The sequence below is a fragment of the Paenibacillus auburnensis genome (assembly GCF_927798115.1).
In the GTDB taxonomy this organism is placed as follows: Bacteria; Bacillota; Bacilli; order Paenibacillales; family Paenibacillaceae; genus Paenibacillus_AQ; species Paenibacillus_AQ auburnensis.
Genome location: NZ_CAKMMG010000003.1, coordinates 403,700 through 445,723 on the forward strand (window position 1 = coordinate 403,700; position 42,024 = coordinate 445,723).

The 42,024-nt window shown below is 45.7% G+C and carries 38 protein-coding genes and 1 pseudogene (1 of these 39 running past the window's edge); 12 read left to right on the top strand and 27 right to left on the bottom strand.

Annotated features, from left to right (window positions below; translation table 11 throughout):
- The 8 genes from L6H70_RS15535 to L6H70_RS15565 all read right to left on the bottom strand — a co-directional run.
- Nucleotides 1-129: the 5' portion of a hypothetical protein gene (locus tag L6H70_RS15535; RefSeq protein ID WP_236334626.1), read on the bottom strand. 102 nt of this gene lie to the left of the window's left edge; the window shows 129 of its 231 coding nt (coding positions 1-129); it begins with the start codon at nucleotides 127-129; its stop codon lies off the left edge, out of view.
- A 127-nt stretch (nucleotides 130-256) separates the two neighbouring features.
- A complete protein-coding gene (gene sigK, locus L6H70_RS15540; RefSeq protein ID WP_054939435.1) occupies nucleotides 257-958 on the bottom strand; it encodes an RNA polymerase sporulation sigma factor SigK in 702 nt (233 codons plus the stop codon).
- A 165-nt stretch (nucleotides 959-1,123) separates the two neighbouring features.
- On the bottom strand, nucleotides 1,124-1,309 hold the full coding sequence (locus L6H70_RS15545) for a hypothetical protein (RefSeq protein ID WP_236334628.1): 186 nt from the start codon (nucleotides 1,307-1,309) through the stop codon (nucleotides 1,124-1,126).
- 18 nt (nucleotides 1,310-1,327) lie between these two features.
- Nucleotides 1,328-2,974, bottom strand: a complete 1,647-nt coding sequence (locus L6H70_RS15550; RefSeq protein ID WP_236334630.1) for a recombinase family protein — start codon at nucleotides 2,972-2,974, stop codon at nucleotides 1,328-1,330.
- A gap of 18 nt (nucleotides 2,975-2,992) precedes the next feature.
- Nucleotides 2,993-3,286 (bottom strand): hypothetical protein, encoded by a 294-nt coding sequence (locus L6H70_RS15555; RefSeq protein ID WP_236334631.1) that lies wholly within the window; start codon nucleotides 3,284-3,286, stop codon nucleotides 2,993-2,995.
- A 77-nt stretch (nucleotides 3,287-3,363) separates the two neighbouring features.
- Nucleotides 3,364-3,504: a hypothetical protein gene (locus L6H70_RS15560; RefSeq protein ID WP_236334633.1), complete on the bottom strand. Its 141-nt coding sequence runs from the start codon at nucleotides 3,502-3,504 to the stop codon at nucleotides 3,364-3,366.
- Nucleotides 3,497-3,625 (bottom strand): hypothetical protein, encoded by a 129-nt coding sequence (locus L6H70_RS28700; RefSeq protein ID WP_279306760.1) that lies wholly within the window; start codon nucleotides 3,623-3,625, stop codon nucleotides 3,497-3,499. Before L6H70_RS28700 ends, L6H70_RS15560 begins: the two co-directional genes overlap by 8 nt.
- A 68-nt stretch (nucleotides 3,626-3,693) precedes the next feature.
- Nucleotides 3,694-4,587: a hypothetical protein gene (locus L6H70_RS15565; RefSeq protein ID WP_236334635.1), complete on the bottom strand. Its 894-nt coding sequence runs from the start codon at nucleotides 4,585-4,587 to the stop codon at nucleotides 3,694-3,696.
- Nucleotides 4,588-5,344: 757 nt separating this feature from the next.
- On the opposite strand from L6H70_RS15565, the gene L6H70_RS15570 reads away from it, so the two are divergent.
- The 3 genes from L6H70_RS15570 to L6H70_RS15580 are packed head-to-tail and all read left to right on the top strand — an operon-like array spanning nucleotide 5,345 to nucleotide 8,510.
- Nucleotides 5,345-6,478, top strand: coding sequence for a tyrosine-type recombinase/integrase (locus L6H70_RS15570; protein ID WP_236334638.1), 1,134 nt, complete (start codon nucleotides 5,345-5,347; stop codon nucleotides 6,476-6,478).
- On the top strand, nucleotides 6,479-7,567 hold the full coding sequence (locus tag L6H70_RS15575; RefSeq protein ID WP_236334640.1) for a tyrosine-type recombinase/integrase: 1,089 nt from the start codon (nucleotides 6,479-6,481) through the stop codon (nucleotides 7,565-7,567).
- A complete protein-coding gene (locus L6H70_RS15580) occupies nucleotides 7,548-8,510 on the top strand; it encodes a tyrosine-type recombinase/integrase (RefSeq protein WP_236334642.1) in 963 nt (320 codons plus the stop codon). The genes L6H70_RS15575 and L6H70_RS15580 overlap by 20 nt, the downstream gene beginning before the upstream one ends.
- Nucleotides 8,511-10,006: 1,496 nt before the next feature.
- Here L6H70_RS15580 and L6H70_RS15590 read toward each other — a convergent pair.
- Nucleotides 10,007-10,231, bottom strand: coding sequence for a toll/interleukin-1 receptor domain-containing protein (locus tag L6H70_RS15590; RefSeq protein ID WP_236334644.1), 225 nt, complete (start codon nucleotides 10,229-10,231; stop codon nucleotides 10,007-10,009).
- Between the two features lie 155 nt (nucleotides 10,232-10,386).
- On the opposite strand from L6H70_RS15590, the gene L6H70_RS15595 reads away from it, so the two are divergent.
- Complete coding sequence (locus L6H70_RS15595; RefSeq protein WP_236334646.1) at nucleotides 10,387-11,970, top strand: ATP-dependent nuclease; 1,584 nt, start codon at nucleotides 10,387-10,389, stop codon at nucleotides 11,968-11,970.
- Nucleotides 11,952-13,067, top strand: a complete 1,116-nt coding sequence (locus L6H70_RS15600) for a DEAD/DEAH box helicase family protein (protein ID WP_236334648.1) — start codon at nucleotides 11,952-11,954, stop codon at nucleotides 13,065-13,067. The genes L6H70_RS15595 and L6H70_RS15600 overlap by 19 nt, the downstream gene beginning before the upstream one ends.
- A 75-nt stretch (nucleotides 13,068-13,142) precedes the next feature.
- Here L6H70_RS15600 and L6H70_RS15605 read toward each other — a convergent pair.
- Nucleotides 13,143-13,346: pseudogene (locus tag L6H70_RS15605) on the bottom strand (RNA polymerase subunit sigma-70); the annotation flags it as partial.
- Nucleotides 13,347-13,645: 299 nt separating this feature from the next.
- On the opposite strand from L6H70_RS15605, the gene L6H70_RS15610 reads away from it, so the two are divergent.
- Nucleotides 13,646-14,791, top strand: a complete 1,146-nt coding sequence (locus tag L6H70_RS15610) for a family 8 glycosyl hydrolase (protein ID WP_236334650.1) — start codon at nucleotides 13,646-13,648, stop codon at nucleotides 14,789-14,791.
- A gap of 165 nt (nucleotides 14,792-14,956) precedes the next feature.
- On the opposite strand, the gene L6H70_RS15615 is transcribed toward L6H70_RS15610, so the two are convergent.
- The 4 genes from L6H70_RS15615 to L6H70_RS15630 all read right to left on the bottom strand — a co-directional run bounded on the left by L6H70_RS15615 (nucleotide 14,957) and on the right by L6H70_RS15630 (nucleotide 19,082).
- Nucleotides 14,957-16,057 carry a hypothetical protein gene (locus L6H70_RS15615; protein WP_236334652.1) on the bottom strand — a complete coding sequence of 367 codons (1,101 nt, stop codon included), beginning with the start codon at nucleotides 16,055-16,057 and terminating at the stop codon, nucleotides 14,957-14,959.
- Nucleotides 16,058-16,262: 205 nt separating this feature from the next.
- The gene (locus L6H70_RS15620; RefSeq protein ID WP_236334655.1) at nucleotides 16,263-17,246 is read right to left on the bottom strand and encodes a glycoside hydrolase family 43 protein; all 984 of its coding nucleotides are present in this window, start codon (nucleotides 17,244-17,246) and stop codon (nucleotides 16,263-16,265) included.
- 37 nt (nucleotides 17,247-17,283) lie between these two features.
- Entirely contained in the window at nucleotides 17,284-18,387 is a 1,104-nt protein-coding gene (locus L6H70_RS15625; protein WP_236334658.1) for a Gfo/Idh/MocA family protein, read from the bottom strand.
- A gap of 35 nt (nucleotides 18,388-18,422) precedes the next feature.
- Complete coding sequence (locus tag L6H70_RS15630) at nucleotides 18,423-19,082, bottom strand: ThuA domain-containing protein (RefSeq protein ID WP_236334660.1); 660 nt, start codon at nucleotides 19,080-19,082, stop codon at nucleotides 18,423-18,425.
- A 173-nt stretch (nucleotides 19,083-19,255) separates the two neighbouring features.
- On the opposite strand from L6H70_RS15630, the gene L6H70_RS15635 reads away from it, so the two are divergent.
- The gene (locus L6H70_RS15635) at nucleotides 19,256-20,092 is read left to right on the top strand and encodes an AraC family transcriptional regulator (protein ID WP_236334662.1); all 837 of its coding nucleotides are present in this window, start codon (nucleotides 19,256-19,258) and stop codon (nucleotides 20,090-20,092) included.
- Nucleotides 20,093-20,173: 81 nt separating this feature from the next.
- Here L6H70_RS15635 and L6H70_RS15640 read toward each other — a convergent pair whose 3' ends face one another.
- Nucleotides 20,174-21,145: a LacI family DNA-binding transcriptional regulator gene (locus L6H70_RS15640; RefSeq protein WP_236334664.1), complete on the bottom strand. Its 972-nt coding sequence runs from the start codon at nucleotides 21,143-21,145 to the stop codon at nucleotides 20,174-20,176.
- A 128-nt stretch (nucleotides 21,146-21,273) separates the two neighbouring features.
- Here L6H70_RS15640 and L6H70_RS15645 point away from each other — a divergent pair, with 128 nt between their 5' ends.
- The 3 genes from L6H70_RS15645 (at nucleotide 21,274) to L6H70_RS15655 (ending at nucleotide 26,737) form a co-directional block, all read left to right on the top strand.
- Entirely contained in the window at nucleotides 21,274-22,689 is a 1,416-nt protein-coding gene (locus tag L6H70_RS15645; RefSeq protein WP_236334666.1) for a glycoside hydrolase family 1 protein, read from the top strand.
- A gap of 231 nt (nucleotides 22,690-22,920) precedes the next feature.
- Nucleotides 22,921-25,491, top strand: a complete 2,571-nt coding sequence (locus L6H70_RS15650) for a DUF2339 domain-containing protein (protein WP_236334668.1) — start codon at nucleotides 22,921-22,923, stop codon at nucleotides 25,489-25,491.
- A gap of 13 nt (nucleotides 25,492-25,504) precedes the next feature.
- The gene (locus L6H70_RS15655; RefSeq protein WP_236334670.1) at nucleotides 25,505-26,737 is read left to right on the top strand and encodes a DUF3999 family protein; all 1,233 of its coding nucleotides are present in this window, start codon (nucleotides 25,505-25,507) and stop codon (nucleotides 26,735-26,737) included.
- A 305-nt stretch (nucleotides 26,738-27,042) separates the two neighbouring features.
- On the opposite strand, the gene L6H70_RS15660 is transcribed toward L6H70_RS15655, so the two are convergent.
- The 6 genes from L6H70_RS15660 to L6H70_RS15685 all read right to left on the bottom strand — a co-directional run bounded on the left by L6H70_RS15660 (nucleotide 27,043) and on the right by L6H70_RS15685 (nucleotide 33,809).
- Nucleotides 27,043-28,005 (bottom strand): sugar phosphate isomerase/epimerase family protein, encoded by a 963-nt coding sequence (locus L6H70_RS15660; protein ID WP_236334672.1) that lies wholly within the window; start codon nucleotides 28,003-28,005, stop codon nucleotides 27,043-27,045.
- Entirely contained in the window at nucleotides 27,998-29,083 is a 1,086-nt protein-coding gene (locus L6H70_RS15665) for a sugar phosphate isomerase/epimerase family protein (RefSeq protein WP_236334674.1), read from the bottom strand. The genes L6H70_RS15660 and L6H70_RS15665 overlap by 8 nt, the downstream gene beginning before the upstream one ends.
- 61 nt (nucleotides 29,084-29,144) lie before the next feature.
- Nucleotides 29,145-30,314, bottom strand: coding sequence for a M24 family metallopeptidase (locus L6H70_RS15670; protein ID WP_236334676.1), 1,170 nt, complete (start codon nucleotides 30,312-30,314; stop codon nucleotides 29,145-29,147).
- A 23-nt stretch (nucleotides 30,315-30,337) separates the two neighbouring features.
- On the bottom strand, nucleotides 30,338-31,906 hold the full coding sequence (locus tag L6H70_RS15675) for an extracellular solute-binding protein (protein WP_236334679.1): 1,569 nt from the start codon (nucleotides 31,904-31,906) through the stop codon (nucleotides 30,338-30,340).
- Between the two features lie 40 nt (nucleotides 31,907-31,946).
- A complete protein-coding gene (locus tag L6H70_RS15680) occupies nucleotides 31,947-32,822 on the bottom strand; it encodes a carbohydrate ABC transporter permease (RefSeq protein ID WP_236334681.1) in 876 nt (291 codons plus the stop codon).
- Nucleotides 32,823-32,843: 21 nt separating this feature from the next.
- On the bottom strand, nucleotides 32,844-33,809 hold the full coding sequence (locus tag L6H70_RS15685; RefSeq protein ID WP_236334684.1) for an ABC transporter permease: 966 nt from the start codon (nucleotides 33,807-33,809) through the stop codon (nucleotides 32,844-32,846).
- A 245-nt stretch (nucleotides 33,810-34,054) separates the two neighbouring features.
- On the opposite strand from L6H70_RS15685, the gene L6H70_RS15690 reads away from it, so the two are divergent.
- A complete protein-coding gene (locus tag L6H70_RS15690; protein WP_236334687.1) occupies nucleotides 34,055-36,400 on the top strand; it encodes a helix-turn-helix domain-containing protein in 2,346 nt (781 codons plus the stop codon).
- 169 nt (nucleotides 36,401-36,569) lie between these two features.
- Here the strand turns inward: L6H70_RS15690 and L6H70_RS15695 are convergent, their stop codons facing one another.
- The 5 genes from L6H70_RS15695 to L6H70_RS15710 all read right to left on the bottom strand — a co-directional run bounded on the left by L6H70_RS15695 (nucleotide 36,570) and on the right by L6H70_RS15710 (nucleotide 39,803).
- Entirely contained in the window at nucleotides 36,570-37,328 is a 759-nt protein-coding gene (locus tag L6H70_RS15695) for a class I SAM-dependent methyltransferase (RefSeq protein ID WP_236334689.1), read from the bottom strand.
- Between the two features lie 218 nt (nucleotides 37,329-37,546).
- Nucleotides 37,547-38,386: a PP2C family serine/threonine-protein phosphatase gene (locus L6H70_RS15700; RefSeq protein ID WP_236334692.1), complete on the bottom strand. Its 840-nt coding sequence runs from the start codon at nucleotides 38,384-38,386 to the stop codon at nucleotides 37,547-37,549.
- Between the two features lie 5 nt (nucleotides 38,387-38,391).
- Entirely contained in the window at nucleotides 38,392-38,871 is a 480-nt protein-coding gene (locus L6H70_RS15705; protein ID WP_236334694.1) for a zinc-ribbon domain-containing protein, read from the bottom strand.
- A 44-nt stretch (nucleotides 38,872-38,915) separates the two neighbouring features.
- On the bottom strand, nucleotides 38,916-39,050 hold the full coding sequence (locus tag L6H70_RS28705; protein ID WP_279306761.1) for a hypothetical protein: 135 nt from the start codon (nucleotides 39,048-39,050) through the stop codon (nucleotides 38,916-38,918).
- A 15-nt stretch (nucleotides 39,051-39,065) separates the two neighbouring features.
- Complete coding sequence (locus L6H70_RS15710) at nucleotides 39,066-39,803, bottom strand: hypothetical protein (RefSeq protein ID WP_236334697.1); 738 nt, start codon at nucleotides 39,801-39,803, stop codon at nucleotides 39,066-39,068.
- Nucleotides 39,804-39,961: 158 nt separating this feature from the next.
- Between L6H70_RS15710 and L6H70_RS15715 the strand changes: the two genes are divergently transcribed.
- On the top strand, nucleotides 39,962-40,606 hold the full coding sequence (locus L6H70_RS15715) for a CPBP family intramembrane glutamic endopeptidase (protein WP_236334699.1): 645 nt from the start codon (nucleotides 39,962-39,964) through the stop codon (nucleotides 40,604-40,606).
- 158 nt (nucleotides 40,607-40,764) lie between these two features.
- Here the strand turns inward: L6H70_RS15715 and L6H70_RS15720 are convergent.
- A partial coding sequence (locus L6H70_RS15720; RefSeq protein WP_236334702.1) for an S-layer homology domain-containing protein occupies nucleotides 40,765-42,024 on the bottom strand: 1,260 nt, incomplete at its 5' end.

A 42,024-nucleotide genomic window follows, 5' to 3' on the forward strand; every position in this document is an offset into this window, starting at 1 on the left:
TTCTGTAAGAAGAAGTTGTTTCTTAAAATAATTAATTCGCTTCTGATTTGCTCCCTGATGCATTTCGTTCTTTTCGTATATATGGAGCAGTTGAACATGAAGATCAAATATTTCTTTGTATGTTGCCATAATAAAGCCCCCTAATTGCAATGCCTGTGACTTCTAAATCCCACTTCTAAAAAACAAAAGCAACTCGTCCGTAGACAAGTCGCTAAGTAAAGGGCCTTTTATTAACGAATGTTACTCTGTAAATCGGTTATCGCTTCGCTTTATAAAACTCATGATACAGCTTCATGAGCGCCCTTTTTTCAATCCGCGATACATAACTGCGGCTAATTCCTAGCTCCTTTGCAATCTCCCGCTGCGTCCGCTCTTCCCCGCCGGTGTCCAGGCCAAAGCGGCCAACCACGACTTCCTTCTCCCGGTCATCCAAGATGTCCAAATTACGATAAATCTTACTCTTCTCGATCTTTAGATCCACTTCCTTCACAATATCATCTGCATCTGAACCAAGGATGTCGATCAGCGTAATCTCGTTACCTTCCTTGTCCGTCCCGATCGGATCATGCAGGGATACATCTTTTTTGGTCTTTTTAAGCGATCTCAAATGCATGAGGATTTCATTTTCAATACAGCGGGCCGCAAAAGTTGCGAGCTTCGTACCCTTATTCGGGCGATAGCTCTCGATAGCTTTAATCAACCCAATAGTACCAATGGAGATCAGGTCCTCCATGTCTTCACCCGTATTATCGAATTTTTTTACTATATGAGCTACAAGTCTCAAGTTGTGTTCAATCAGCAAATTTCGTGCTTTAGCGTCTCCCTCGGCCATCATTCCTAAGTATTTACTCTCATCCTGCTCGGAGAGTGGTTGTGGAAAAGCATTGTTTCTTACATACGACACCAGCAGTGTTAACTCTTTAATCAGCAGCGCAATCGTGCTTATGATTCCAGGCAACTTGGCGACACCTCCCGCACATGTACAATGAAACCGATCAGCAATGAGAACTACGGGTTCATGGTCCTTTTATTCTATGTGGGTAAGTGCCTAGAAGTGCATGTACAGTCAAAACAGAATCATAAATAAACTACAACTACTGATTCCTAAGCTAACGTATGTGGATCACCAATCAGAAAGATCCAGTTCTCGTCCGCAAACATCACACTGCACCTTAACAACTAAACCAAGTCCTGTTGGTATGAACATATAAGCAAATTTTGCACCAGCCACATCCCTTGCGACACACGAATCCCAAGCTTTAATCTGTCGGTTCATCTCTTCAGTAATTTGAAAATTCAATTCAGTCATTTTATTTCTCCTCCAAAATTATTTTGCCAACGGTAATTTTTTAGTTAACGCCAATGGAATATCATTTTCCATTCCAACATCTAGAGTTTCGATAAGACCACTTAAGCTGCCAATTATACTGACATTCAGCACCTCTCCTTCTGACTTAAGGACAATCTCATCAATGAGAGTTTCAATAATAAAACGCTTTTCTTCATATACTAGCTCGGCTCCCTTGCTGTTAATGAATTCATTAATCCGTTCAACAGCTTTCAAATTCTCACCACGCGAAAAATGTTGTTCTCTATGCACTTTAATTTGTCCCTCGTACAAATCCAGCTGCGACTGTAGATCATTGATTTCTTTCAATAATTTATGGGATTCCCTCGTGAACTCATCTTCCGTAATTACATCTCTGCGGAACATGATTTTCAGTTTTTCTATTTCCTTTCTTTTATCATCCATTTGATTCTTAAAGATACCTGCTCCTATAAGCAACTCTTCAACAATCTCTTGAACTTGTCCACCTAACCGCTCAATATAATCCTCCGGGTTAGATAAAGCCTCCATGACCATATCCCAAATAAATTCCTCTAGTATTTCTGCTCTTATACTGTGCGTAGGACACGGTTGTACAATACCATAAACCTTTGGATAAACGTTCGGACAGCGATAGCACCTATACTTTAGCTTTATGCCCGTTGCTTTATTGCAACGTCCAGTATACGTTGTACCTGCCCACTTACGACCACAATGACCACAGCGGATTAGTGACTTTAATAAGTAATCAAATTGTACATTACCGGAACGAGTGTAGTTCTTAATACGTTGTTGCCTAGCCTGCTCGAATAATTCTTCAGAGACAATTGGCTCAATCTCAACTAAGATCCATTCACTTCGATCGCGAACTGTATATGTTTTTTTAGGCTTACCGGCTTGGGTACGTTGCCCTTTGAGTTTTTTCACTTTCCTACGATTGTAATAGTAACGACCGATGTATATTTCAGAACTAAGCATTCGTCCAATTGAACTTGCCCCCCAGTTCCCACTGGTTGAACGTTTTGGCGAAGCTCCAATGGCAAAAAGCTTCTCACCAATTTCACGCATCGTCATATTATCGTTCAAGTACCAGTCATAGACCTTTCTTACATACTCTGCTTCTGTCTGATTTATATTGAGCCTTCCTTCCACCCAATCATAGCCAAAAGGGGGGCATCGCATAGGCATGATCTTCTTATCTTTTTCAACAGCTGTAAGTCTTCCCCTGACTGTTCTTTTCTTAATTAATGATAGTTCGTATTGAGCAATGACACTCATCAGGTTGAAAAATAGCTGTCCTTCTGGAGTATTCTGATATTCCGTATCAACAAAAATAAGCTGGACATCTCGAGCCTCAAATTCACGGCAGAGATACAATTTGTCCGTCAAATCCCGTGACAAGCGATCCGGATGTGTAATGATGACCCGATCAATTAAGTGGTCATTGATTGCTTGACGCAACTCATTCATTGCCGGCCGCTCAATATCTTCGCCGCTAAAGCCCTCCTCTCGGTAAACCTTAATGGCTTCATTCTTAATGCCTAACTCTTTTGCTTTTTTCATACAGAGTTCTATTTGGTGCTCTAAACTGTACCCCTCTGCTACCTGCATACCTGTAGAGACTCGTGGATATATTGCTGTGAACATTGGTCTTCTCCTTTCCTTTCACTTCTTTTGATTTTTGTGTTGACGAAGCTGTTGAAGCTTTCGATAGTACTCTTCTGGATCAAACTGAGTATTATTATGCTCAATCACCTTACAGCAGACAAAAGATGTATTTATTAACAAAGCTATCTCCGTGTAGTCCATTGAATCAAAATAAACTTTTACATCCATAGGCCCTGTTGTACGAACGTGCTCAAACCATTGTTCCTTAATAGCCAATGGACATGAATAATGCTTATCATTGAATTTGATCCCTTGTGCTGTAATCAAGCCATGACTTTTATTGAGTGGCAAGCGGCATCTCTCCTCATAAGAACAAGTGTTCGTATAAAGTATTATGTCCGGTTTAAAGAAAAATAAACCGACTGTTGTCAGTCGGTTTTCTTAATTATTTTTTTCAGGATGTAATCGATAACTTTGCCTTTCTTTGATTGAGCATTTACCTTTATAGGTAAACATTCAGTTGTTTTATATTCTTTTAACTCTTCTTTAGTTCGAATCATTTTACTCATCTGCATTACGCTTATCATGAAAATCCTTATCTGCTTTATGATCTTCCTCCTTCATCCACTGCTCAATAATTTCAAGCGCCTTTTTTCTTTTCGGTTCATCTACTGGCCCTTTTTCATCCAAACAAAAAACCTCCTGATATTGTAATATCAAGAGGTTTTCCTGTATTAATTTATTATCACGTTCCTCACTCAATACAGTGAGGGGGGCTTAACAATGAATTCAATCGGATAACAAACTGGGCGCTTTGAAAGTACGTGTCTCATTACTACTGTATGATTGATTTGACTAGGGATAACTGTTGGCATCAAGCCGTAACAATAACGTTCTCCTTGAAACAATCCTATAAACATTTCATATTCTTGATTACTAGCATACGTATTACAAAGCTCAATACTTAAGGTACCAAAGAGATGCTCCACACGTAGATATAGTTTAGTTTTTGTAATTAAATCTGTTAGGGTAACTGCTCGTACATCATGAGTGTTATGGTCAAGTCCATTTAAGAAAGCACTAAATTCTTGCTTACTATAATGTAATGAGACATCATTCAAGTAAACAAAATGTTCGGTGTTCCAAGTTAGATCAGGCTCAGGTACTAAAAGCCATTGGAGCGGTAGCCTTGAGAGCAAGGAAATAAAGGCCAGGAACTCAATTGGATAATTAATATCGGCTACAATCTGCCGCTCTCCTGATAACTGTTGATATTGACTTGAAGCCTTTACCTCTTGTGCTTGAAGATTATCAACATTCGTAAAATTAGTCATTTGATCATTATTTATGCGAAATCGGGTATTTAACTCATATTTGTTGAAACCGAGTATTTCTTCTCGCATTATCACCACTCGCCTTGCGGCCACAAACTTTATATGCAAGAGAAAAGCCCTCACTTCATTAAGATCCATTCTCAAAAAGAGTAATTCCGTCCACTTATAGGTAAATCTACCTTTTAAATCTCTTTTATATTCAATTAAATTTTTAATAGCTGTAGGGTCAGTAGAGTCAGCTTTAGTAAAAAAGCTCCGTATTCGTGTAAGTGCTACAATAATATCGGATAATTCAATCTTGTTACGCTTTTTCCTCATTTTGATATCACCGGAAAAAGCATATTAAAAAATGGAGTTACTGGTCCTTGCTCACTTTATACAGTGAGTAAGGTCCAGTACTGATTTTTTGGGGTATCATGATTAACCAGTTCAAGGACAGATCTTAAAAGACAAGGAGTGAAATCGATAAATAATAAACAAACACACGCACAATCACTTTTAATTCCTTTTATCATTATAAGTCTGCACCTCCTTTAAGTGTTCATATTGATTAAAGATAACATGCATAAATTCTTCATATGCCAATTACGCTTTATCAAATTAAAGGATTTGAAACATAACAAAAATTATGGTTCAAATTTGGGATTAAATGTAAAAAAAGACATTCCTCCGTCTTGGAGGAAATGCCTTTTAGAAATTTTCGAATAGTACATAAATTAAACTACTTACCTTTAAAAAAGGGCTACGATTAGCCTTATTTCCAAAGGTTGTTCCATCCTCGTCAAGCAAAAATTCCTTTTAGAAATTTGCAAACGTTCATGGATACACTGCTTTTTCCGGCGAGTGATTTTCAATCACAATTGGCCGTCCGCTGTATGTCTCTAGTTTAATTCAGTCATCGCAATTCTTGCGTACACAGTTAAGAAACATACCCAAAGTGTGTCGATTTAAATACTTGTTGTTAGAATAACATATCTGTGTATTTTACACTATACCTTTTCATTCATTCTTTATAGTGAATACTACGATGTATATTACTCTTATATTGAGAAACACTATTAAAGAGGTGGAGAAAATGCAAATAATTAAGAACATACAAACTGAGGATGACCTCTTGTTAAAAAAAATTCAAGTTAAGACTTTAATAGAAATATTTAATAAAAATGAATTTAAAGATACAAGCGGATTTTTAGAGCAGATTTTCAATTCAATTATTAAAAAGAAGGAATCTAAAATTAAAGGCACACCGTTTGTTAGAACTTTAAGACCACGTAACAACAATATTCCAATTCTCGAAAATTATATTACGTATTATTCTAACCAAGGTTATGCAAAGAGTACACTTGATAATCAAACTGCAGCAATAAAGATGTTTCTATCCTTCTTGTGCAGGCTCCACCCCGAGATCTCACCTCTTATGTCGACCACAGATATGAACCGTTTAACCAAAACTATGGTAATAGCATACGAAACATATTTAGAAGAGCAACTTTATTCAGGGCACATCAAGAAGTGTACAGTTAACATATACTTGGATGCAATAAAAAAATTTCTAAAAATGCTATCTAACATCTCAAGTTTAAATATTTCTTATACGGTTCCAGACAGACTTAAAGCTCAAGGTAAACGAAATAACGATTATATTGAGGTTGAAGAAATAAAATCTTTTGTAGATACTCTCGTGTTAAGCAAAAATACAATGAAATTCAGAAACTTAAGTATAGTACTACTTGTTATGGAAACGGGATGCAGACCTATAGAAGTAAAACACATAAAAATTTCTGATTTTAAATCAACGGAAAGACAAATTCAGTTATATAGCAAAAAATCAGGTCACCGTACATTGAAAATTAGCAAAGATTTATGTGACTTGATTATGCGTCATTTAGAGATAAGGTTAACTTATAATACCGACAATGACTTTTTGTTTGTCAATATTTTTGGAGAGCAATTCAAAGATCCATCATCTATATTCAATGTGTATAGTACACATAAAATAGGAGGTAAGCATATTACGGCAAATGGACTTCGCCACACCTACGCAACTAACGCTTTAGACAACGGGAACGATTTTGATGAAGTATCTGCTTCTATGGGACATAAACATCGTTGTTCTACTGAATGGTATATCCATAGAAGTGTTAAAAAGCTATTAAATAAATCCTTGCCTCACAATCCAATAATTCGCTTTTCTAAGGAGGGGAAATAGGTGGAGTTTGATATTAATGTTACTATATCTCCAGAAAAAATTGCTCAGATGTATCAAATTGATCTTGATGACTTAATATTACTTATTGAAGGAAAAAAGAAAAAATTAGAACAAAGACTTTTATCTTCAGTTATTGATGAGTATTTAATAGCATTAAAAGTAAACAAAAGAAAATCGAAAGCCACTATCGATTTTTATATTATTATTCTCAACAAATTTTCTCGGTTCTTAACGTCTAAAACTCATAGTCTCTATATTTCTGATCTTAACGAGAATCTCTTCGATGAATTCCTTAATACTTGTACTCCTTTAAAAGGATCTAAACTAAAAGCCAAAACGCAGAATACTTATTCTGCGATTATCAGAAATATTTTGGTTTTTGCTTACACTAAAAACTACATTAATACAGATATAAAAAACCAATTCCAGTTTATCAAACATGAAGTTTTACCCAAGTATTTTCCAGATGAAGTCGTAGTCTCCTTATTAAATGAAGCAAAAAAAAGCAAATGGCCCTTTTTAAACTTTGCTTTAATCTATTTTATGTTAGGAACAGGTTGTCGAATTAGTGAGGTGGCAAATCTAAGGGTGTCAGATTTTAACATATACGAGGACCTTATTTTTATCAGAAGGGGGAAGGGACAAAAAGAAAGGTTCATTCCTCTATATCCAGAGGTCAAAAAACTAATCCTTGATTATCTATCACGTACTGGCCTTCACCAATGGGATATCCGGAATCATGAATATCTCTTTTCTAAAAGATGTTATTCACAGAGAGAGCCGCTATCTATAAGCAATATACAGTATATGTTAGTGCAGATTTTCGACAGGCTTGATATTAAGGGACAATATACTGTTCATAGCTTTAGGCACACATTTGCTGTAAATGCTTTAAAGGCAGGTATGGCAATATATGATTTGCAAGAAATTTTAGGTCATGAAAACATTGAAACAACTAGGTTATATACAAAGCGTCATCCTGTCGATCTAAAACATGCTGTTTTGAAATATCCATTTCCTCTGGAAAAGCTCTTAAATAACGTACTGGGTATTGGTGAGGAGGATTATAATGATCAATTTTTACATTGAAATGGAACATTACCGTCTTACTCAAAGGAATTCGGACTTAACTGTCGCTAAATATATAAAAGAGCTTTTAAAATTTTGCGACTTTTTAGCTCAGAAATTACATTGCCATCCTAGTGAAGTCTTACTAGACAGAATTTATACTATTAGAGATGTAAATAACTCAATCATCGCTTATAAACCTTTAGATGCACAAATTTTAGATGGCTACCTAATGAAGCTAAGCCAATCCTGTTTATATTCCCAATTGGCCTTGTCGACCCATGCTCTACGCAGTTTTTTTAAATACATTAAAAAAAATCGGGATTTTCCTGATATAATTTCCACCTCTAACTTCTCTTTAAGTCACTATAGACCCAATGAAGCTGACACCCGTGTGTTAAGTAGACATGAATTTTTGAAGTTCCTTCATAGCCTAGTTACTCATAGTGATAATCTTCCAAGAGATGCTCTTCTTTTTTGCTTATTATTTTCTACTGGCTGTCGTATAAATGAAATACTCACCTTAAAGATATCATCTATCAACCTAGTTGATGAAATGTTTATCCTTATAAAAACAAAAACGAAGGTTCAAAGAACCGTCGTTTTAAGAAAGGGATTCGGGAAAATTCTAAAGACATATTTAAAAAATTCAAACTTTAAAGAATCTGACCATCTTTTTGTTAACGAACATAATCAGGAACCGTTGAAAAGACAAGAGGTAGATCACCTATTTAAAAGTTACCTCCAAAAGGCAAACCTTCCACCAATGAAAATACATAGCATTAGGCATTCTTATGCAACTTTTATGAGAGATGCTGGAACTGATTTATTCACCATAATGGAACTTCTAGGCCATGAGAGTTTTCAGTCCACTCTTCGTTATACACAACACTACCTAAGAAACCCTAATATTAGGATCAAAGAACATGACGAAGTTTATGCGCATCTTCGTTCTTTGAAATAAATTTAAGATATAATAACTTATCGATAGAAATTTCATTTCAGTAGCATAAGAGATGCACAAAAACTAACATGTATCAGCTCTTTGTGCTCTACTTATCTACAAGTCACCTTTCGTTCTCGAATTCCCCGAACGGTCAACGTTTAAAGGATTTTCGCCTACTTCTTATGACAAAGGGCCAAAGTTGCTAACCATTCGCCCTTCTTCATTTTTTGCATATACTACAGAAAAGATTATAATGCTTCATCACCGTTTCTTCTGCTTAAGCTTTCCCCTACTTAAAGCTGAACTTGCATTATGCCCGTCAATTCACTAGGAACAATAGTATAATAAAATAGAACAAAATTATAAAGGTTATAGTCATTCGCGAGGAGTTTTGAAGATATTTGATTAATAAAACAAAGGGGCTAAAGAAATCATGAGCACCTTCGTTTTATTTTTAAAATAAGGGCAGCATCACTAATCCTGGGACAAACCCCACCCATTTCATTAATAGGATTTAACCCGAATATTTGACGATTGGCGTTTTCAGCAATAAATCGATTCAAGGTCATATTTTATTCTCTGGTAACAGTGTTCAATCTAGCTTTGTTTCCGACCTGAGTAAACAATCTAGGGCGTGTATGCAAACCTAAATAAGCCATATCATAATCGAAGCCAATGTCAAAAAAGCCATACAGGTACAGGCCAATTTGTCATAACGAGTTGCCAATCGGCGCTAATGTTTTACTTAGTTGAAAAAACATTCGATTAGATGGCGTTCTTTGTAGGAGATGCTCTAAAATGGGGTTCCAGATACCGGCGATTTGCCAGCGCCGAAACCGACTGTAGACGGGACCATGATCCGTAGTATTCCGGTAATCTCGCCAGGGTGCACCTATATGTGCCACCCAGCATGGCATCAGCATCTGGCGATAATCTTTCGGGGGTCTCCCTCCTTGTGGTTTTCATTCCCGCGGTAGTAGGTCCTTTATCTTATCCCATTGGTCGTTCACGAAGATCGTATCGTCTCATCATATCTATTCTTTACCCGATTTTTACAAAATCATAGTTCGAATACACACCCTAACAGGATACAGAAAAACTCCGGGAGTGATTCCCAGAGTTGTATTGTTTACAATTACATTAGTTTTATCTAATTGTATTGTCTACATATAGTCTTAAATTTAACAACTGATCTTGGGTTTATATACATACTACATCGTATCGTGTCCACAACCTTTTGACTCTTCTAATACTAAGACTATATCTTCATTTGAATTAGAAATCCTTTTTAGAATGAAGTAATATCTATTATTCCTCAGAAAGTAAATATAGATTTAAAATACGTTTCAAATACAAATCAAAGAAACTTCTATATTTAATTACTTTCTACTTTAGGAACCACTAGTTCAGTAAAGGAGAAAAGTTACTTTCCTCCATCTTCTTAAACGGAATACCTTTCCTATCTGCTAGCATTGATGTAAATTCATCAATATCAAATAAAATCTTTTTAACACTTATTCTTTAATAGGCTTAATTTGGTTTAGAGGGCTATCAATACTTTCAATTAATTTTTGAAGCTTCTTCTCCTCTTGCACCCAATATTTAGCATAACTTACTCTGCCAGATATATCGTAGACGTTTTTCATTGTTTCTAAAACTTCATACATACATGCTCTTGATTTTAAATAGGAATCACTAATAATCATTACAACAAAATCATGTTCATCTATGCTGTTCATGAAATCTCTAAAACTTTCCTTATACATAACGTCACGTTCATCTCTTGAAACATATACACCATGTGGCGTTAATATCTACTGTAGCTTTTTATCAACTATATCAGCTATTTTTTTTGATATAATGATAATTATGGTGTTTATTAGGAGGAAATGTTATGTACATACAAAGTCTAAAAATTAATGGTTATAAAAAATTCAAAGATTTCACCATTGATTTTAGTCCTCACATTAATGTTTTAATTGGCGAAAATGAAGCGGGAAAAAGTACGATATTAGAAGCAATAGATATTGTACTTAATCAAAAGACATTTATCTCACCTAACGCTAGTTTTGAACAATATTTTAATCAGGAAATTGTCCAGGAATATAAGTTTCAACCGTCTATTAAGAATCTCCCCAAGATAGAAATTGAATTATTTTTCAATGATGAAAAGGATATACGCTCTGAGTATTTTAATGGACTCCATTCGTCGTTTTCTCCTACCATGAAAACCGGTATAAAATTTACATATAAATTTGATGAGAGTCATCATGAACTATTGGATGTTTTATATGAAGGCAATTACGACGAAACTTTTATTCCGCTAGACTATTACATAGCTGAATGGAATACTTTTGCTGGACGGAAATACATAAACAAGAATTCTCCTCTCAAGAATGTTTTAATCGATAATTCAATAAGAAAAAACAACCTCTTTGATTCTTACTCCAGACGCATCTATATTAACAAGTTAGCTCCACCAGATAGACAAAATCTGTCACACCAATTTAGAAAAAACGTTCAACATTTTGTAAACAGCAATACGGAAAAATTAAATCTACAAGACTATAGTTTTGGCATTGATGAAGGAAAAACTGTATTAGAAAATTTACTGGATTTGAAAAGCGAAGGGGTTTCGATTCAAAACAAAGGGAAGGGAAAGGAGAACTTAATCAAAACTGAAATTGCATTAGAAGTTAAAAGTGATTTGATTTTACTTGAAGAACCTGAAAATCATTTAAGCTATTTAAATACACGAAAGCTCATTAAAGATATTCAAAATAAATGTGACGGTGCTCAAATTATCATTACTACACATGATCCCTTGATTGTAAGTAGGTTAGATTTAAGAAATACCATCTGGATCTGCAATAGAAGGTACTACTCTTTAAAAAATATACCTTTAGAAACAGCAGAATATTTCATGAAAACAGATAATATGCAGCTATTGAACTATATTTTAGCTCAAAGAGTTATTTTAGTAGAAGGAAATAGTGAGTATATTCTATTACCCCAGTTGACTATAAATACTTTCAATTATACTTTAGAAAAACATGTTGTTGAACTTTTATCAGGAGGGGGCATTACATACAAACATTATATAGAATTGTCAAAGATAGTTAAGAATCGACTTTTGGTAATCACAGATAACGATGGTGATCAAGAAACAATTAATTCAATCTCTGAAACTAATAAAGAAAACTCTAATGTCCTTATAAAGTGTTCGCCAGATATAAACGAATTCACTTTCGAAGTGTGTCTTTTCAACTCTAATCAATCAAAACTTCAAACCATTTCTGAAAAAAAACCTGGGACCACTGCTGAATATCGCAAGAAAGCTCTAAACCAAAATTTGGCATATATGCTTAAAAATAAAACCGAAGCAGCCTTAAGAATATCTGAAGAAGATGATTATAAAACTCATGTTCTACTACCTCAGTATATTCAGGAGGGAATTGAATGGCTCATTCAAAAATAATGCTTGCTGTGGCAGGCTCAGGAAAAACTCATTATATCGCTAATCATTTGAATCCATCTGCCAATAATCTGGTTATTACTTATACAAGACAAAATGTAGATAACCTAAAGAAAGAACTTAAAAAAGTTAACGGTGAGCTGCCAAAAAATACTCACGTATTAACCTTTTCAAGTTTCTTATATAGATGGATTCTTAAACCATTCGAGCCAATTTTAACAATTGGAAATAAAACGGCGTTTATTACCTCAGGAGTTGAAATTATTAAATCTCCGGAACCATTAAGTATTTTAGGTAAGCCAAATCCAAGATACATGAAAAAGGATGATTACAGACACTATCTTTATTTTGAAAAATATTACGTTTCAAGAATGTCTGAGTTGATTTTAGCACAATCAAAAGAAGTATTAAAAAAGATGTTTGAGCGTTTAAAGCATTTTTGTGACCATCTATATTTTGATGAACTTCAAGATTTCATGGGTAAAGATTTTGATCTTTTAAATCATTTTATTAGTGAACCTGATTTAGACGTTTTCGCTGTTGGTGACTTCCATCAGCATTCAGTTAGCAAGTCAGATTTCACAGCAAGTAAACCATATTTAAAAAAGGGTAAGGCTTATTTGTCTAAAGATGAATACAAACTCTTGTTCAAAGGAAAGGCACATATCGATGAGTCTACATTAATTAAAAGTAGACGTGTGCCAGTAAAAATATGCACATTCATCAGTAGTAAACTTGGTATATACATTGAATCAGCTAGTCTCATTCAGGGACATTACGAGTTATTAGAGGATGAACAAAAAATAATTCATACATTAGAGGATACTGATACTGTAAAGTTATTTTATAACAACAGTGCCCTGTACACTTGTTCACCCACAATAAATTGGGGATATTCCAAAGGTGATACATACAAAAAAGGCTGCATTATTCTTACAAAGACCTTTGACTCCTTATTTGATGAAAATTTCTCATGTACTCACTTATCGCCCGCCCAAGTAAATCCTCTATATGTGGCTATGACTAGATCTACACATGAACTGTTTTTCATTAAAGAGAAGGACTTCAGAAAATTCAAAACTAAGTACGCGGGTAGTTGATTACGGTTAATTTAATAAAATCTTTCTTGAATTTAAAGTATTAATAATCATAGTGACATCGTATCGTGTCCACAACCTTTTGACTATATGGGCAACAAGCCGCAGATTATGCTCAATCAGCAAATTTCGCGCTTTGGCGTCTCCCTCGGCCATCATTCCTAAGTATTTGCTCTCATCCTGTTCAGACAGGGGCTGGGGGAAAGCATTATTTCTTACGTAGGATACCAGCAATGTCAGTTCTTTGATCAGCAGCGCTATCGTGCTTATTATTCCTGGCAACTTGGCGACACCTCCCGTACATGTACAATGAAACCGGACAGTAGTGAGAACTACGGGTTCATGGTCCTTTTATTCTATGTGGGTAACCGCCTAGAAGTGCATGTACGGGGAAATTGGTACAACTTGAAAGGAGAAAGTTTATGGATATCTATCTATTCTCGCGCTGCGGAATGGACGGATTTTATGAAAAGCCAGTGAGTGAGCAGCAGCTATACTTTTTCGGGAAAGCGCTTTAATTTGGACACCTCCTCCTATGCTATACTTTGGGCAAAATCAACTACCAACACCTGGAGGCTGCGATGAAAATCTGCAAAGAAGGTTCCTTTTATACGCGTGAATACCGAAATCTGTTCAGTGAGCTTGGGTTTAGTGATGAGGAAATCAGCAACAGACTTGAGCATACGTGGACGGAATTGTTCTACGGTGCACCGGAGGTCCGTATTTACCATCCAATGGATGACGATAAGGGCTATATTGTGGATACGGGCAACTCGGATGTGCGGTCAGAGGGAATGTCCTATGGAATGATGATGGCTGTTCAGATGAACAAGAAAGAGGAATTCGACCGGCTGTGGAAGTTCGCCAAGGTCTTCATGCAGCATACGGATGGCCGCTACAAGGATTATTTTGCCTGGCACTGCAAACCTGACGGAACACGGCTCTCCCCGGGTCCGGCACCGGATGGAGAAGAATTCTTCGCGATGGCGCTGTTCTTTGCCTCAAGCCGCTGGGGGGACGGACCGGAGCCGTTCAATTATTCCGGGCAGGCCCGGACCATTCTCCGTGCTTGTGTGCATCAAGGGGAAGACGGTGAAGGGGACCCGATGTGGGACCCGAAGACCCGGCTGATTAAATTCATTCCCGAATCTCCTTTCAGCGATCCGTCTTACCATCTGCCGCATTTTTATGACTTGTTCGCCCTGCAGGCGGATGAACAGGATAGATCCTTCTGGACAGAAGCCGCAGCGGCCAGCCGTGCTTACTTGCACACCGCTTGTCATCCGGTAACCGGTCTGTCGCCAGAATACGCCAATTATGACGGATCACCGGCTGAACCCCAGCCGCATGGAGACTACCGTCACTTCTTCAGCGATGCCTACCGGGTGGCCGCCAACATCGGGCTCGATTACGAATGGTTCCGCAAGGATCCCTGGCAGGTGGAGCAGTCGAACCGGATCCAGGCCTTTTTCCGGGATATTGAGATTACAGATTACCGTCGGTATACTATTGACGGCCAGCCTTTCGATGAGCCGTCCCTGCATCCGGTTGGGCTGCTGGCCACGCTCGCCATGGCCTCACTCGCAGCTGACGGTCCCGATGCCGAGCCCTTCGTCAGACAATTCTGGAATACGCCGCTCCGTACCGGTGTAAGGCGGTATTATGATAACTGCCTGTATTTCTTCAGCCTGCTGGCCTTGAGCGGAAATTACCGGATTTATGGATAGGAACTAAAACGAGTTCAACTTGTATAGCGGTACAGAAAAAGGGTCTTGCCGGCTGATATTGCCGGCAGGACCCTTTTTCAAATTCAACATTCTTTACAATCGAATAATGCCAGGATTACCATTTCTCTGCCCACCATTTGCTGGTACGGTACATACTACTTGGCATTAAGCCTTCTCATGGATCACTTCCTGAAGGGCCGCCCTGTCACGGGGAGATGAGGTTGCAGGCATCAGACTGGACAGTTTTTTGTAATTCAGCGAAAAGAGAATTCCTAACGCAGCTTCCGAAAGAATGATTAACTCTGCATTGGAAATGAGCACGGGGATTGCTACAACGGCAAGAACGATAATAACCCAGGGCACCGGATGGTTCAGGTATGGATCTATGTATCGGTTAAGCCACATCAGGATTCGCATCGCTACATAAGTACAGCCCAAAACCAGCCCCCACATAAGGACAATATACAGACTGCCCAATCCGAGACGGTCAAAAGTTAGGATAAAGAACAGATGGGTGAATAAAAATAAAAACGAATGCTGTCCGAAAAATATAATGAAGTTGGATGGTGAATAGCTCGGTTTCCTTCTGAATATGAAAAAGGCCCCAAACAAAACGACCAGTGACAGCAGAAAATATTTCACGGACATATTATATTTAATAAAATCCGCCTCATGCAATCCTCCGTAAGAGAATATGCCCAATAATAGCGCTGCACCCAGAGCCAAAATAAGGTTCACCTTATTGCTGCATCTGTAAGCGAACACTCCAGCCACAAAAGCAAATATCCAGGGGAAATAAGTGAAGCCAATCGTCTCCGTAAACAGCATGGTTTTCAGTGGAAAGTCCGGCAACTGGTTCCCGATGAAATAATGTACGGAGAAAAGAAGAAGCGGTAAGAGGAGATACACAACGAGCGCGGGCTTCAAATATTTCTCCAGGAGAAATACACTGAGCACTCCGAGTGTGATGATCTGGGGAACATCCATTACTGAAAAGGCCTGAACATCCGGTCTCCACATGAGATTATACGAGAATCCGATGACAGCGAAAAGCACATAGAAGCTAAACAGCGACAGGAGGCTTTTTCTGCGGGCCTGGAAGGTGGTAGTAACACCCGAGACCGCAAAGAATAGTACAGGTGCCAAACTAGCGATAATCTGAAACACACGTTCATTACCATTAAAATAAATAGGAATATGAGCCCCAATCATCAAAATACAGCTAAACCCTTTGATAGCATCCAGCGAATAGTCATATTCCTTCAATTCTCTCACATCCTTTTCGGTTAGGTTTCTATTTTACACATAAAGTATAGAGTTTTGACGCCGATTTTCCATCCCTCAAAGGTGTAAGAATGCGAATAAATGCGCAGCGCAGACATGTAAAAAGACTGCAGATTCTCCCCTAGGGCAGATATCCGCAGTCCTCTACTTTGCAGTACACTATATTTTCATTCTATTTCCTGAAAGCTTACTCTGCATAAGGATCTATCGTTTGAATGGTTCCGTCGGCATTATATTTCAGCTCTGTATATTTCACGCAGCGTTTGTGGTTGACGCCTTCGGATAAGGAGCTGTCATGATAGAACAGATACCATTTATCCTCAAACTGGACGATAGAATGGTGGGTCGTCCATCCGATGACCGGAGTAAGGATGGTCCCTTTGAAGGTGAACGGTCCCATCGGATTCTTGCTGATGCCGTAAACCAGCTTGTGAGTAGTACCGGTTGAATATGACAGGTAGTAATAACCGTTGTATTTGTGAACCCATGGTCCTTCAAAATATCTCCGATCTTCGTCACCGGCGAGAATCGGATTGCCGTCTTCATCCACGATCGAAATTTCCTGCGGCTCTCCCGCAAATGACAGCATATCTTCACTCAGCAATGCTACACGCGGGCCGATCGCCGGCTTGTCTGCCGGTGGTCCCTCTGTCTGCGACGGCTCAAAGCTGCCGGTCTGCCATTTCTCCAGCTGTCCGCCCCAGAGCCCGCCGAAATAAATATAAGCTTGATCGTCCTCATCCACTAATACGGCAGGATCTATGCTGTAGCTGCCCTTGATATAATCCGGCTCTGCGTGGAAAGGTCCGGCAGGAGAATCTCCCGTTGCCACACCCAGCCTGAATATTCCGTCATGATCACGTGCAGGAAAGTACAGATAGTATTTATTGTTCTTGTAGGCAGCGTCCGGTGCCCACATCTGGGCAGAAGCCCATGGAACATCCCGCAGGTGCAGGGCTTCCCCATGATCCACGACAGAAGCATCGAAGTTATCCAGGGATAATACATGATAATCCTCCATCGCATATTGGTCCCCATTATCGTTATCCGGCCCGTCGTGATCCAGATCGTGTGAAGGGTAGATATAGATTTTATTCTCAAAAACATGGGCTGACGGATCAGCAGTATAGATGTGGGTAACAAGCGGTTGATTGGGTTTAATGTTCGTCATGATTTCAGACTCCTTATAATTTAATCACTGGATGGCTCTAACTCAGATAGCCTTTAATGAGGCCAAGCGGCAAAGGTCTTGGCTGTTCACAGCGGGAGGCAAGCTCCACATAACGTTTGGTGTCCGAGCTGGTATGGAAGGCATGCATAATTTCAAGGACATGATTGGCCAGCTCTCCAGCCGCCCGCGGCTTATTGCCGGACGCAATGCAGTCCGCGATGTCAGCGACACCGATCCCCCTGCTGTTATCGGCATAATTATGCACCAGCGGAATTTCCGTAAACGCGCTGCCATTCGCCGGCTTCAGCAGGATCGGCCCGCCGAAGGTATTGGGGTCCGGAACAATCAATGTCCCGCGGGACCCGTAAATCTCGATGCGGGGCAGCGTACTATCCCAGACATCGAAGCTAGTAACGACTGTGGCTACTGCACCGCTGACGAATTGCACCGTACCGGCAACATGGGTCGGCACCTCAACGTCAATCTTCTGCCCGAACTTCTTCGTGCTGGTAATCGTACGCTGCGGAAATGAAGTTTTGGTCATGCCGCATACCGTCGCAGCCGGTCCCAGCAGAGATACCAGCGCAGTAAGATAATAAGGCCCCATATCGAACATCGGACCTCCGCCAGCCTTGTAATAGAATTCCGGATCCGGATGCCAGCTCTCATGCCCATGACAGACCATGAACGCCGATGCCGCTACGGGTTCCCCGATAAACCCGTCATCGATTAATTTCCGGCAGGTCTGAAGCCCGGCTCCAAGGAAGGTATCCGGCGCACAGCCGATCATTAGGCCTTTTTCTTCCGCCAGTTTAACCAGTTCATTCCCATGCTCCAGCGAAAGCGATAGTGGCTTCTCCACATAGACATGCTTGCCTGCGAGCAAGGCCTGCTTGCATACCTCGAAATGCCCCGCCGGTGTAGTCAAATTGACAACAATTTGAATCTCATCAGAAGCGAGCAATTCTTCAGTAGTCCAGACATGCGGAATGCCATATTTCTCAGCGGCTTCCTCTGCCCGTTCTCTGAACACATCAGCACATGCGAATACCTCTGTATTTACAAACAGCTGTGTAAGATTCTCAAAATAGATCCCGCTGATATTGCCGCAGCCGACAATTCCGACCTTAACCTTATCCAAAACCGATCCCACCTTACGTTATATAGTAACTTGAGTTATTTGGCGGCCCAAACGAAGCCTCTGCGCATCAGTTCTTTTGCTTCCGGAATATCGAAGATGTCGGCATGATGGCCAAGGGAGTTATAGAACACTTTGCCCACGCCCCATTTTTTGGTATACACGACAGGCATCGTAATGGCCCCGTTCGCGGAATGAGGCCCTTCGCTTACTGGAAAAGTAGTGGTTGCCAGTACATTCACCGTAGGATCTACATGCAGATAATACTGCTCCGATTTCACTTTGAAATCCTTAATTCCTTCAACAATCGGACTGGAGCTGGAAGGCACCATGTTGACCTCATAATCCACGCCGTCGTTAAACGGATGGGCCACCCATTGCGATCCGGTCATAAATTGCCATTCTACACTGTTACGGAAGGAATCGCACATGCCGCCGTGGCAACCTGCCAGACCTACTCCTGATTCTACGGCCTTCAGTACAGGCTGAAGCTGCTCATTGCTGATCTCGCCCATCGTCCAGATTGGAACGATCAGATTCAGCCCCAGCAACTTCTCTTCATCCTTGAAGCTATCTAACGTATCGGAGATCTCAACTTCAAAGCTTTCTCCCCGCAGCAGTTCAGCAAAAACTTCAGATACCTGGACCGGTTCATGCCCATCCCATCCGCCTCTAACAATCAGTGCTTTTTTCGTCATGGATTACATGCTCCTTTGGATTAAAAAGAATGGATATTGTATACTCGACTCAGTTCAATTGTAATGCAAGCGCTCTATTACGGCTCGTCATTTTCATTGCCTGGATGGTCATTTTTTGCTATTATCCAAGAATAAATGGCTTGCTGTTTCTTAATAAATCAAAGGAGCTCGGTATGAAGGCCTATCATGAAAACCGCTTGTATCATTCCACCCTCCCGTTCAGCTGCGATTATTCGCATAATTTGAATTTTCTTGCCCATTGGCATAATGATCTTGAACTTATGTATGTGTGTGAGGGCTCCATCCGCATGGGGATTAATCTGGAGAGCCGGGTTCTCCACAAGGGAGATATGGCATTTTGCAGCAGCGGAGACATTCACTATTATGATAGCAGTGACTGCGAATCGACCATTCTGCTGCTGATTTTCAATCCCCAGCTGATCGGCAGCCCCGGAGGCTGGCCGAAGGACGTTCGCCTGACAAGCCCTTTTATCACCGCTGGTGACACAAACACAGCTGCCGGAATACAGCTTCTTTCCAGGGCGTCTCAGCTTATTCTCCAGTTAAATCAGGAGTCTGAAGCCCAGTTACCGCAGCATGAGCTGTTTATTACCGGAATGCTGTATGAGCTTTGCGGGATGATCCTGCGGCATCTCCCTTGTGAGCCCGCCGATCAGAAAAAGGACAAGCGGCGGATGACCAGCATGAAGATCATGCAGGCCGTACTCGATTATCTGGAGACCCACTATTCGAGCATGATCACCCTGGAGGATGCAGCCAAGCAGGCGGATATGAGCCTGTTCTACTTCTCCCGGTTCTTCAAGAGCACCACAGGCATGAGCTTTATCTCCTACCTGAACCATATCCGGGTGAACAAGGCGGAAGAGATGCTGCTGAATACGGATAAGTCGATCATCGATATTGCCCTCGACTGCGGATTTACGAATGTAAGAACCTTCAACCGGGTGTTCAAACAATTCAGACATAATACGCCGTCGAGCTTACGGTAGAAGATAAAACCACCCTAAAAAAGAAGCCTTCCCAAACGTCATGAATGACGTTCAGGAAGGCTCTTCTTCTTTCTTGGATTATTACGTAGTGGCCCGCTGAACCAGACAATACTGCAGAATCTGCTGCTCTTCTTCCACACCCTTCAGCTTGCTCAGCAGCAGATGAAAGGCGTTCTTCGCCTGGTCAGCAATGGGATTATACACGGAGGTGATCCCGAGCGTGTGGGCAAGCTCTGTATTGTCGAAGCCAACGACAGCCAAATCTTCCGGAATCCGCAGCTGCTGCCGGCGTGCTTCACTCACAATGCCTGCCGCTACCAGGTCATTGGCGCATAGAATGGCATTCGGCCGCTCCTCTGCGCCGCCCAGCAACTCCCGGACCAGCTGCTCTCCTTGACGGATAGAATATACACCGGTACGTGACCAGTGGGGGTATACAGGCAGCTCGTACTTTCTCATCATGTCCTCATAAGCGTTGATGCGGCTAAGGGTATTCATACTGCTGGGCCTGCCGAATGCATTAGCAATACGGGTGTATCCCCTTTGAATAACATGCTCAAGCCCCAGCATATAGCCGTCATATTGGTTCATCGCAACCGAAGCAATCTCCGGAAGCTCCATCCGCTGCCAGGAAACTATCGGACCATATTTGCAGTAGGAGCCTAACAGGGCCAGATCATTGACACAAGTACTGATAACCAGCGCATCCACTCTTTTTCTGCGCATATCCTCGAAGGCCTGGAGCTCTTTTTGGGGATCGCCGCCCGAAGTATATATAATCGTCTGGTATCCATGCTGGCTGGCCGTCTCGACGAAGCTGTTCAGGAACGGCAGCATCACTTCATTAATACCCTCCGTAACCATGCCGATCTGCTGGGTCTGTCCTTTGGATAAGGAGATCGCATTGCCGTTTGGGACATAATCCAGCTCCTCCATGATATTCGTAATTTTATCTCTCGTCGCCTGGCTCACATGGGGGGAATGATTCAGCACTCTCGACACGGTGGCTTTGGAAAATCCCGACAGCTTGGCAATTTGATCAAGATTCGACATGAGACTCTCCTTAACTTTTCAAAAAATATACTTGACATGTAACGCGTTACAACATTTAGCATGCAATTGTAGGACATATTATAAGCATACCATAACTCTCACAACATCAATAAAAAGGCGGGATATCAATGAGCGTACAATTTCCTGAAGGCTTCTTATGGGGCGGCGCAGTAGCGGCCAACCAATGTGAAGGCGCATATAATGAGGACGGCAAGGGCTGGTCCACCCAGGACGTGGCTCCGCAAGGCATCAAAGGACCTATCACCGAAGTGCCAACCGAAGATAATATGAAGCTGGTGGGGATTGATTTCTACCACCGGTATAAAGAGGATATCAAGCTGTTTGCCGAAATGGGCTTCAAGGTGTTCCGTACCTCCATTGCCTGGTCCCGGATCTTTCCGAACGGCGATGAGCTGGAGCCTAATGAGAAGGGTCTGCAATTCTATGACGATCTGTTCGACGAATGCCATAAATACGGGATTGAGCCGCTGGTAACCATCTCGCATTACGAAACCCCGCTGCACCTGTCCAAGCATTATAACGGCTGGGTCAACCGTGAGCTGGTCGGCTTCTACGAGCGTTACTCCAGAACCTTGTTCACACGCTACAAGGGTAAAGTGAAATATTGGCTGACCTTTAACGAGATCAACTCTATTCTGCATGAACCGTTCATGAGCGGAGGCATCTATACGCCGAAGGACAAGCTGAGCAAGCAGAATCTGTACCAGGCTATCCATCACGAACTGGTAGCCAGTGCGCTGGCCGTGAAGATTGGACATGAGATTGACCCTGAAGCCAAAATCGGCTGTATGATTCTCAGCATGCCGACCTATCCGCTCACTCCGAATCCGGATGATGTGATCGCTGCAATGCAGACGGAGCATTTGAACTATTTCTTCGGGGACGTTCATGCGAGAGGGATTTACCCCGGCTACATGAAACGTTATTTCAGAGAGCATGGCATCGAGATTCATATGGAACCTGGAGATGCTGAGATTCTGAAGCACACAGTGGACTTCATCTCCTTCAGCTACTACGTGAGCATCTGTGAGACCGGCGACGACAGCAGACGCAATCAAACTGAAGGCAACCTGTTCAGCGGTGCAGCGAATCCCTATCTGGAGGCCAGTGAATGGGGCTGGCAGATTGACCCGCAGGGTCTGCGCTATGTGCTGAACATGTTCTACGACCGCTATCAGAAGCCATTGTTCATCGTAGAGAACGGACTCGGCGCCAAGGATGTGCTGATCACAGGCGAAGACGGTGTGCCGACAGTTAATGACGACTACCGGATAAAATACTTGAATGATCACCTGGTTCAGGTGGGTGAAGCCATCGAAGACGGCATTGAAGTGATGGGCTATACCTCATGGGGTTGCATCGACCTGGTCAGCGCCTCTACCGCAGAGCTCAGCAAACGTTACGGCTTCATCTATGTAGACCGTCACGATGATAACACCGGTACGCTTGAGCGCTACCGCAAGAAATCCTTTTACTGGTACAAGGACGTTATTGCCACTAACGGCCAAAGCCTCCAGCGTTAAAACCTGCACCTGGGCATTCAAAAAACCGCAAGCCTCTCCAGCTCCTGGAGGCTTGCGGTTTTTTTGCTTTTAGCGGGCGGCTGCTGCGGATTTAACCGGTGAATGGCTGCCTGCACACAGGTTCACGTTTTTGTGACAACAGCATGAATTTACGCACATAAAAGGAAGATTTTGTTTCTTTGTTTATAGTAGAATAAAGCTATTAAGATAAAAAAGCCATTGGGGGCGCTTATGGAGCAGTTCAAAGATCGTCTTAGGGCCATAAAAGAGCAGCAGGATGTACTTCTGGGAGAGTATCAGGAGCTGATCAAAGCCTATGAAGGCAGTGATCTGGTGAATGAGAATGAAGCTTTGAAGAAGCGGGCGGCCGCGGTAGAACAGGCATTGGCCGAGACCGAGGCTCAGGGAATGAGGCTGAAGCAAGAGAATGCAGAGCTGCGTACGGCACTGACCGAGCAGATTCTGGATGAGAAGCTGGGGATACTGCGGTTGTCCCGCAGGAAGCTGCATACCTATTTTGCCGCGCAAAGCGCTGCCCAGCATGACCGGCTGACCGCTTTTGAGCTTCGGACAAAGCAGCGTATCGCAGAAATGTACCGCACGGCAGACCGTCTACTCGGGAAGGACAGTGAAGAGATCCGCACCAGCCTGGAGGCGCTGTCAGCCAGACTGAACGAGAGTATTCTTCTGCGCCGGGCGGAGCTGCTGGAAGCGGAACGGCCGCTCGCGGCAGAAGTGGATCACCGGCTGGATGAGCTGGCTTCGGAAGGGGTCAGCGAGGAGACAATCCGGCGGCGGCGCAGACAGAACCGGATCGAGATGAAGATCGGGCTGAACTGGATCAACCGGCTCGGTATCCTGCTGCTGATCCTGGCTGTCGGCGCTGGCTTCAAATACAGCTACTCCACCTGGTTCACAGGATATATGAAGGGCAGCGCCTTCTTCCTGCTTGGCGCCTTAATGCTGGGCGGCGGCGAGTGGCTGTTCCGCAGAGGCAGAGGCACCTTTGCGCTGGGGCTGCTCGGCGGCGGGGTTTCTGTGCTGTACGGCTCCATCTTTTACAGCTATTTCCTGCTTGAGATTATCGGGATCTATCCCGGCCTTGCACTCTCAGTCCTCGTTACGCTAACGGCGGTTCTGTTATCGCTCCGGTATGAGTCGCGGACCATCTGTTCCATGGGGCTGGTCGGAGGCTACCTGCCCTTGTTCTCCTATATATTCGCATTTGGCCTGGAGGGAGGCGCAGTATATGCAGCTATGGGTTATTTGTTCCTGCTGAATCTGCTGATTGTGCTCATTTCCCTGCGCAAACGCTGGATCGTTGTCAATTACATCAGCTTCCTGTTCAATACACCTTCGATGCTACTGCTGATTAATCTGTCGGACAGCTATGGCATAAATATGTTCTATTCCATTCTGACCTTCGCCATGTACCTGGGAATTACGCTGTGGTACCCGTTCAAGTACCGGACCAAGCTGTCCTGGTGGGATTTCGCGCTGCTCGCCTGCAACACAATGACCAGCTGTTTAATCCTGTATGTACTGTTCCTGGATGCGGGGCTTGGTGCGTACAAAGGAGCGCTTGCTCTCGCCTTTTGCCTGCTGTATCTGGGACTCGGCCGTCTGCTGGAGAAGATGATGGGACAGGAAAAAGAGAGTATGCTGCTCTTCTATGCCACTTCCCTCACCTTCGCCGTACTGATGATTCCGTTTCAGCTGGGTACCGTCTGGTGGTCTATCGGCTGGCTGGTTGAGGCAGTTGTACTGACGGTTTACGGCCATCTGCAGCGCTTCAAAGCGATCGAACGGATCGGCTGGGGCATCCTGCTGCTCTCTTTGGCCCTCTTCTTCTTTATCGATGTGCTAATGCAGTCTTCATCTGCCTACTCTGTGATCATCTACGACAATCCGTATTTTGCGCTAAAATACACCTTTATCACAGCAGGGATGCTAGTTGTCACTCTCGTTTACGCCATCCGCCATTCCCGGCGGGAGATTCTGCTTGCCAGTTCCCCTGCCGAGGTTCAGGCCGGTATCTGGTTCAAATATGCAGCGCTGGTGAACACCTATGCTTATATCCTCTATGAATCGCTGCATCTGTATAACCTGTATGTACCTGAGGAATTCACCCGCGCCACATTCTACAGAATGCTGCTATCGGCCGTGCTGACGTTAGGGCTGGCCTATGCGCTGCCGAAAATCAAAGTGCTCTATGATGCCACCGTGGCATACATGGTTTATTTTCTGTACGCGATCGGTTATGTCATCTGTCTCGCCCTCACTACCTGGCAGCATAGCCTTAAGGTTAATTTCTCCGATAATACGGCGGCGGATTATGCTGCACTCGGACTGCTAATCCTCTTCAATCTGTTCGTCTGGCAGAGCGGCGGGCGTCTGCTGAAGACACTGCTGAAGCGTGAATACAACAATGAGGAGCTGTATCCGGTGGTGATGGGCGTATATCTGCTGGCAATCGTTACGGCTTTCCTTGGGGTACAGCTGCGGCAGAACGATGGCGGTCTGATCTTCAGCCTCACTTATCTGCTGCTCGCGGTGCTGTTCATCATGTTCGGCTTCCGCCGCAGATATGTGTACATCCGGCGGTTCGGTCTGGCCCTGTCGCTGCTGGCTACCGGTAAGCTGCTGCTCTATGATCTGATGCTGCTGAATACCGGCAGCAAGATCATCGCCTATTTCAGCTTCGGCCTCTGCCTGCTGGGCATTTCGTATCTCTATCAGCGGGTATCGGCCAGAATGGAGGAAGTCTATGCAGAGGCGAAACAGGATTCTCCACAAGATTAGTATTATGCTTCTATTGTTCAGTTCTCTTAACCTGCTCTCCGCCGGACAGCCGTTGTCTGCCGCAGCTGAAGAGAGCGCCGGCGAGGCATGGCGGTACTCGAAGCAGATTGTAATCCCCGGGCAGGCAGCCTATTATGAACTTTACCTTGATCCTGAGGTATACAGGGGTGCGGCAGAGGATCTGCGCGATCTGCGGATCGTAGACAATACGGGCAAGTATGTTCCCTTCTACAGGGAGAGCGGAGAAGAGCGCCCGGAGGAACATAACATAACCTACTCCGCTACGCTGGTGCACAGCGCGAAGAAGGGCGGGAGTACCCTTTTCGATTACAGGATTACACCGCTGGCCGAGAACACCGATATCCAAGGCAACCGGCTGGAGTTTAAGCTTCCGGCTGAGAACTTCCTGCTTCACGTACAACTGCTTGGCAGCTATGACGGCGTTGCCTGGGAGCCTGTAGCCAAGGGTGATCTGTACGCCGTGGATGGGCGTGAACAGAATAGCATCGAGCTTGGCAGCACTTACAAATTCAGCTATTACCGGCTGGTGGCAGAGAAGAATGCGGCGGATCTGCAGTTTCCTGCCCTGACCCTGCAGCATAGCAACCGGGTAATCAAGGCTGAACTCTTTAAGCAGCAGCAGGAAGCAGCGTATGAGATTCAGGAAGAAGACAAACGCACCGAGATTATCATTCACAATGATGACCGGCTGAGAGTCTCCGGGCTGCAGCTGGAGAGCAGCGGTAGCTTCACCCGCAGGTATGAGCTTTATGACGGCGAAGGCAGAGTCATTCCCGTAACAGGCACCGGAGAACTATACCGGCTGGATTTCAAGGATACGGAGATTACCTCTACAGCTATTGTTCCTGTGAAGGCTTCATCCTCGCCCATCCTGCGGATCGTCATCCATAATCAGGATGATGCTCCAATAGCGCTGTCCGGGCTGAAGCTGGAATACCTGCTGGACCGGATCGTTTTTGCTGCTGACGGAGCCCAGCCTTACCGCTTGCTCTACGGGAATGCTGAGGCGGCTGCACCGCAGTATGACATTGTGAACTTCAAGGACTATATCGCCGGAGAAGATCGGCCGCTTGCCCGGCTTGGGGCGGCAGAACTCCAGCAGGTGCCGGAAGCGGCAATTACGGACACCAGCTGGTTTCAGGGCAGGCTGGGATTCAATATCGTGATTATTGCCGTTTCTTTAATCCTGATCCTCTTCCTTGCCCGGAAGCTAGGCCGGAAGTAGGCAAGGTCTATTGAGGGCGAATCCAGACGGGATAAATTCAATAATATTAAAAAGAACAGCGATCCTCCGCATTGAGGATCGCTGTTCTGCTTGTTTGGAATTGCACCCCTCCCCAAAAAATAAGTCGTACAAAAAAGCAGCAAATCCGGCTGGGCCGGGACTGCTGCTTTAAGTAACCTTTCGATAACCATTTGGCCAAAATTTCAGACAAACAAAAACGGATACCGCCCCAATCGGGCAAACATCCGTTTTTGCGTATAGAGAATCGAGGGTGTATTCAGGTGAAACATGCTAATCTCTCCATGTCAGCTGGCAGCAAGGAATGCCAGCAAACCGGTGACCCGCTCATCTTTCACACCAATAAGTGACGGCGGAGCCGGAACCAGCGGCTGTGCGACGGCCAGCCATGACACTATCTCTGCCAGGCTGATATCGGGATGATCCCCGAACCAGCCGGGGCTCAGAAAGGGCATGACCAGCTCCGCCTGATGCAGCTCTCCCCAGTACCAGGCTCCGGGATCACTCCTACGGATCAGCCCGATCAGTTCCGGCCACGGGATGCAACCGCTCCCGGCGGGGCATAAAGCCCGCGCCAAACCGCTGCCGCTCCACAGCAGCTGCGCGTCATCCACATGCACCTGGCCGATCCGCCCGGCCAGCCGCCGGGCCGCAGCCAGCGGACTCTCCATCCTCACAATCAGATTCACAGGATCAAAGGCAGCCGCAAATACCGTGGAATCCAGCTGATCCAGCAGGCGCGCAACCTCCCAGGAGGTGATCTCCTGGTGCGTCTTGATCAGAATTCGCGAGCCGATGGAGCGGACATCTCGCTGAATCCGGCGCAGCAGGTAGGCAACCGCACTAAGCTGCTCGCTCCACTCCAGCGAGCGGTTAAAGCGGTCGTATTCTGTACCGACGACCAGCATCACCTCTGGCTGGCCGACCCACCGGGCGGCTTCGATCAGCCTGAGCAGGCCTAGCGCCAGATCGCCGCCGCCCGCCTCCAGCGCCTCTGCCGAACGACCCGGCTGGTAAGGGTTGAGCATGCCTGCGGAGATACCCGGGACAATCCCAGCCCGCTTGGCAAACTGTCCTGCCTCTTCCAGCTCCTTCCGGTCCAGCTCCGGACTGATACTGGTGGGCGAACCCAGATACAGGCCGTTAAAGCCCCGTTCCGCCGCTCTCACAATCGCTTCTCTCACAGGGAGTTCAGGAGCAAACAGCTCTTTGGCAAAGATACCCCGGCGCCCGGCCAGAACCTCAGACATGGGACGGCGCCTGCTCCCGCTGAATACCCAGCTCCCGGCACAATCCGTCCAAATAACGCCGGGAGGCAATAACCGCCTGTACCGCTTCCTCTTCTTCAAACCGTTCTGCATTCAGTGCCCGCCAACCTTTGGCCTGACCGCTGCGTATCCGCTCCGAGTAATTCCGCGCCAGCTCATAATAAGCAGCCAAATCCTCACGCGTCAGATCCGGATGTCCCTGAATCCACTGCGGATCATACACCTCAATGACCATCGGTTCGCCGGGCGTCCGCCCGCCGTGCGGAACCTGCGCTTCGAATGATAACGTCAGCTCAGGATTATAGCGATTAAGCTCCTTCAGCACCTCACAGAAATCAATAGCACCTTCGCCTTTACACGGCATCGCCCGCTGATAGACGCCTCCATCGGTCAATTCTAGATAGGCATCCTTGATATGTGTCTGCCTTACATAAGGTGCCAGGCGCCGGGCGGCAAGCACCGGATGCTCGCCGCGAATCATCACATTGGCGGTGTCGAACACCACGCCCATCACATCGGCTCCGACCGCTTCTATCAGGCGGACGATTTCATAGGAAGTAATCTCCTCATGGGTCTCCATATTGAGATGCAGCCCCAGATCGATTGCCAGCGGCTTCAGCTTCAGCAGCAGCCGCTCTGTCGCCTCCAGCTGCTCCTCCCAGGTCACATCGGTGCGGAACCGGTCCGTGGCGAACATCCCCTTGTAGGGTTTGGCACCGCCAGTGGAGACCCAAAGCTCGCGGATACCGGCCTCCGCCGCGGCCTCCATCATGCGGCGGAAGCCGAGCAGCACATCGCCGCTGCCAATCGCCCGCAGCTCCGGGGTTTCTGGATTTGTGTATGGATTGACCCGGCCCAGCCCGGCCTCCAGATACATACCGAGCTCCTGCGCTTTCCGCTGTACAGCCTGAATCTCCGCACGGTCCAGATTGGGACTGATGTGCAGGATGGTGCGGAAGAACACCCCCTCCAGGCCCAGACTATGAGCATATTCCAGCTTCTCTACAGGACTTAGATTATGCCCTCCGGGCAAGTATTTCCCGTCGACACCAATACGCATAGCTTGTCTCCCCCTCAAATAAGATTATTGCCGTTCGCTTAACCTTCCGGTTGCCTTCAGGCTATGACAGATAATAGATTCCCCGCGGCGTCTTGGACAGCCAGCTTCCCTCGTCCTTCCCGGCAACGGCCGTATCCCCATGACACACATGCCCCAGCTCAGGCATTGTGAAGTTGGGATGCACTTCAAAGACCATATTTTCAGTTACCCTCGCCGAATCGCCATCCCTTGACTGATCTCTGCCTGCATTCAGGAAAGGGGCAACACCGGGATCGCTGTAGCTGTTGCTCATTCCGTGAATGGATTGGAACCGGAACGGATCTTCCGTCCTTGTATACGGGCAGTATTCATCGATCATGGACTCCAGCACATCCACGAGGACATGGACCGGCGTGCCTACCGCCATCTTGGCCAGCGCTGCATCCTGCATTTCAAGAATAGCTCCGGAAATACGCTGCAGCTCAGGAGAGGGCTCCTTGAACATCCCCATTCTCAACACCTGCGCGTAATAACCGTCCAGGCAGACAGTTGTGCCGATCTGCACACGTGAATCAGGACCTACAGGCTCCACCAGCTCGAACAGCTCAAAATACGTTTCCGGCGGGCGCTCACCAACCGCCAGCCAGCAGGAGGCAGAGTCCGCACCGAGCCGTCTGCCCATATACTCCACCTCGGCCATAATTTCCGCCCCGGTAATTCCCTTAACCGAGGCGATACCCATGGCGTGCGCCACCATTTTATCGGCAATTTCCGTTGCCTTCCGGTGTTTATCCACTTCATACGGCGTGCGCTCCAACCGCTGTACATTCACAATCTCGGTTCCCTCCAGCTTCTCGTAGGCATCCAGCAGGGCAAAGAACCTGGCCGACTGCGCGACTGTGAAATCATCAGCACCCGTATAGGCGAGTACTGATCCGGGCGGCACCAGCTTCGCCAGCACTTCCTGCAGCGAGCCGTACAGATCCGTTGTTTTCACAACCTCCCCCTCCCCGCCAAAACGCATAAGGAAGGCCCGTGCCCGGTTTTTATCCGCCGATACAATGACTGCACTTCCCTTCGCGGGAACGACCAGGAATACTTCCGAACTGAAGGGCATCCAGCCTGTCAGATACCGCACAGTGCCCGCTCCTTCACGCGCGCCATTGGCAAAAGCGACCAGGGCGGAAATTCCCCGCCCGGCCAATGTCGCCTGGAGTATTGCGATTCTTTGCTTCGTCTCATTGATTGTCATGGTCAAAGCCCCCTTCAGCTCACTTACTTAAGCGAATCATTGTACATTTTCTTCAGCTTACCGACGCCCATCGAGTCCATTTCCTTCACATAAGCATCCCAGTCCGTCTCAATCGATTTCGTCCCGTATACAAACTGTTCCGTCATCTTGGCAAAATAATCATTCACAGTCGCATAGACCAGATTTTCTTCCTCGCGCTGCCCCGCCGACAGGGAAGGCACCTTCGTAACATCCGCGAACCAGCCTTCCTCATTTGCCACTTCTGTCATTTTCTCAAAATCAGGGTCGCCCAGTACCGCCGCGAACCATTTGTACGGCCAGAGCATCACGTAGGAGCCGTTAGCAGCACCAATCTCCCACAGCGCCCGGTTCAGGTTATCCTTTTTCAGCATCTCATCACTGAACTTCTTCTCTCCGTCAACTATGTTATAGGTGTCGCCTTCAGTCCCCCAAGTCAGCAGATCAATGCCTTCGTCGGAGTACAGGTAATCAATGAAGCTCAGGAGCTGATCGAAATACGGTTTTTTCGCCGCAGACGCCGGGATGACCATGCCGTTTGAAATCCGGTCGCCGACCAGCATTTTTTTACCGGCAGGACCTGCTATTGGTTCCAGCATCGAGATTTCAAAATCCGGACCGCTGTTCTCCTTGCCCAGCAGATTTATAGCACTCTTATGCTCGCCATTCCAGAAATAATAGACAAAGCTTTTACCCGTAGACATTTTCTGCATCAGCTGGTCGGTGGTAGAGGTGAACATCTCGGGATCAGCCAGCCCCTCATCAATCAGCCGGTTGAGATAGATCAGATAGGCCTTATACTTGTCACTCGTAAATAAGTAGTCGTACTGCCCGGCGGTTTCATCATAGACAAAACCCTTGTAGTTCGCATCCACTCCCCAGGCGGTCCCGAACATCGTCCGCAGATTTTCCGCGCTGGTCCCGGTCAGCGGGTAGCTGTCCGGATACAGCTCCTTCAGCTTTTTCAAAAGGGTGTACAGCTCGTCCATATTTGCTGGCGCCTGCAGTCCGTTCTCCTTCAGAATATCGGAGCGGATCAGCGGTGCACGATTGTAGTTGGCATAATCCTTCATGAAGGGTACAACATACAGCTTGCCGTCCGTCCCCCGCCAGTTATCCAGCTCCTCCTCGATCTGGAACTCTTCAATCCGGCTCTTGAGATGCGGAAGCTTGTCCATATAGTCACTGATGGGAAGTAGCACACCGGTCTCGCTCATTTCCAGCACTGTAGGCTGCTCCACGCTCGTCACCATATCCGGAATCTTGTCGGAGCTCAGTACAATTTTCGCTTTGCTCTGATAATCAGAGGGAACTGCCTGTACATCTAGCTCCACATTCGTCCGTTTCTCCAGTTCCACCAGTGTGGGCCAATCCTTGCTGAACGGCACCCCGCCTTCGGCCAGCAGCATGGTCAGGGTAGCAGGTCCGCTGTCCGCCGCAGCTACCTCATTGCTGGAGACTTCCGCCGCACCTTTCCCGCCGGAACACGCACTTAGCAGTAGCATAGCCGATAGTATCACCCCTCCCGCCTTAATTTTGCTGCCGCTTCCTGACGACTTCATACTCTTTGTCATATATTTCTCTCCTTTTCCCTCTTAGCTCTTTGTGTGAACTTTAGCCTTTAACCGCACCGATTAAGGCGCCTTTGGTGAAATATTTCTGTGTAAAGGGCAGCAGGATAAAGATTGGAAGTGAGGTTACCATGATGGAAGCGGCTTTCAGCGAAGCAGTGGAGATGTACTTGGTTGTGTCCTGCCCCGCCATCCCGCTGTTCACAAGCTGCTGTCCATCCAGAATATTGCGCACGATCAGCATAATAGGATACATACTGGTTTTATTCAAATAGATCAGGGAGCTGAACCAGTTATTCCAGTAGAAGACAATCATGAACAGCGCCATTGTCACCAGAATCGGCTTCGATAAGGGAAGCACCATGCGAAACAGGATTTGAATCGGATTAAGTCCGTCGATCAGTGCCGCCTCCTCAATCGGTTCGGGGAACTCACGGAAGAAGTTCATCATCAGCATTAAATAATAAGGCGTAATACAGAACGGCAGAATTACCGCCCAGATCGAATCCAGCAGACCCAGACCCTTGATCATCATATAAGTAGGAATCATCCCGCCGTTGAACAGCATGGTCAGCATAATCATCCAGATGATAAAGGACTGGCCGGCGATTTTTTTGGACAAGGGATAGGCACACATCGTCATCAGCAGGAGACTTAGCACCGTGCCGATTGTCGTCTGGAGCACTGAATTCCGGAAACCGCTGAGAATATCCCGGTGGCTCAGGATGAACTGGTAGGCCTTAATATGGAACCCCACCGGCAGAAAGGCTACTTTCCCGCCGGCATTGGCCGCAGAGCTGCTGAAGGATACCGCAAGCAGATGTATAAACGGCAGCAGCACCGCACCGCATACGACGACGATGAACAGCGCGAGAACCAGCCTAAAGACCCATTCCTCATTTCTTCTAATGGTGCGCATGGCAGTCTCCTCTCTTCAGGATCAATATAAGGAATAGCGGGTATACTTCTTGGCCAGTGCATTGGCGGTGACTACAATTACGAGTCCAAGGAGGCCTCCAAACAAGCTGATTGCTGTAGAGTAGCTGTAGTTGGTGCTCTGTATGCCGATCCTGTAGACAAGCGTCTCAATCACATCGCTGCGCTCCGAGTTGCTTGGCGTGTACATCAGCAGCACCTTTTCAAAGGCAACTGTCATCAAATGGCCGAAGGACATAATGTAGACCACCACTATTGTCGGCATAATCTGCGGCAGCGTGACATGCCAGATTTTTTGCAGCCTCCCCGCTCCGTCCATATCCGCCGCCTCGTACAGCTGATGGTCAATGGAGGTAATGGCCGCAAAGAAAATAATCGAGTTCCAGCCCGTAAACTGCCAGATCTCCGATGAGATATACAGAGTCCGGAACCACGCTGCTTCATTCATAAAAAAGGTAGGCGGAATCCCAAGCATCCCCAGCAGCTCATTAACCAGCCCGTAGGTCGGTGATAGCAGCTCCGTCATCAGCCCGACAACAACAACAACAGAAATGAAATTCGGCAAATAAGAAACCGTCTGGACCAGATTCCGCATCTTGGCCGGTTTTATCTCATTTACAATCAAGGCAAACAGAATCGATACCGGCACAGTAAATACTAAATGATAGATATTCAGCAGCCAGGTGTTGTTGAACGCTCTCCAAAAGCTCGCCTCGCCAAGGAACATTTTGAAATACCTTAGCCCCGTCCACTCTTCACCATAAATCGATCCGCCGGGGACAAATTTGCGGAAGGCCAGAATGTTGCCGATAATCGGCCCGTAGCTGAATAACAGAATATACAGCAGCGGGATAAGCAGCAAAATATAATAATGAATATTTTTTCTGATGATCCTCCGCGTCCGGTTCATCCGCCCCTCCTTTCGTACCGCTCTGCTGTGCGCTTTACCCATGATCATCACACGATTCATCTACTCACCTCCTCGTAGTTCCTACGTCATATTTAAGGACATTTCGTTAGGATTAAAAAGAGACAGAATGCAATTCGTGTAATATATAATGACAAAAATAATTCAAATTCGAAATACATTTTTATTAATTGTCTCACTTTTAGCCTTTTATGTTATTATACCTGTCATAGGAGTAGTAATTTTTTGTACTCACCTACTATTATTGAACTTAAACCTATCTTCAGATTACAGAGGGGGAGACAATAGTGAGAAGGAGAGTTACTGCATTCGTCAAAGGTAAATTCCGGAGCATGATGTACCGCTTTTTCTTTTGCTTTCTCGTCCTGGCCTCGCTCATCCAGCTGGTGAGCTTCATCAATTACCGGGTCAACCTGGGTTATCTGGAGACGCAAATGAAGGAGAATTACAATACCGTGCTAAGCAATATTGCTGACGGGCTAAACAACGTGTTCACGGAAATTTACAGCCTGAATTATTTACTGTCACTGGATGAAGCGACGATGCAGGTCTTCTCCTCCAATTTCACTGTGGATTCACACGCCAAATATGCCCGCGTCTCCCAAAGCATCCGTTCGCTCGCTCGCATCCGCTTAATGAATGAATATATAGACAACGTCTTTATTTATAAGAAGCGGGACGGACTGGTCATCAGCGATCAGGGCACCTACCCTGCTGCTGACTTCTTTGGCCGGAGCCGGCAGCTCGAGCTCTACACCGAGGATTTCTGGAACGCCTACGGCTCCCAAAACAGGCCATTTCAGATTCTTCCTCCATCCAGGTCCGTTTCCCAAAACGGTGCCTACATTCTTCCTGTCGTCCAGACAGCCATCGCCGAATATAAATCCAACGATTTGTTTGTCATCAGCGTTAAGGTAGATTCACTCGTACAACTGCTAATGGACTCCAAGCTCACCCCCAACAGTAAGCTGTTTGTGTTGGGTGATGACCGCCAGGTGATCGCTTCCACGGAGATGGACACGCCCGATGTGGAAATCAGCCAGTTTCTAAAAACCTTTCAAGCGGGTGATCAGTCCCATCTCAAAACCGAAATCGGCGGAAATGCGATGCTGGCGATACAGATGAACACCCGCTTCGTATTCAAGAATCTGAACATGGTTGCCCTTGTGCCGGTCACCGACATCGAGGAGAGTATGAGTGTTATCAAATTCTGGGGCAATCTGCTGAATATACTCGCTCTGCTCCTCTCGGTCCTCATCTCGTTTCTGCTTAGCCGGAAGCTGTATGCCCCTCTTCAATCCCTGATCGTCAAGCTGCCTGCAGCAGGCTCAGGTCCGCCGGCCAACGAGTATAAGCTGCTGGACAGAGTGTTCCACAGGATGCTCGATGATGTCAGCAGGCTCAATGACAAATTAACCTTCATCTATCCGATGGCACTGGAGCAGTGGATGGTGAACCTTCTGCGTTTCAAGCGGCTTCCCGACCATCAGGAGACCGAAGCATTCCTTCAGAAAAGCGGTTTTTCCTTCGAGCACTCTTCCTTTGTCACAGCTCTGATCCGGGTCAAGTTTGCCGGGCCATTTCTTGGAGAATACAGCAAGAGCGAGCAAAATATAGCGCGCAACCGGATTCTCCAGCTGCTGAAGGAGCACATCCCGGCTGCCCGGCAGTGGATCGTTGTGGAAATAGAGGATAATGTGTATAGCCTGCTGGCCAATGTGCCGCAGCTTACCGGCCGTCATAAGGAGCTGAACACATATTTCACCCTCGTTCAGGACTCTCTACACATGGATCATGATGTTCAGGAGACATCCATTGGCGTGGGAGAGACCCATCCAGGATTCGCCGGGTTGCAAGAATCTTATCTTGAGGCCATGAAGGCCATCTGGCGCATCTCACCGCTGCAGCATGAGCGGATTCATTATTCCGTAAGAACGGAATCTGAGAAGGCAGAGGCATTATTAAGTGCGGGCGACAGCAGAAAGATCTTTAATGTGGTCTGCTCCGCTAAAAAAGACGAGCTGTCCGGGCTGCTAGAAACGGTTGTGCTCCCGCATCTGTCCGGGGGGCTGAATGAAATCGGACTTAAAGAGCTGTATCTGCAGATTTTTGTGATCGGTTCAGAGGTACTGAAGCATAAAGACACCACCCTGCCGGATGGCGCCTACCGGGAGTATTTCCATAGAATCCTCTCGGATAACCCTCTGTCTGTAGATGGAACGATGGAGTTTCTTACTGAGTTTCTGGAGGCAATTATGGAGGCGGTAAATCCGGAGACGGACGGGCCTCAGTCCGTGATCTTCAAACAATTTATAGACATGCATTATCAGGAGGAGATTCATCTCGACCTGCTGGCAGACAAATTTCATACAACGTCCAACTACATGTCCCGTCTGCTCAAAAAAGAGCTGGGCAAGCCGTTCCATCAGTATCTGCAGGAGCTGCGGATTGGAAAAGCCAAAGAGCTGCTCGCCCGCACCGATCTGCCAATTCAGGACATCTGGGCGGCAGTGGGGTTTAATAACCGTAATTCCTTCATCCGTTCGTTCCGAAAGCTGGAGGGCATCTCCCCGACCGATTACCGCAACCAGTTCCCGGCAGCAGGCGACGAGGATATCCGGAAACAAATGTAACGGATTTTCACGGACTTTTTTGTCTAGCCAAAAAACCCCCTTCTCTAACCGGTCTATGGAACCGAATTGTAGGGGGTTGTTTCTATATCTTCCTTATATACGAACTCCAGCTGTTCCAGCGCCTGGTACCGCCCGCCGCTCCTCCGTTCCAAAGTAACTCTGCCTGTCATCAGATGCTTTTCTTAGCAATAATATGCGTAAAAATGGCGACATCCCTGTAAGGACTCAGCTTGCCGAGTTCCAGCTCTAATTGCACCATGCGGTTATGCCAGTCTCCGTCCTGCTTGATTTCATTATCTGCGACATAGCCGTATAGATTATGTATCCCGAAGCGTTCTTCAATTTCATAGCCTGCAGCCTGAAGCCAGCCTGCCAGCTGCTCATAAGGATATACGGTAAACTCCGTCTGGATAAGTCCGCTGTATTCCTTGCTACTGCTCAGGCTGGCAAGCGCGCTGTCCGGATCTTTATTCAGGATGGCCTTCTTCATGACCTTCGCAGCCGGATTATGCGCAATTAGCGATACATAACCATTCTGCTGCTGACAGCCGCCAATACGCTGAACAAACTGCCCCGGATCCTCCGTATATTCCAGAATATTGTGGCAAAAGATCCAGTCGTGTGTTCCCAGATTACCCGCTACTCGCTCAAAGGAATCACCCAGGTAGCAGACGTTTAGAACTTCCTTTGCCGCAATCGCAATCATCTCCGGTGTCGGCTCAATACCCGTAACATCGTGGCCTCTCCGGCTGTATTCATTACTGGAAATACCGAAGCCGCAGCCAATATCCAAGATAGACTGGCTCTTATCAGGCATGAAAGTGCCGATTTGTTCCCAGGCCGTCAGATAAAACAATCTGCCCCAGGGCATTCGCGTGTAGTTCAAATACGGTTCTATTGATTTTGAAAAAGCGGTCGTTGCAGCCATCGGCTTCATCCTCTCTACGTCGTATCAAGTAACGATGAAACTTAGATCTTTTAAAAGGGGTATTATCGTAACTCCGGGGAACATTTGATTATAAACACTATAATATAACCCCGCTTCCGCTGGATGCATAATCCATCACTGTAACTCTATCACATTGTCCAATAGAAACAGCCCAAGCTGTACGCTTGAGCTAAGAGTTTTCTGAAATTCACGCCGAATCACTTATTGGCATCACTCGGCATTACCGCCGCATGCTCATTATAGTAACTCCAGGCAATAACGGTCGCACTGTCGCGGCCTTGCGCTTCATGTACTTCCAAGATTGCGGCCTCTACACAGGACTGCAAATTTTTTTCATTATAAAATGCTTGGTACAGCTTGCCCGGATCCTCAAAGGTCTGCCTGCCCTGCTCCAGACGCCCGTATTCCAAAAGGCCATCTGTGGTCATGACGATCACATTGCGTCCTTTTCTCAATTCCCTGACCCCAGAGGAGAAGCAGGCTACCGGCTGATCAAAGGTATTTACATATCCGATCCACTCATAATAGTTACGCTGATTCAGCAGGTATTGTCCCCTGGCAGCCAGTTCAGGATGCAGCAGATACACCGAGTTGTCGCCCACCGAAAACCACCACAAATAATTTTCCTTGCGCACGCATATGAGGCACGCTGTTTCACCTGTAACTTCCTTGCACTGGCTTCTGAAATCATCAGATCCCAGGGTCGTAAGCAACAGCGTCTCCAAATCCTTAAAGGCCACATGGATAGGCCGCGAAAGACACTGCTCAATCTCGCTGGAGATATGTTTGACTGTCCTGATCAGCAGCTCTGCACTTTCAGCCGTATTATGGGCATCCAACAGCATACTGAACTCCCAGGTCCCGCCCGGTCCAATTAGAATGAATAACCCGTCTTCATTTTTGTCCGCGCCTGCCAGCGAATTACCGCCATACCGGCCAATCACCATATTTTCAAAAGTTCCCGGCTTGAGATGATCCAGATACTTCTCCCCGCTGCCAACCCAGCTGAACTCGCCCTTTCTTGTTCTCTGACCCATGTTGCTTAGTTGCCCCCGGTGTCTTTTTTATCCAGTGACAGGGGGTTTACCTTCGCCTCGGGTGCTTGCGGGGCTTGGAGCGTTTGCGTAATCTTAGGCTCTTGCGGAGTTTGCGGAACCTGCGGTTCACGCGGAGCTTCGAAGATGTGCCCACAGTTCGGACAGAACCGCGCTTCCGCCGGCACACTGCTGCCGCAGTTTTTACAATGCTTCCCGTCCCCCAGCGCTTCAATCTGCTCCAGATTGGCTTCGATCTCGGATTTCAGTACGAGCACACGATTCATATTTACCGCAAAGGCTTCTTTAGGCAGGGTTAATTCATTTAGCGTAGCTTCAAACAGCATTTTGCCCATCACCTGATACTGCCTGTCAATTTCATTCTGCTTGCTGCTGTTTTGCAGCTTCAAACGGTTTACCTCGACGACGTTCATGGCCTTGTTCCCGGCTTCAGTCATACCCGCTTTAAATTTGTCAAAAAAACTCATCTGTATCCCTCATTTCCGGTTGATATCCCCTTTCAGCATACTATTCAATACCTTTCAAGGATAGCCCAGATGATGACGCCTTCCTTGCGGTATTTGTGGGGATAGACAAAGCTGGCTTTGATCCGGCTTTTTTTGTCGTAATATACTCTGGCTCTCAGCCCCTGATCGTAATCGTACATCCTCTATAGATCCAATCACTGCGCACTGCCCGCGGCTTCAATGTACAGTATGTGGTCCCGGTTAATGCAATAGATATGGGCTGCCTCCGAACGGTGAATATGGTCTCCGGCGATAATGTCACCTCTACCTGCATGATGCAAAAGATACATCCCCGGCAGGGTTTCACCGCTCACCAGCTTGATATTGACTCTGGGATGTATCCGGTAGTCCCCCGCATAAGAGTTATAGACCGGTTTCATATACAGCCTGCCGATTACAAAATATAAAACAATAAGCAGAATGAAGAATCCGTACACTACCGGCCGCTTCTGGTGATAGGCGAAATATAAGATATCGTAGTTGTCCGTCATATTCAGGTTAAGCGTGATTTTGAGCCTGTCCATTAGCTTCATCGCGAATAAGCCAAAAAAGCAAGCGCCCAGCAAACTATGTACAGCCATTAACCCTAAACGGGCAGATTCCCGGTACTTACGATTTCCTGAGCCCAAAATATATGTAATAATAATGCCGATCAGCACCAAAGACATCAGAAGTGAGCTGTCGAACGGATGAAGCACAAATACTACCACAGAGGATAGAATAACAAAGATAAGAACTTCTAACGTTACTTTGTGCCAAGAAGGTCTTCGGCTGGCGTACGCAAAAGGGGCTGCAGGGTAGTTCCTATAAAAATCAATACCGTACACAACGAACAACAGAATGCCAAACCATACCATCGCATTAAAAACCGGCAAGAAATGCAAATATTCCACAGACGAGGTCTCCCCTTCAAAAATTTTCCTTAATATTATCATATTTAAGCTGCTTTGGATTAAATCTCTCATTTTTGTTATTTTTATCATATATGTGCTGGCTGGTTAGCGGCTAAATTAGATTAGTCTGAGGAATGATCTGCAAAGGGGATTATGAAATGCTAATGTTAGGGGCTTTAATTGCTGCAGTGTTGATATCGTTCTCATTTAAAATTGTGGAATGGATAACCGGTCTATTTGACAAACGCTTCATGCGGTATACCATCTATATCTGGGGATTTCTGCTTATAGCAGCAAGCCTGTTTATCAAAGAGAATTATGTGTTTCATCTGCCCCGTAATATTCTGACAGTTCTACCGCTATGTCTGGTAATACTACCCATCAATTTGCTCATTTCAAGGCGCTCCGGCTATTCGCCCATAGGTCTTTTTAATCGTATTAATTTTGTTATCACCTATCCGGTATTTGAGGAAATCTCCTTTCGCGGTCTGATACTGCCTATACTTGTACGCCATCAAAGCCTGGGAGAAAAGTTCACGCTCGAGCTTGGGAATGGCCTCTTTCCGAATTTAAGTCTGGCAGTGATTATTACGGCCGTTCTATTTGCAGTTTCTCATTTGCAGTATTACAAGCTTAATGCAGAGAGCACCCGGTTTATGCTTTTTGCGGTGAGCGGAGGTCTGTTCTTCGGGGTGATTGCCCAGGCAACGGAATCTATTCTCCTGACCATTCTGCTGCATATTGCGTTCAACGGTTCAGCGGCCTTATATGCCTATTCTGCTGCCAAAAGACAGCGTACATAAATCAGAACTGGCAGATGCATAATTCGTCATTTCGCAATCCTCTCGAGCTGTACAGCTCTTTCACTTTCCAATGAACCCGCAAAAAAAAAGACGTCCCGGTGTACGATGCTCGCTTAGGAACAAAGTATCCGTATACGTCTTGGTCGTAGAATAAAAGTTTAGATCATCTTCAGAACGCTAAGCAAACGATAAATGAGTACAGCACTTTCAGCACGTGTTGTATTCTTATTTGCCTGAATCGGAAAAACATCACTGGTCTTGATGACCCCTGCCCGAATCAGCGCGTCAACAGCGGACTTCGACCAGGCTTTATATCCGGCAGAAGCCTCAAACTGCTGAAGTGTCACATCAGTTGCTGATTTGAATCCGCCATAGACTAACGCCTGATTTATAATGCTGATCATCTCCTGCTGAGTAATCGTCTGATTCGGCCGGAAGGTCTCATCCGGATATCCTTTAAACAGACCACTTTGGACAACTGTAGCCACAGCGCTGGCATACCAGGCTTCTTTTTTAACATCCTTGAAGTTCAAATCTGCAGATACTGGAGTTAAGCCGAGCGCCTTCACCAGCAGAGCAGCAGCCTCGGCTCGGGTAACTGTTCCTTCCGGTTTAAAGGTGCTATCCGTGTAACCGCTGATGATCCTCCGGGCACCCAGTTTCCCAATTGCCTCACTAGCAAAGTGAGTTGCAGATACATCTTTAAATCCCGCTTGCCCCGCGACAACCGTGTACATCGAATTGCCCTTACGATAAGCAGTTACCTTAATCTTGTCGCCTTCCTGAACAAACGTTGCAGGCACAGTAATGACTTGTTTTCCAGCTGTATCAATCATTACTGCTGATAGTATATCGGCACTCACTCCGGATGGCTGAGGAATATAAAATACATGGCCGATATACTGCTCTGTATCTTTAATTTCGTGTGAAGCCCCGCTGCCGTTGGTTACATTTATTGAGAATTCATAAGGAGTTCCGATTGCATTCAAGGACTGCAGGAGAAGCAGTTGTTTTGCTGATTCTACAGTTTCTTTGCTCGCCAGAGTTGCTTGGAGAATGACGGATGACTGCTCGTCGCTACCGGCAGCAGACTTTAGCACACTGCCCGGTATGATAAATCCTTTATCAATTCCCTGCACCTCAACTATAGCCGTGGCATCTTTGGCTATGATCTTAGCCAACTGTGCATTTGTAATTGACAATTCCACCTCGTCTGCCGCTTCTGGAATTTGAAACAACAACCTGCTGGCGCTGCCTGTCCATTTCGTCAATTCTGTTTCTAAAACACTGTCACTGATCTTCACCAGCACTTTCACAGTACCATCTGCATTTTTCACCGTTTCAGTTACAGCCAGCTTAGAGGCAGCCTGCGTTGCCGGAGTGACTACAGGCAAAACTGCGCCACCACCGCCACCGCC

Bases quoted from the DNA above. Each gene is read 5' to 3' on its own strand.
- L6H70_RS15545 (WP_236334628.1), bottom strand. From the start codon at position 1,309: ATGACTGAATTGAATTTTCAAATTACTGAAGAGATGAACCGACAGATT.
- L6H70_RS15550 (WP_236334630.1), bottom strand. From the start codon at position 2,974: ATGTTCACAGCAATATATCCACGAGTCTCTACAGGTATGCAGGTAGCA.
- L6H70_RS15560 (WP_236334633.1), bottom strand. From the start codon at position 3,504: ATGAGTAAAATGATTCGAACTAAAGAAGAGTTAAAAGAATATAAAACA.
- L6H70_RS15565 (WP_236334635.1), bottom strand. From the start codon at position 4,587: ATGAGGAAAAAGCGTAACAAGATTGAATTATCCGATATTATTGTAGCA.
- L6H70_RS15570 (WP_236334638.1), top strand. From the start codon at position 5,345: ATGCAAATAATTAAGAACATACAAACTGAGGATGACCTCTTGTTAAAA.
- L6H70_RS15580 (WP_236334642.1), top strand. From the start codon at position 7,548: ATGATCAATTTTTACATTGAAATGGAACATTACCGTCTTACTCAAAGG.
- L6H70_RS15590 (WP_236334644.1), bottom strand. From the start codon at position 10,231: ATGAACAGCATAGATGAACATGATTTTGTTGTAATGATTATTAGTGAT.
- L6H70_RS15595 (WP_236334646.1), top strand. From the start codon at position 10,387: ATGTACATACAAAGTCTAAAAATTAATGGTTATAAAAAATTCAAAGAT.
- L6H70_RS15600 (WP_236334648.1), top strand. From the start codon at position 11,952: ATGGCTCATTCAAAAATAATGCTTGCTGTGGCAGGCTCAGGAAAAACT.
- L6H70_RS15610 (WP_236334650.1), top strand. From the start codon at position 13,646: ATGAAAATCTGCAAAGAAGGTTCCTTTTATACGCGTGAATACCGAAAT.
- L6H70_RS15620 (WP_236334655.1), bottom strand. From the start codon at position 17,246: ATGACGAACATTAAACCCAATCAACCGCTTGTTACCCACATCTATACT.
- L6H70_RS15630 (WP_236334660.1), bottom strand. From the start codon at position 19,082: ATGACGAAAAAAGCACTGATTGTTAGAGGCGGATGGGATGGGCATGAA.
- L6H70_RS15635 (WP_236334662.1), top strand. From the start codon at position 19,256: ATGAAGGCCTATCATGAAAACCGCTTGTATCATTCCACCCTCCCGTTC.
- L6H70_RS15640 (WP_236334664.1), bottom strand. From the start codon at position 21,145: ATGTCGAATCTTGATCAAATTGCCAAGCTGTCGGGATTTTCCAAAGCC.
- L6H70_RS15645 (WP_236334666.1), top strand. From the start codon at position 21,274: ATGAGCGTACAATTTCCTGAAGGCTTCTTATGGGGCGGCGCAGTAGCG.
- L6H70_RS15650 (WP_236334668.1), top strand. From the start codon at position 22,921: ATGGAGCAGTTCAAAGATCGTCTTAGGGCCATAAAAGAGCAGCAGGAT.
- L6H70_RS15660 (WP_236334672.1), bottom strand. From the start codon at position 28,005: ATGTCTGAGGTTCTGGCCGGGCGCCGGGGTATCTTTGCCAAAGAGCTG.
- L6H70_RS15665 (WP_236334674.1), bottom strand. From the start codon at position 29,083: ATGCGTATTGGTGTCGACGGGAAATACTTGCCCGGAGGGCATAATCTA.
- L6H70_RS15670 (WP_236334676.1), bottom strand. From the start codon at position 30,314: ATGACAATCAATGAGACGAAGCAAAGAATCGCAATACTCCAGGCGACA.
- L6H70_RS15675 (WP_236334679.1), bottom strand. From the start codon at position 31,906: ATGACAAAGAGTATGAAGTCGTCAGGAAGCGGCAGCAAAATTAAGGCG.
- L6H70_RS15680 (WP_236334681.1), bottom strand. From the start codon at position 32,822: ATGCGCACCATTAGAAGAAATGAGGAATGGGTCTTTAGGCTGGTTCTC.
- L6H70_RS15685 (WP_236334684.1), bottom strand. From the start codon at position 33,809: ATGAATCGTGTGATGATCATGGGTAAAGCGCACAGCAGAGCGGTACGA.
- L6H70_RS15695 (WP_236334689.1), bottom strand. From the start codon at position 37,328: ATGGCTGCAACGACCGCTTTTTCAAAATCAATAGAACCGTATTTGAAC.
- L6H70_RS15700 (WP_236334692.1), bottom strand. From the start codon at position 38,386: ATGGGTCAGAGAACAAGAAAGGGCGAGTTCAGCTGGGTTGGCAGCGGG.
- L6H70_RS15705 (WP_236334694.1), bottom strand. From the start codon at position 38,871: ATGAGTTTTTTTGACAAATTTAAAGCGGGTATGACTGAAGCCGGGAAC.
- L6H70_RS28705 (WP_279306761.1), bottom strand. From the start codon at position 39,050: ATGTACGATTACGATCAGGGGCTGAGAGCCAGAGTATATTACGACAAA.
- L6H70_RS15715 (WP_236334699.1), top strand. From the start codon at position 39,962: ATGCTAATGTTAGGGGCTTTAATTGCTGCAGTGTTGATATCGTTCTCA.